The organism is Halorussus caseinilyticus, from assembly GCF_029338395.1.
In the GTDB taxonomy this organism is placed as follows: domain Archaea; phylum Halobacteriota; class Halobacteria; order Halobacteriales; family Haladaptataceae; genus Halorussus; species Halorussus caseinilyticus.
In genome coordinates this window covers 57,672-115,342 of record NZ_CP119813.1, presented here as the reverse complement: position 1 = coordinate 115,342, position 57,671 = coordinate 57,672, and the positions used below count along the sequence as shown (strand labels likewise).

At 54.9% G+C, this 57,671-nt stretch carries 38 protein-coding genes and 4 pseudogenes (2 of these 42 cut by a window edge); 29 read left to right on the top strand and 13 right to left on the bottom strand.

What is annotated here, in order from left to right; translation table 11 throughout:
- Window positions 1–837: the 5' end (the start) of a PD-(D/E)XK nuclease family protein gene (locus P2T60_RS21525; RefSeq protein ID WP_276282871.1), read on the bottom strand. 1,614 nt of this gene lie to the left of the window's left edge; the window shows 837 of its 2,451 coding nt (coding positions 1–837); the start codon lies at window positions 835–837; the stop codon falls past the left edge of the window.
- A 503-nt stretch (window positions 838–1,340) separates the two neighbouring features.
- Window positions 1,341–1,610 (bottom strand): hypothetical protein, encoded by a 270-nt coding sequence (locus tag P2T60_RS21520; protein ID WP_276282870.1) that lies wholly within the window; start codon window positions 1,608–1,610, stop codon window positions 1,341–1,343.
- Between the two features lie 172 nt (window positions 1,611–1,782).
- On the opposite strand from P2T60_RS21520, the gene P2T60_RS21515 reads away from it, so the two are divergent.
- The gene (locus P2T60_RS21515) at window positions 1,783–4,032 is read left to right on the top strand and encodes a DEAD/DEAH box helicase (protein ID WP_276282869.1); all 2,250 of its coding nucleotides are present in this window, start codon (window positions 1,783–1,785) and stop codon (window positions 4,030–4,032) included.
- 195 nt (window positions 4,033–4,227) lie between these two features.
- Here P2T60_RS21515 and P2T60_RS21510 read toward each other — a convergent pair whose 3' ends face one another.
- Both P2T60_RS21510 and P2T60_RS21505 read right to left on the bottom strand, forming a co-directional pair.
- The gene (locus P2T60_RS21510; protein WP_276282868.1) at window positions 4,228–5,514 is read right to left on the bottom strand and encodes a tyrosine-type recombinase/integrase; all 1,287 of its coding nucleotides are present in this window, start codon (window positions 5,512–5,514) and stop codon (window positions 4,228–4,230) included.
- Window positions 5,515–6,680: 1,166 nt separating this feature from the next.
- The gene (locus tag P2T60_RS21505; RefSeq protein ID WP_276282867.1) at window positions 6,681–7,817 is read right to left on the bottom strand and encodes a hypothetical protein; all 1,137 of its coding nucleotides are present in this window, start codon (window positions 7,815–7,817) and stop codon (window positions 6,681–6,683) included.
- Window positions 7,818–8,037: 220 nt separating this feature from the next.
- Between P2T60_RS21505 and P2T60_RS21500 the strand changes: the two genes are divergently transcribed.
- On the top strand, window positions 8,038–8,625 hold the full coding sequence (locus P2T60_RS21500; protein ID WP_276282866.1) for a hypothetical protein: 588 nt from the start codon (window positions 8,038–8,040) through the stop codon (window positions 8,623–8,625).
- A 103-nt stretch (window positions 8,626–8,728) separates the two neighbouring features.
- Window positions 8,729–9,523, top strand: coding sequence for a transcriptional regulator FilR1 domain-containing protein (locus tag P2T60_RS21495; RefSeq protein ID WP_276282865.1), 795 nt, complete (start codon window positions 8,729–8,731; stop codon window positions 9,521–9,523).
- Window positions 9,524–9,659: 136 nt separating this feature from the next.
- Here P2T60_RS21495 and P2T60_RS21490 read toward each other — a convergent pair whose 3' ends face one another.
- On the bottom strand, window positions 9,660–9,884 hold the full coding sequence (locus tag P2T60_RS21490; RefSeq protein ID WP_276282864.1) for a hypothetical protein: 225 nt from the start codon (window positions 9,882–9,884) through the stop codon (window positions 9,660–9,662).
- A gap of 64 nt (window positions 9,885–9,948) precedes the next feature.
- A pseudogene (locus P2T60_RS21485) lies at window positions 9,949–11,170 on the bottom strand (site-specific integrase).
- A 478-nt stretch (window positions 11,171–11,648) separates the two neighbouring features.
- On the opposite strand from P2T60_RS21485, the gene P2T60_RS21480 reads away from it, so the two are divergent.
- From P2T60_RS21480 to P2T60_RS21465, 3 genes and pseudogenes are all read left to right on the top strand, one after another.
- Entirely contained in the window at window positions 11,649–12,191 is a 543-nt protein-coding gene (locus P2T60_RS21480) for a DUF7342 family protein (RefSeq protein WP_276282863.1), read from the top strand.
- Window positions 12,192–12,194: 3 nt separating this feature from the next.
- Window positions 12,195–12,636: pseudogene (locus P2T60_RS21475) on the top strand (hypothetical protein).
- A gap of 760 nt (window positions 12,637–13,396) precedes the next feature.
- Window positions 13,397–14,596: an orc1/cdc6 family replication initiation protein gene (locus P2T60_RS21465; protein ID WP_276282862.1), complete on the top strand. Its 1,200-nt coding sequence runs from the start codon at window positions 13,397–13,399 to the stop codon at window positions 14,594–14,596.
- Between the two features lie 139 nt (window positions 14,597–14,735).
- On the opposite strand, the gene P2T60_RS21460 is transcribed toward P2T60_RS21465, so the two are convergent.
- On the bottom strand, window positions 14,736–15,002 hold the full coding sequence (locus P2T60_RS21460) for a hypothetical protein (protein ID WP_276282861.1): 267 nt from the start codon (window positions 15,000–15,002) through the stop codon (window positions 14,736–14,738).
- A gap of 221 nt (window positions 15,003–15,223) precedes the next feature.
- Between P2T60_RS21460 and P2T60_RS21455 the strand changes: the two genes are divergently transcribed.
- The 15 genes and pseudogenes from P2T60_RS21455 (at window position 15,224) to P2T60_RS21390 (ending at window position 33,024) form a co-directional block, all read left to right on the top strand.
- Entirely contained in the window at window positions 15,224–15,661 is a 438-nt protein-coding gene (locus P2T60_RS21455; RefSeq protein ID WP_276282860.1) for a DUF7985 family protein, read from the top strand.
- Between the two features lie 30 nt (window positions 15,662–15,691).
- Window positions 15,692–17,427: pseudogene (locus P2T60_RS21450) on the top strand (DUF8186 domain-containing protein).
- Window positions 17,424–18,260 (top strand): hypothetical protein, encoded by an 837-nt coding sequence (locus tag P2T60_RS21445; RefSeq protein WP_276282859.1) that lies wholly within the window; start codon window positions 17,424–17,426, stop codon window positions 18,258–18,260. Before P2T60_RS21450 ends, P2T60_RS21445 begins: the two are co-directional and overlap by 4 nt.
- A 2-nt stretch (window positions 18,261–18,262) precedes the next feature.
- Window positions 18,263–19,378 carry a TrbL/VirB6 family protein gene (locus P2T60_RS21440; RefSeq protein WP_276282858.1) on the top strand — a complete coding sequence of 372 codons (1,116 nt, stop codon included), beginning with the start codon at window positions 18,263–18,265 and terminating at the stop codon, window positions 19,376–19,378.
- Complete coding sequence (locus P2T60_RS21435) at window positions 19,378–20,499, top strand: TraC-like domain-containing protein (protein ID WP_276282857.1); 1,122 nt, start codon at window positions 19,378–19,380, stop codon at window positions 20,497–20,499. The genes P2T60_RS21440 and P2T60_RS21435 overlap by 1 nt, the downstream gene beginning before the upstream one ends.
- Window positions 20,492–22,687, top strand: a complete 2,196-nt coding sequence (locus P2T60_RS21430; protein ID WP_276282856.1) for a VirB4 family type IV secretion system protein — start codon at window positions 20,492–20,494, stop codon at window positions 22,685–22,687. Before P2T60_RS21435 ends, P2T60_RS21430 begins: the two co-directional genes overlap by 8 nt.
- Window positions 22,684–27,066, top strand: a complete 4,383-nt coding sequence (locus P2T60_RS21425) for a helicase HerA domain-containing protein (RefSeq protein ID WP_276282855.1) — start codon at window positions 22,684–22,686, stop codon at window positions 27,064–27,066. Before P2T60_RS21430 ends, P2T60_RS21425 begins: the two co-directional genes overlap by 4 nt.
- A 349-nt stretch (window positions 27,067–27,415) precedes the next feature.
- Window positions 27,416–28,678, top strand: a complete 1,263-nt coding sequence (locus P2T60_RS21420; RefSeq protein WP_276282854.1) for a phage NrS-1 polymerase family protein — start codon at window positions 27,416–27,418, stop codon at window positions 28,676–28,678.
- A 124-nt stretch (window positions 28,679–28,802) separates the two neighbouring features.
- Entirely contained in the window at window positions 28,803–29,540 is a 738-nt protein-coding gene (locus P2T60_RS21415) for a DUF7437 domain-containing protein (RefSeq protein WP_276282853.1), read from the top strand.
- On the top strand, window positions 29,541–30,071 hold the full coding sequence (locus P2T60_RS21410; RefSeq protein ID WP_276282852.1) for a PIN domain-containing protein: 531 nt from the start codon (window positions 29,541–29,543) through the stop codon (window positions 30,069–30,071).
- Window positions 30,072–30,078: 7 nt separating this feature from the next.
- Window positions 30,079–30,231 (top strand): annotated as a pseudogene (locus P2T60_RS22025) (toxin-antitoxin system TumE family protein); the annotation flags it as partial.
- 25 nt (window positions 30,232–30,256) lie between these two features.
- Complete coding sequence (locus P2T60_RS21405; RefSeq protein WP_276282851.1) at window positions 30,257–30,676, top strand: HVO_A0114 family putative DNA-binding protein; 420 nt, start codon at window positions 30,257–30,259, stop codon at window positions 30,674–30,676.
- A 66-nt stretch (window positions 30,677–30,742) separates the two neighbouring features.
- Entirely contained in the window at window positions 30,743–30,994 is a 252-nt protein-coding gene (locus tag P2T60_RS21400; protein WP_276282850.1) for a ribbon-helix-helix protein, CopG family, read from the top strand.
- 193 nt (window positions 30,995–31,187) lie between these two features.
- Window positions 31,188–31,706 (top strand): DUF7342 family protein, encoded by a 519-nt coding sequence (locus P2T60_RS21395; RefSeq protein WP_276282849.1) that lies wholly within the window; start codon window positions 31,188–31,190, stop codon window positions 31,704–31,706.
- Between the two features lie 340 nt (window positions 31,707–32,046).
- Window positions 32,047–33,024, top strand: a complete 978-nt coding sequence (locus P2T60_RS21390) for an IS1595 family transposase (RefSeq protein ID WP_276282848.1) — start codon at window positions 32,047–32,049, stop codon at window positions 33,022–33,024.
- 417 nt (window positions 33,025–33,441) lie between these two features.
- On the opposite strand, the gene P2T60_RS21385 is transcribed toward P2T60_RS21390, so the two are convergent.
- Window positions 33,442–34,833, bottom strand: a complete 1,392-nt coding sequence (locus P2T60_RS21385; RefSeq protein WP_276282847.1) for an ATP-binding protein — start codon at window positions 34,831–34,833, stop codon at window positions 33,442–33,444.
- 144 nt (window positions 34,834–34,977) lie between these two features.
- On the opposite strand from P2T60_RS21385, the gene P2T60_RS21380 reads away from it, so the two are divergent.
- The 6 genes from P2T60_RS21380 (at window position 34,978) to P2T60_RS21350 (ending at window position 40,501) form a co-directional block, all read left to right on the top strand.
- Window positions 34,978–35,604: a DUF6735 family protein gene (locus P2T60_RS21380; RefSeq protein WP_276282846.1), complete on the top strand. Its 627-nt coding sequence runs from the start codon at window positions 34,978–34,980 to the stop codon at window positions 35,602–35,604.
- A 1,059-nt stretch (window positions 35,605–36,663) separates the two neighbouring features.
- Window positions 36,664–37,269, top strand: coding sequence for a hypothetical protein (locus P2T60_RS21370; protein ID WP_276282844.1), 606 nt, complete (start codon window positions 36,664–36,666; stop codon window positions 37,267–37,269).
- A gap of 85 nt (window positions 37,270–37,354) precedes the next feature.
- Complete coding sequence (locus tag P2T60_RS21365; RefSeq protein ID WP_276282843.1) at window positions 37,355–37,588, top strand: hypothetical protein; 234 nt, start codon at window positions 37,355–37,357, stop codon at window positions 37,586–37,588.
- Complete coding sequence (locus P2T60_RS21360; RefSeq protein WP_276282842.1) at window positions 37,585–37,773, top strand: hypothetical protein; 189 nt, start codon at window positions 37,585–37,587, stop codon at window positions 37,771–37,773. Before P2T60_RS21365 ends, P2T60_RS21360 begins: the two co-directional genes overlap by 4 nt.
- A gap of 441 nt (window positions 37,774–38,214) precedes the next feature.
- Entirely contained in the window at window positions 38,215–39,177 is a 963-nt protein-coding gene (locus P2T60_RS21355; protein ID WP_276282841.1) for an HNH endonuclease, read from the top strand.
- Window positions 39,178–39,679: 502 nt separating this feature from the next.
- Window positions 39,680–40,501: a hypothetical protein gene (locus P2T60_RS21350; RefSeq protein ID WP_276282840.1), complete on the top strand. Its 822-nt coding sequence runs from the start codon at window positions 39,680–39,682 to the stop codon at window positions 40,499–40,501.
- Between the two features lie 846 nt (window positions 40,502–41,347).
- On the opposite strand, the gene P2T60_RS21345 is transcribed toward P2T60_RS21350, so the two are convergent.
- The 5 genes from P2T60_RS21345 to P2T60_RS21325 all read right to left on the bottom strand — a co-directional run bounded on the left by P2T60_RS21345 (window position 41,348) and on the right by P2T60_RS21325 (window position 54,152).
- The gene (locus P2T60_RS21345) at window positions 41,348–45,034 is read right to left on the bottom strand and encodes an Eco57I restriction-modification methylase domain-containing protein (protein WP_276282942.1); all 3,687 of its coding nucleotides are present in this window, start codon (window positions 45,032–45,034) and stop codon (window positions 41,348–41,350) included.
- Between the two features lie 38 nt (window positions 45,035–45,072).
- Window positions 45,073–46,344 (bottom strand): hypothetical protein, encoded by a 1,272-nt coding sequence (locus P2T60_RS21340; protein ID WP_276282941.1) that lies wholly within the window; start codon window positions 46,342–46,344, stop codon window positions 45,073–45,075.
- A gap of 55 nt (window positions 46,345–46,399) precedes the next feature.
- Window positions 46,400–50,179 (bottom strand): helicase-related protein, encoded by a 3,780-nt coding sequence (locus P2T60_RS21335; RefSeq protein ID WP_276282940.1) that lies wholly within the window; start codon window positions 50,177–50,179, stop codon window positions 46,400–46,402.
- A 75-nt stretch (window positions 50,180–50,254) separates the two neighbouring features.
- On the bottom strand, window positions 50,255–53,821 hold the full coding sequence (locus P2T60_RS21330; RefSeq protein ID WP_276282939.1) for an Eco57I restriction-modification methylase domain-containing protein: 3,567 nt from the start codon (window positions 53,819–53,821) through the stop codon (window positions 50,255–50,257).
- A 124-nt stretch (window positions 53,822–53,945) separates the two neighbouring features.
- Window positions 53,946–54,152, bottom strand: coding sequence for a hypothetical protein (locus P2T60_RS21325; protein ID WP_276282938.1), 207 nt, complete (start codon window positions 54,150–54,152; stop codon window positions 53,946–53,948).
- 262 nt (window positions 54,153–54,414) lie between these two features.
- On the opposite strand from P2T60_RS21325, the gene P2T60_RS21320 reads away from it, so the two are divergent.
- The gene (locus P2T60_RS21320) at window positions 54,415–55,737 is read left to right on the top strand and encodes a restriction endonuclease (RefSeq protein WP_276282937.1); all 1,323 of its coding nucleotides are present in this window, start codon (window positions 54,415–54,417) and stop codon (window positions 55,735–55,737) included.
- A gap of 1,090 nt (window positions 55,738–56,827) precedes the next feature.
- Window positions 56,828–57,671: the 5' portion of a DNA-binding protein gene (locus tag P2T60_RS21315; protein ID WP_276282936.1), read on the top strand. Its footprint extends 53 nt past the window's final position; the window shows 844 of its 897 coding nt (coding positions 1–844); its start codon is at window positions 56,828–56,830; its stop codon lies off the right edge, out of view.

Here is a 57,671-nt window from a genome sequence, read left to right as displayed (position 1 = left end):
GTCGCGTGTCCGCTGTGCGACGCGTTGCCCTTCTAACGAGTCGGCCACGTACCGCACCGGATCAACCGACGTTCCATCTCCGAACCCACGTTCTCCAGCGGAAAATTCTACCGTCTCGACGGCGTCAATGACGCGTTCAACCGTCTCTAGCGCGGTCAATTCGATTCCCTCACCGCTATCCGCGAGTTGTTCCGCGTTCGATTCTAATTCGACCGCGTCGAAGAGCTCGCGGAGAGCATCGATAGTTTTCTCTCGTGACGCAGACGAAACCGTCTCAATATCCTCGCGGAAGTGGTCTATAGCCGTTGTGGGGTCGTCGTCTAGTTCCTGCTGAAGCCTATCGAGGTCTGTCGTCGGGAGCCGGTCGATCAGGCTCAGAATCGTGGTCGTGTTAACAGTTTCACTGTCGTCGCCGAGTGTCACTGCGGGACTGCTCGACAGTACCGCCACGTCCTGTTGTGTCGGGTCTGAGAGGCAGCAGTCAACGAGCGTCAGCGCTGCTCGCCCGACTTGCGTCTGCTGTATCGGTGGCCGGCCCACGTTGGCGACATGGACACCCACTTCGTCAAAGGTTTCAGCGAGTTGGTCGCGGTACGACAGCAATTCGGGGACGACGACAAGCACGTCCTCAGGGTCTGCGCCGTCGGCAAGTTGCCGCCGGACGCGCCGAGCTACCTGACGGGCTTCACGGATCGGTGTTGGGCTGGTACGCCAGTGTAACCCCGAAGGCGGTGTGTCATTCTCGCCGGCTGCCGGTGTTCGAGTGAAGATCTGCCCGGCGGCGACGGCGAGTTCGCTTCCGTGACCGTCCCCCCCTGATTCCGCAGAGACGTGCACGCATTGATCGGCCAATGAACGGTATGTTTCAACCGCATCGGAAGTGTATGCGTTTGCTCCAATCAGACTCTCAGAGGGCGGGTCATCGGTTTCAGGTGTCGCCGTTAGTGGAAGCGCTATCAAGACCTCGGTGCTCTCAGCGAGTCGCTGAAGAAGTGCGGTTTCGTTTTGTGAAAGGGTAGTGTAGTTAGAGACGACAATAACCTCGGCCTCAACGAGTTTCTCGACTTCGGTCTCGGATGACAGAACGGCCTGATATGCGTCCGATATAGTGTACGATTCGCTAGCGCACGCAGTCCGTAGTGTAGCGAAGGATTCAGCAGTTCGGCCGACTACACTCGCCGTCCGGTCACTGAGGTGGTCGTCTACAAATGACCAGATCTCCGCGGTATCATCATAACCTGCCCCCGCGAGTTCCGACAGAAGCTCACGGACGTCTCGGTTGTAAGCCTGTGCTTCGGCAAAGTGAGCCTCGTCAGTGACTTCCCGCAGTGCTCGGCCGATTAATTGTCGCCGCAGAGTGGTGTTGAGACGCGTCCTGGCCCGCCGAGTCTCTCGTAATACTCACACACCAAATCGTCGAAGTCGGTTACACGGAGTCGTAACGGATCATTCACCGCTGCCCACTCATCGGCGATAGCGGGCTGTCTGTAGTCGTTCGCTTCGAGAAATACCACCGATTCCGGCTGATTGCCTGCGACGGTGCCTGCCCGCTTGAACACCGCCTCTTGGAGGGGTTCGAATGCACTACCGCTGAGAAACGTAACTGTCACGCATTCTTTGTTTTTCGGCAGGTTTATAATTCTACCTAAGACTCAGGTGGGCAGAAGAGCCTATAAACCATTACCGCAATGATAGTTGTGTATGACATTTAATTGCTGGATTGGTAAACTAATTATGTAGAAAAGACTAACACTTTAATACGGACGCCTTTTCTGCCTAAACATGTCCTCGCTCCCGGGTTCACTTTCGCCAGAAGACGAGACGTTGGTCCAAGACCTTCTTGCGGCCCACGGCTTCGACTCGCTCACCGAAACCCAACACCAAGCCTTCGAGGCGCGAATTCTCGACGGCGGCAACCACCTACTCGTCGCGGAAACCGGTAACGGAAAGACACTCTGTGCGGAGGCCGTTACGAAACAGATGCTCGACGCGGGTGGGCGTGTCGCGTATCTTGTACCGAGCAAGCAACTGGTGAAAGCAAAAGAAGAGGAACTGAACACATGGGCAGACGAGGAGTATGATGTACAGCAGGGCGGCTACCGGCATGCTGACGTTCCGGTCGCAACCTTCGACAGTTTCTATCAGGCTATGCTCCGGGATACGGGCGGCGTTCGGTCGCTCGACCTCGTAGTCCTTGACGACTTCCACATTATCTACGGCGAGCGTCGTGGCCGGGGACTTGAGAAAGCCATCGCGGCGGTCCTCGACAACAACGTCAACATCTTCGCCATGTCTGCGACGGTCGGCAACCCGAAAGAGCTAGCCGACTGGATGAACGCGAATCTCGTCGTCAGCGACGAGGAGCGAAGCATCGAGATCGAAGAACACCCGGTAATGGTAGAGGATCAGACGGATAAGAAAACCCAAATCGTGGACCACCTGCGCGGAAATCCCGGCAAGTCGCCGTACCTCGTATTCAACGGGTCGAAGCCAAAGACCGAAGCCCGAGCCGAGGGGCTGGCCGAGACGAATGCATTCGCCGACCGGAGTAGCCGGAACTTCCACTCCGAGCTTCGGTCCCGACTCGACGGGATGGAACCAACGAGAAAACTTCACGACCTTGCGACGCTCATGTCGAAGGGCGTCGCCTACCACCACGCGAGTCTTCCGTCTTCGATTCGGAATTGGATCGAAGAGTGCTACGAGGAAGGCGACCTCGCCGCGTTGTTCTGCACTCCGACGCTGGCCTACGGATTCGACGCCCCGGTCCAATCGGTCGTCGTTAGTGACCTGAAGCGATGGACCGGCGGAGGCATGGAGTACATCCACACCTACGAGTACATCCAATGGATTGGCCGTGTTGCACGGCCTGGCAAAGGATTCGAGAAGGGCTACGCGTACCCTTTCTATTCGGATTTCGATGCTGCGAGCGAACAGTTCTTCAACGACCCTGACCTCGAACCGGTCACGTCGCACGTCGATTCGGGCGACGGTCTCCGCTGGCTCATACTCGAACTGGTCGAGATGGGCTGGGACACGCCCGAAGAGATAGAAGACTTCCTGACCGAGACGCTATTCTGGCATCAGCTCTCCGGCGACCGTGCGTGGGACGACGGAACGGTCGATAAGCGGACGCGAATGCGTCAAAAGCTTCGGGAGGCGGCCGACTGGTTACAGAAGTTCGGCTTCCTCCGGGAGAAAGAGACCGAACAGCGATTCGAGAACACGCGGCAGGGAAGCGCCGCCGTGGAATTTAACTTCAACGTTTTCGGCGGGTACTCGCTACGGAGCGTCCACGACCTTTGTGCCGACCTCGAATCCAAGGACACGTTCACCGCTCAGAATTTGCTCTATCAGTTCGCCGTGTTCACGGACGCCTACCTCTCGCACGACGGGCTCTCGACGGACTTCGAAGACAAACTCCTCAACGCCGAGTACCTGCCGGATGAAGACCCTGCCATCGTCACCGGTATCCTCGGCTGGTATTGGAGTCAGGGGATTCCCGCGACCGAAATCGAGGACCGGACGAATGTAGACCCGACGTCGATCCGCATGACGGCACGGAACCTCTCACGGACGCTCGATGCGGCGACACCTCTGTTCGACGCGATTCAGGCCGAGAAACCCGACTGGTACGACGACTTCGTGACGAGCATCGAGAAGGGCGTTCCGCGAGAAGACCTACCCGTCGCCCGCCACGTCCACGGTGTCGGACGCGTGACGATCTCGAACCTCCGCGACTACCTGACCGAGATGGACACCGGCGATACCCGATTCGACTTCCAGACCGAGACATTAGCTGGCGGTCTCGGCGAAGCCTACGAACAGGTCAAACGCGAAGACCAGCTAGAAGCGTTCCTTCAGAACGTGGACCGGATCGGCCAGACGCGGGCGAAGCGATTAACGGCATTCGCTGAACGTCAGGACGGCGACCGTGATGTCGAACCGCTGTTTGGCGCGAATGCTGTGGAGAGCGAAAGCGGCGGGACCACCTCGTTCAGTCGGAACTCTAGTCTGGACGAGTTCATGTGATTAGGCCAGACAGTCAGCTATTACTACCCTCCGCCTGATTGCGGAGCTATGACCCTTTGCACCGTCACCGTCTGTCCTGACTGCAAGTACGTCTTCATCGTCAAGAAGACGCCCGAAACGACTACGTCGGCCGCTGTCGAAGCCGCCACACCTTCACAAAATTGAAACACTACTGTCAGAGCGAGGACGCCGAGGCTACCCGGAAGGTGCGAGCGAAGGTCCAAACGAGCGTCCAAGACCTCGATGACTACTCGCCGAACGCGTCCGCAAGTAACTCCCGCATTGCAGGCCGCCGAGCCTCTCGACGTTTCTCCTCGGAGAGATAGTTCTGATGCACCACGTCTGCGGATGAACTCCCTGCTCGTCAGCGATAATATCAAGGCGGTCGAGCACGTCTGCAAGTGCGTCCTGATACTGGCTATACCAGAACCGACGGGCCATGTGGGGCTTCGGGAGGCCACCGTCGACACGGACATCAGCCTGTTCGGCGAGTCGGTGGAATCGATTCCGGACAGTATCTGAGTCAATGTGGCCAGCCTCGGCCTGTGTCGAGGGGAATAGGTAGCCATTCCACTCGTCGTAGTCATCGAGTTCGCGCTGGCGCTCCCGGTAGGCGTCCAAGCCGTAGAGGAGGCTGACCGTACTCGGGCCGTTCTTCCGCTCCTTGAACTCAAGGTGTGGATCATCGGAGTCGACACCGACGAACTGGTTGACGTGAAGTCGAGCGACCTCGCCCGACCGTAACCCCCACGCGGCGAGTGCAACGAGCAGGAGGCGATCTGCGGGTGTGTTGGCCTCGTTATTGAGTGCGCGGACGTCCGAAGGCGCTAGTGCCTTATTGTCGGGTTCTGTGCGCTCCCAGCCGAAGTCGGTCGTCACGCCATCCAAGGGATTGTAGGCGGCCGCGCCGTGCCGGTCGAGTCGGTCATACCAGCCCTGGACCGTCCCGACGTAGGTGAATTTCGTACCGTCGGTCGCAAGTTCGTCGTCGAGGACCTCCACAACTTGATAGGCGCGTTCAGTCTCTGCGGCCTGCTCTGACGGTTCAGAAAGCGGCGCGAGCAGGTCCGATGTCTCGTGGAGGTCCTCGTAGATTTGTGCATAGGTTGCTAGATGGGTGCGTTTCGAGGCGAGCGTGGAGTCGGCAAGCTTCCGGCGGCGGTCGAGTGCGCGGAGGTAGGCTTCGAACTCGTCGATGGTCTCGGTGGACGATATCTGCCAAGCGTAGTCATCCGGTGATTTACTGGAAACGGTGGAGTCGTCGAGGCCGACCACGTCGGTGAGGAACTCTTTGACAGTGAGGTCGTGATGTTGCTGAAGGGTATAGCTGATACCGCTGTATCCGAGGTCGGCGAGCGTCTCGTAGGACGGTCGGGTATGGGGGTCGCGTCCATCACGGCGCAACGCAGGCGCAATTTTATCCCAATACAGCTCTTCGAGGCCGTCGAGGTCGTGGTGGCTCCAGTTTATGGTCTCGCTCATAGGGTTGGAGCCGGATTTCTGTGGGGGTTGGTGATTCTAAGGCGAGTCATTTCTGGGTGTTGGGTTTTCGTACTAGCTAGTTTATACTTTTGGTGATTGGGTTGTACATCTTCCACACTGCCAAAACGAAAGCCGTTGAGTTTCTGGAAAAGCTAGTCGAAACTGCTGACGAGCGCTGAACCGAAGTGGAGCACTGAGAGAGACAACCACTACTGATTTTTGAGCAGAACAACAATAGGATAGTGACTAGTGGGAGGCATATACTAGCAAATCCTCTGTTTTTCCTTGTTCGAGGTTGTCTTCTGACCGTGCGTCTGGGCTTTCGAAAGGGCGACCTGTATGTTGAGGCCGTCCTGTGCGGTCCGGTCTGTTAATAGAATTGTATCCCTTAGTTCATGTCCGGGCAGTATTCGCTTGAGAAGTCTTCTGGATCATTTACTTCCTGTAGGTGCATTTCGAACGATTGCTCAGTATTGGAGTCTACCGTTTGATTGGGACTACGATTATTCTCAAGGTCGGCGTCAAGGAACGCACAGCCGTCCCAGCCGAAGTCGTCCGAGGGGAACTTGCGTTCAAGTTTTACATTGCCGTCTGTTGTTTGGAGACGGACGCGGTAGCGGGCCATCTTGACAGACCATCCTGCTGTGAACGATGCCGCAGATTCCGGTTCACGTCGCGGAGCAAGTGTTACGGTCTCGTTAAGAACACGATTGCCTTCGCGGAACAGTTTGACGTGAACTGAGGCCTCAGAGTCGGTCCAATTATGAAGGCGAACGCCTGTCAGAGACACGGACCGTCGGTTAGTGAACTGGCCGAGGCAACCGCTCGTTGCCATAGCGATTGTTCCGAGGAGCGCTCGTCTGGTAGGAGGATTGTTAGTCATTACTTTTGGAGGGATGATGGACAGCCATTAGTTATTGGTCTATTGCTACTTTTGGACCGTGCTTTATGATATTTTTGCTTGTAATTATTAACACAATAGAATAAACCCCGGACCGCCTGTATCAGCCATCTAATTATGACATAAATCACCATATTGTTCAAATCGTGGGTGAAACTCTACGTTCGAGAACAGTCGCAAATAAAGCCGATATGGGGTTAGCCATTAGCGGCTATATTGGCGACTTACTCGGAGCGCAGTACAAGAGTCAATCGTTAGAGTAGAATCACTCCAGTAGCTTCCCACTGATTGACATCGTACGAACTTGTGAGGCGAATTCAGCGTATCTGACCGGTTTCTTGTCGTCAAACCGATGGCCAAGTCGGCGCGGCAGGTCATCGGTCCCTGCGATTTGCTTAGGTGCCTTCCCCGGCGACTGGGTAGTCGTCACACTCACATCGGTGACGCGAATTGGTTCCCCGTTGGTAGTCTCGATGATGTCACCGGGCGCGACTTCACGACGAGTGCCGTTGTTACGCTCTACGAGGTCAGTTGACGACGTTGAGAGGGTGCTAGTTTCGGTCGCGTCAAGGAAGTCGATCTCCTTGTAAATCTGCGTGTAGTTCGGGTACTTGCCCCATGCCTCGTCGGTCACGTCGAGTGAGGCGCTTTCGTTACCCTCAAGGTCGAAATCCACGAAGTGGGAGCCGCACTTGCTGTAACTCGTGCCGTAGTCCCAGTCGTATGCGAGTTGACTGTCCTTGACAGTGTTGTTGTTCTCGCTATCGCCGAGCATTCCAAGGGCGATGCCAGCCGCCGCACCGGCCCAGCCGCCAAGGTAGTAGCCCATGGCCTCGGTGATGGCAGTGTTTGCGAGTTGCTGACCAAGGTCGCTCAGGGTCCCGCTGTCACTACCTGCCGCCGGAAGGCCCGCCACGTCATGCCTGTTGGCGGGGTCAAGGGCGTCGTTGCTCCCGTCCTTGTTGTCGATGGTGGCCTTGTGTTCGCTGATGCCAGCATCGTGGCTCCACGAGTCGCAGCTAAAGCCTCCGTTATAGTACTCAGCATGACCACCGAGTTGGAAGAAGTGGGTCCACTCGCCAGCGCTGTCTTCGGCGCTCCCGAGATACTGCGTGGATGCAGCGTGAACCGTCTTCTGTCCTCGAAGGATGTTATCGTCGCAGTTCGCCGTCTCGACTTTGTCATCGCCTTTCTCCCACACGTAATCGGTAGTGCCTGGGTCGGTAGGATTATCCTCACCGCAGGCACCGGCGGCAGCTACCGTACTAGTGGTGGCACCGAATCCGGTAGCGCCGAGTGTCGATAGTAAGGCCGACTTCCGGAGGACACTTCGGCGAGAGGTCGTGTCACATCGAGCATTGTCAGTACTCGATTCAGTACGTCGTTCCAGGGTGTCTTCCATTTTTCTACCTCCGGTTTAATTTAGATACTAACATATTATATTATTAATCTTTGCAAGAATAGTTAAGAAATAGGTAGAGATGGAAATGACTGGTGAAGACGATATCCACAACCCAACACGCAAAGACCGCAACATCAGTCAGAACATGTGCCGGTAGGCATCTCTTCCAAGCATATTCAAGATATAAAAATAAGCTGTCTGGGCGAACTGGCTAAAACGCATGTCAGACAGCAATGACAACTCAAAGATGACGCGACGAAAGTTGGTTCAAGACGGTGTCGCCGTTACCATTACGGCGGGATTCCTTGGCGCTGGCGTCGCTGCTGCGAGCGAACCCGAGACAAAAAGCAACAATGATAGTGAGTCAACTATCGAAGTGGGCATCGTCACAGATGTGGCCGCGCCTGAAGTGGAAGGGTTGACAGTTAACGACACGGCGGTGTCAACGAGTGGGACTACTGATACTATTGGGTACTACGTTCAGTCAAAAGACAGCCTCGGAACCATCAACTGGAAGTGGATGAACTATACGTCATGGGAGTACACGGGCGACGAGCTTCTGTGGGCTAACTCTGTTGGCGAAAACAAAAAAGTCAACAAGCTCTGGTCGTTCGTCGGTCAGGAGAAGGAAGAGTTGGAGTACCGAGACAACAACGACGGTAAGCGTGTTTCAGCGTTGACTACGCAAGTCGGTGAATACGACCATCCCACCGATCATGCTCTTCCATGGGTACGAGTGTCGGTCAACGGTGCGGGCGATCACGGTATGGACGCGTACGGGTCAAGCTACTACGACGATACGGTGTAGGATTGTATCCCTACTCCGGTTTTTCTACTAACCAACCCGCGATAAAAATATAATTTAGATTACGTTAGAAAGGTTAATTACATGGCATGAATGTTGTATCATCATGGGACTTCCCTCCGAGCAACTCAAGTTACTTGTTCAACGTAGAGACCTTTTGATTGATATCGCCGACGGTGTAACCGACCGTCGAAAACTCGCCTCTCGGTCGGGATATTCTCAATCAACAGTCTACCGAGCACTGAAGAACCTCGCTGATGCCGACCTGCTAAACGAACACTATGGCCACTACGAACTGACAGATATAGGAGATCAACTGTTTGGCCATGTGCAAGAATTATATGCCGAGGCAAACGTTCTCAACGAATTTGACGGTCTGACAAAGGGTCCGGAATTAAGCGTCATCAAACCCTGCGTGTTCAAGGATGCAACTGTTGTGACGACAGAACGCCATTCTCCCAATAAACCGCTTGAACCAGTCTGTCAGTTGCTAGACCGCAACTCAAAGATAGTCGCGTTCACTCCTGTTCTTTTTTCAAATCTCATGACTAACTTTAATGGTAAAAGCCCCGACACAACAGTAGAACTTATTGTTGAGGCTGCTTCACTTCAGAAGCAAGCTAACTCGCGGTATGACCAACCAGAGATTGAGAACGTACTATCGACCGATTACGTCGGCATCGTTGAAGACAGACTTCCTTTTGGACTATTCGTCTCTACGACTCCGAAGGTCGAACTCTGTATTGTAATCCTAAATGATGGGGTCCCATGCATTTCACTCCACAACACTACCGACGAGTCGTATCAATGGGCACTGGACCTATATAACAGATATCGACAGGAGAGCCATCCGCTAGAGCAGTGGCAGAGTAATTCCACATCTCCGAACAAAATGCAGTAATTAGTTCGACAGTCGTGGCTGATGACGACAGACAAATTTGGGACGGGTTTCGAGTCACTCGCCGCATTTATTCCGACGAGGACGACTTCTCGGTCCGCGATTTCGGCTAAGCCGTTATCGACACGATGGGGGTCGGCTACTGAGCGACAGTGACGCTCTCAAAAAAGCTCGACCTCTCCATCGACATCAAAGAGGAGGAACCGACCGCGAGCGGCCGCGCGTTCCAGTAGTCAAGAATTGATTTCTCGACTCTCTTTCTGGTAGAATGAGTGTCTATCGAGAGGCTAGCCCTTCGAAAAGCGGTACCGGAAAGCACGCTCGCGGGGTGGATGTCGAAGCCGACCCACTGCATCTCTGCCATAACACTCCTTAATAGTAAATTTTTGTGGTAAATGGCTGAGTGACGAGATAACCGCCGAAGTGTTCTATCGGTCGGCGTTCCCGAACGCCTCGGCCAACTTCTCCCGCATCGCGTCTTGACGTGCCTGCCGGACCTCTTCGTCCGAGAGATAATTCTGTGCGATGACCTCTGCTGAGGCGCTCCCTTGATCCTCGGCGATTCCTTCGAGTCGGTCGAGCAAGCCCGCAGTCGCCTGCTGGTAGGCCGTGTACCAGAACCGACGTGCCATGTGGGGCTTCGGGCGCTCGCCGAGAACCTGTACGTCTGCCTCGTCGGCAAGCGTCCGAAAACGCGACCGTATCGTGTCACCGACGATGTGGCCGGACTCGGACTGCGGGGAGGAAGAGATACCCGTTCCACGTCTCGTCTTCGGCGAGGTCGTTCCAGCGGTCTTTCAACACGTCGAGGCCGTACAGCAGACTGACCGAACTCGGTCCGTTCTTCCGTTTTTCGAAATCGAGGTGCGGGTCGTCGCTGTTTGACCCGACGAATTGGCGCTGATGGAGACGGGCGACCTCTCCCGACCGGAGGCCCCATCCGGCGAGGGCGACGACGAGCAGTCGGTCTTCGAGCGAGTCTGCGGCGTCGTAGAGCGCGCGTACGTCGCTCGCGTCCAGCGGGTGATTGTCGGGGTTGTTGCGTTCCCACCCGAATTCGGTCGTCGCGTGTTCGAGCGGGTTGAACTCCGCGCGGCCGTGCCGGACAAGGCGGTGGTACCAACTTGCGACCGTCGCGGTGTACTCGATTTTCGAGGCGTCGGTCGAACGCTCGGCGTTGAACACGTCGAGAACCTCGTAGGCGCGGTCGATCTCCTCGCCGCGCTGGTCGTGGGCGTCGAGCGGTCCGAGGAGGTCGTCGGTTCCGTGTAGGTCGCGGTAGGTTTCGGCGTAGGCCGACAGGTGGGTGCGCTTCGAAGCAAGCGTCGAGTCGGCGAGGTTGCGACGACGGTTGAGCGACCGGAGGTACGATTCGAACGCGCTCTGGGTGCGTTCGGTCTCGATGTTCCAGTCGTAGCCCTCGGTGCTGTCGTCCTCGTCTTTGAGGCCGACGGTCTCGGAGAGGAACTGTTTGGGCGTCAAATCGTGGTGTTCGCGGAGAGTGTAGGCGAGGCCGCTGTAGCCGTGGTCAGCGAGCGTCTCGTATGACGGTCGGGTGTGGGGGTCGCGTCCGTCACGACGCAACGCGGGCGCGATTTCATCCCAGTATAGCTCTTCGAGGCCGTTGAGGTCGTGGTGGCTCCAGTTGATGGTCTCGCTCATGGGGGTGTAGCTGGATTTCTGCGGGGGTTGGTGATTCTAAGGCGAGTCATTTCTGGGTGCTGGGTTTTCGTACTAGCTAGTTTATATTTTTGGTGATTCGGTTGTACAGGTCTACACAACCGAACTAAGTACTATAACCAGCAAAACCATGGCAAAACATCGTAAACCAAAGAACGATATACAGACTTTGGGCTCTCAAAGATGGAATAGCACTCGAAAAGTTGCCTGACGAACCTGGGATAAGAGACGTCCAGCAGTTCTGGAGTCCAACCGACCGGCGTCAGCTCAAACCATCGGGTGACGGCATCTTCTCTGAGTTCAAGGGTCAGACTATCTGGCTTGATACCTGTGAAAACCAGTTCGAAGTCCGTATGAGGTTGGTCAAGTCGAGTAAGCCCTAGTCATTTAATTCGATATAGGACGAATGACCTCAACCTGTATTAAGATAGAGTGTGAACCGTAGAGTATGACCACCGATGAATCGAATTCCGACAAAGGACTCATGGAACGCCAGACAACCGGTGAGGATCGAGTACGGATGGTCGCGCGTCAGTTGTCAGAGCCACGGACCGCAAACTGGATCGCCTCCGAAGCAGACCGGTCGCACGAACCGACCAAGCGCGTCCTCGAACGGCTTGTCGACGATGGTATTCTCCGTCGTGACGACAGCGGCACACACACCACGTACTCGCCGGATTACCGCCGTCAAGCGATGCAGGAAGCAACGCGCCTTCGAGACAGCGGGCATACTGTCGAAGAGCTCACAGACCGTCTCGCCGACATGAAGGCACAGATTCGGGACTGGAAAGACGAGTTCGACGTTGAGTCACCGAATCAGCTTCGCGGAACAATCGCCGACGAGGCTCTTGATGCTGAAGACGAAGACCACCGCCGCGAAATCGCGCGTGAGTGGGAACACCTCCAGCGCCGCATCCAGATCGTCGGGTTCGTCATCCGAGAATGGGACTTTCTGGCCCCAACAAGTGAGCCGGCCGAGGCCAGTAGCTAACGGATGTCTGTTCCACATCCCGGGGGTGATCCGAACGCGAACCTGTACGCGCAACTGAAGCAGGACGTCCTAGAGCGTGTTCCCCAGATTACCACGGTCGAGTACGTTCCGGACGATATCGAAGCCAAGCAGTTGCGAGCGACGTTTGACCCCAGCCCGCCTTGACCCACCAACTGGACCGGAATCACCGGAGCTTCTCGTAGCATGGTATCGCCAGGAGCCACACGATTGGTTCCGTGTAAACTACACCGACCCAAATACAGGGTTTCACGCTGGTTGGCATCAAGACGAGGATCATCCTGATCTCGGTCGGACGCATTTCCAGTATACGACCGATGACGATGAAGACCGACGGAGTATCTCATTCGAACATGAGACTCCATCCTTAATTCTCTGGGAAATCATCGACCAACTCCTTGAGGATGTCCATCCGACGTACCATTGACAGCCTCCTTGTCTGAAGAGCGAGGATTCCCGAAGTTCGACTAATGTGTCGCTCGCAATGCTCGTACAGGACGAGCTAGCCGACCGAGGGGAACGCCCAGATTCGACCGACGAGTACGCTCGTGACCTCTTACTGGCGCTTGAGGAGGACGTTTGGCTGCGGTCGATCATGACAGATGGCGCGCGGACGATTCTCCAAAGACGTACTGGCAGTCGGGACAGACAGTGGCTGTTCGGCGTGTCATACGGTGGGCGTCGTGGCAGGTGAGGGTACAGTTTCGAGGCGGGGGGTCTTGGAGTGAGAGAGTAGATTTTGGGTGTTCGTGAGGGATAGGCGTCTCGGAGGGTCGATATCTTGAAAGAGGGAGAGAGTAGGTTTGGAGTGATCAGGCGGTACTCGTGGTGGTGTGGTTGTAGAGTGAGAGTACATTTGGAGTGTTCAGCGTGAGATGGGAGATGGTAGGACGCGATTTTGGGATGGGGGAGAGTACATTTGGAGTGTTCGTTGCTAGAAGACGATGCTTCTAAATCAGATTCCGTGAGGTAGTGGGTGTTTGTTCCACTATCCTAGAAAACGCCCATAGAATATTATTATATATTTTACGGTACCGGAAAGATGAGGTTTTGAGAAGATTTGACCCATCGTTCTACTTCTGAACACTCCAAGTCTACTCTCTCTATCCTACTTAAAGAAGTCGGACACACCAAACACCCAAACCCCACTTTTATATATCATAACTGCACGAGTCTTTAATAGACACATGGCAGGACTGTTCGAAGACATCGGCGATACCCTCTTTGAGAACAAAACCGTCCTTGAAGAAGAATACGAACCAGACAACATCCTCGAACGCGACGACGAAATCGAAGAATACAGACACAGCCTCAAAGATGTACTGTACGGCCGTAATCCCTCAAACGTCATGCTCTACGGCAAAGCAGGCGTCGGCAAAACCGCCGTCACTACACACGTCCTCGATGAACTCCAACACGCCGCCGAACAACAAGACGCAGCCGACGACCTATACGTCCACCGCTACAACTGCAACGACGAAACCGTCTTCTCCGCAGTCCGCGAACTCGTCAATCGACTCCTCCCCGACCACGCAAGCGAGTTCCCGAAACGCGGCCTCTCGACCGGCAATGCACTCAAAGAACTCTACAAACAACTCGAACGAGTCGGCGGCACCCACCTCGTCGTTCTAGACGAAATCGATCATCTCGAAAAAGCAGACAGCCTTCTCTACGAACTCCCGCGGGCGAGAGCGAACGATCACCTCGAAGACGCCAAAATTGGAATCATCGGCATCAGCAACAACTACACCTTCCGCAACCGACTGTCTGCGAAAGTCAAAGATACCCTCCAAGAAGACGAAATCTCCTTCCCAACCTACGACGCCAACGAACTCCGCACTATCCTCCACGACCGCGCCAAAAAAGCACTGGTCGAAGACGGCTACGACGACAGCGCCGTTGCTAAAGCCGCCGCCCTCGCTGCCCAAGACACCGGAAGCGCCCGACAAGCCATCGACCTACTCCGAAAAGGCACGGAAATCGCCGAACGCGAAGATGCTGGCACAGTCCAAGACGACCATATCGGTCGCGCCCGCGAGGAAGTGAACCGCGGTCGACTCCGAGACAAAATCGCCGACCAATCGCTCCACGCCCGCCACGTCCTCGAAGCGGTCGCCCACATCGAACACGACGGCGACACCCCCGTCCGGTCGAAGAAGGTCATGGCGACCTACCAGCAAATCGCCGAGAAGCGCGGTGACGACCCGCTGACGACCCTCCAGAGCATCAGGAACCATCTCGAAGACCTCCAAATGCTCGGGTTCCTGATTCGCAACGAGGTGAACCAAGGCCAGAGCGGCGGCAGGTCGTATACTCACGAACTCGACATGGACCCGAGCGTCGTGTTCGAAGCGTGCAACGAACTCGACAAACAAGGCGAAGTCTGACCGTTCGGATTCGGCGGCTATTATACGCTGAACAGGCACAATACCACGTCCATTATAACGTTCAACGACCGCATTAGGCACTCGATGAACGAACGCCAGTCGAGGAGGTAAACTAGATAGTGCCCCCGTCAGGAACGGTTCAATTCTCTGAATCGTTGAGTTCTTCGTACTCAACGTCGCCAGAGAGAACTTGCTCACCGAGTTCCGTGATGCGGTATGCAGGGTCCTCGTCATGACGCTCAGCAAGATTATGATCAACAAAGATTGGACAGCGCTGGGAAATCCACTGTCGGCTGAAGTCAGTATTGATTTCCAGATTCTTTGCTGTGTGCCAGCCCTCATACTTCCCTAGTTCTTCGAGAATGTATGGGTCAGCCGGTACCGCCCAATTAACTTCTCGATACATGTGGATAGTTTCACTCTCATCCGAACAGATGTATATACTTACCGATTGGTTCCCTAGACCTCCTATAGAATACTAGAACATACAAATAGACACCAAGAAATACGTTCGTATGTTCAGATTCATATACCCCGTCTGTCTGTGGTAGAACTGAACGCTGATTCCACGTCCCCGCGATACCCCCGCAATCAATCGGGTGGTGGAACAGCCAACCACAGCCACGTATGCAACAATCAGATACCGACTCCCCGCAAGAAAAGCCGAAGACCACGATACGGAGTACTGTTGGTCTAAAACTCCCCTTCACCATCGCAGTACTCTCGCTCATAGTAGTTGAGCCAGCGCTCGCTCAACAAACGACCCAAGATGCAGTAACCTCTCAGAGTGCGGTCTGCAGTGCTGACAACCTCCCTGGAATGATTGAGGGATTCTTCCAGCTGACAACCGGGCTGGGCATCGTCGGTCTCGCTATCGTTTGGCAGGCCGACTCTCTGATCGAGATGTTCACCCTCAATCCCGAGCAGAAGAAGGCCCTCAAGCGCCACAAGCGCTCAGCGATGAAGTCCACCATCGTCCTCGTTGTCCTCGGCCCGCTGTACACCGTCGCCGGATCGATGATGGGCCTCCCGCTGGCACAGTGTGTCGACCTCGTCCCCTGGTAAGCTACTTCCCGATCCCCGTTGCGAGCCCTCATGGAACAACGAGAACGCTCCATACTCATGGCCGTCCTGTTCGTGACGAGCTTAGTCACAGGTATCGTCACAGCAAGCCCACCGCGGCCGGGGACAGAAGGGAATGGACTCACCGAGAACGAGTCGGCGACACTCTGGTCGCGCGACGCGGACAATTACATTAGTCAGGAGGAGTACCGCCAACGCTACGGTGACGAGCGGACGTCAATCCACCAGCTCGCAAACGGGACGGACATCACGTTCAAGCGGCCGCCTGCAACTGCCGCAACGTGGACTCGAAACGACTTCGAGGACCTCGAAGCCGGCAGTTCAGATACGTCTGTGCACCCGCCTCACGCGTCGCTTGACGACGGTGTGTTCATCGAGGATGCCCATGCGACTATATTTGCCCTTCAGCCGTCGACCCGTGGCCACCTCGAATCCGGTGACACCCCACTCTACATCGCCCCGAATGGACGATACGCGGATTCGTCGATTATCGCGTCCGCGTGCCAAACGGGAGTTCCTCTGAGAATCGGACCGTCGAGTGGTCGCTTACAGAACACGAGATCGAGGAAGTACGCCTGAAGAAAGATGAGGAGACCATTGCGAGGACCGATGGGTCGCACACGCCGGCTATCGACTACCAGATCGATGACGACTGGAGCGCGACCCTCACACTCGAAGCAGAAATTCACGTTCGGTTGAAGAAGACGATACGGACCGACATGGTCAACGGAACCAACGTCGACGTCGTCTACCGTGAGGAGACGCGAAACGTCTCGGACTCAACCGACGTTGAGATCTACGACCTCTCTGCGTCCCCTTACTACGCTGAGTACCCCAATGGCGATGCTGGCGTGGCTATCTTCCAGTCTCGGCCGTGGCAAGGGTACACGCTCACCGACGAGGGGAACGCGAGCGTGCGTGGTGTCTGGCGGTTCTACACCGCCCGCAACACAAACTGGGATACGCTCGTCAAATCGAACCGGACAGACAGCGCCGAAGTTGAGTCCGACGCCATCCCCGTGTATGTCCACGCGTATCCATCCCGGATCGGACCACGTGCTGAACCTGTCCGGGACGGCCCGGAGATCATCGACACGTGGGGAACTGACCGACCTTCCCCGGCGGGAACCATCGGTGAGAACGTCACCATCGAGGTCGTCAATCAGTCCTACGAGACGACGTACGGTGTGGGTGTCCGTGCTGAGACCGTCGATAGAGAGGCACTCCACGTTGCAGGCATCGTTCGCGGCGTGAACGCGTCTATTGTCGAGTCCGACGCCGGTTCCGAACGACAGCTTCGGCGCAGTAACCCCACTGTCGAAGTACTCCAGCAAAACCAGTCGCAGGCGACGCTTCGAATCGAACTGGATGACAACCAGACTGGCGCACCCATCGTTCTCAACGAAAGCGCCCGTCGATTTCCCATTAGCGGCAACCCACGTAATGGCTACATCACCATCGCCAATCAGAGGGTCGAAACCAACGCCTCTGGAGTAGCCATTCTGACGATTACTGAGCCCGGTATCTACACGGCCCGGTATCATCCTGGGTCGTGGCTCGGACATAGCCCAGCCTACGTAAGTGATACGGCGACCGCCCGGTGGCATCCACTCGGAACCATCGATGGCTGGTTTGCGTTCATTTTCGAGGTCGGCTGGCAGTTCATCCCCTTCTTCGTGATGTTCTACGCGGGACACCGCCTCCTCCGAATGCTCGGCCCAGAAGACATCTTCCAACGAAACTTATGACCAGAAACCATCCACACATCAGTCGAAGAAACGCCCTCCGAACAGTCGCAGGCGCTACGCTCCTGAGCGTGGCTGGCTGTCTGGACAACAGCGGAAACTCCGGAACTCCCGGTGTCGAGACAACCTCTCCAGGAAGTCAGGGACCGCTCAAGCGAGTCGCCGTCGACGGAACGACGCTCGTCGTCGAACTCTCGGCAGAAGCCAACGTTGACCAAGTCAACCTCATCCAGCCTAATGGAGAGCTATTCGGGAAGCGTGATGTGGCCGCGGGGGTCCAACAGGTCTCGTTCGAGATTGGGACTGCTTACGAGCCTGGAGAGTACCGCGTGGTCGCACTGAAAGGTGAAGAGACAGTCGTAGAGAGCACGACGGATATCGTACCGGAGGTTCAGATTCAGGACGTTGGACTCTACCGGAATAATCCTGACAAGCCGTGGGACGAGGTCTACGGTGACACGGAAACAGACCGGTTGAAGAACGGTGAGGCGTTCGTCACTATAACAAACTCCGGGACAGGCCCAGATGCGGTTGTTGAACTGGTGTTTTCCGGAGATGTTCCAAATCCCATTGAAGAACCCCGAGGAAGTGGGATGTACGAAACTGAACAGGTGGTTGTTGCCCCTGGAGAGACAGTAGACCTCTTCAGCAACTCGTTCCCCTTTGGGTCAGAGTCTGAGAAAGGAACGGGGTGTTCCCCTGACGGCAATAGTGGACAATTCACAGTTCTCGTCGAGACGAGAGCTAGTGGGAATGAGGTCACGAAAGTGTTCGATGTGGAGTACTCTGGATCTAATGAGATGAGTGATTGTGAAGTCACGATCACGGAGGCCTGACGATGGTGGACCTGATAGATGTCGTACTGGAAGGGTTCAAGGACGTCGTTGAGTGGGTTATTGGTCTATTCATGGACGGACTCCGGTCAGGGTATCAGACTCTGACCGAGGAGATGTTTGGAACACCAACACCACAGACAGATGGAACGTTCATCTTCGGTGAGCCAAGTAATGCACCGTGGCCAGCGATTCAAGATGGACTCGTCGGTGGCGAAATTATGCTCATTGCTCTGCTACTGCTCGTAATGAGCGTACAGGGCCGTCATACTATTCGAATATTCAACGTGGGTAGTGCCTACGAAGCCCGAAAAACCAAGAAAACGGCATGGGTCGGTGCATTCCTGATAATCACGTGGTACTGGATTGGTGCTATCACGTTGTTTCTGGTTGATGGATTCACTATCGCCTTGATGCCTGACCTCTCCTCAGTAGCTGCAGCAATGCTACAGTTCCTGGGTGTATCCATCACCAACCCTGGTCTGGGCCTATTATTCGCCTTCTTTGGTGGAGTTTCGATGTGGGCTTTGGAGGCCCTATTTTACATTCGTATGATCTTACTCTACGTCTACCTGTACGGAATGCCGATTGCGTTCGCCCTCGCCTATGGAAATATCCCCATTATTTCGGATATCGCAATGGGATTCACCAAACGATTCGTTCCTTTAGCTGTCCTGCCACTCCCAACAGCAATGGTTCTCAAAGGATACGACCTCATATACGCTGGAGACTCGCTAACGTCAGGTACAGCATTTCTCAAGTACCTTGTCGCTGCGTCCCTACCGTTCGTCGCCCTCTATGTGACCTGGAAGACGTTCAAGTACGCGACTCCGCTGACTGCAAAGGTCGTGGGAGGTGCGACGAAAGGTGCTGCTCTTATCGGCGGTGTCGCAGCCGGTGCGTATGTCGGCGGCGCTGGCGTCGCGACGACCGCAGCGCGCTGGGGGCCGAAAGCAGCAGCCGGTCAAGCCATAGCACAGAAAGCTGCCGATCGAGGAGGGCACGGAAGCGAGGGTGGGGGTACACCGTCGTACCGTCGGACAGAGAATGATCCGAGCGGGTCCACAGCAGATGCATCGAGTGACAAACGCGGAATGGAGTATGATCGAGGTATTCACTAATGTCGACAGACCCAGACGCAGCCGCACGGCGCATCATGAACCAGTTCGGCGAAGAGAGCCGCATTCCCTACCTCAGCATCGAGGAAGGGGATGTCGGTGTGCTCATTGCCTTCCCGATTATCGGCCTGTTCATCGCTGGCCTCACCGGAATCGAATCACTCGCCCTCCCGTTCGTAGCGGGCGGATTCGGGTTTGGCGTTGCTGTCATCTACGTCTCTCCCGACCACCTGAATGCGTGGACGTGGACGAAGGACGTCTACCGCTACGTCAGGCGTCCGCGAGTTACGTTCAGTGCTCCGGAGGAAGCAGACAGTAGTACAAACGAGACAGAGCGAAACGACGGCGGACTCGCAAACTACACACCGTTCAAACCGGACGAGCGAACGCAGGACCTCACGAACGTCGAGCGGGCGTGGCCGGGCGCGGGTGCAATTCAGCGGTCAGACGGCACGATGGAGGCGTTCATCGAGATTGATCCAGGAAACATGGATTTCGCCATGTCCGATGATTGGGCGCAACTCCAAGAAGCGGGCGAAGAGTTCGCCAACAAGGAACTCGACTCGAAGCTCAAATTCCACGCGACAACCCGGTCATTCCCGGTTGAGCAGATCACCGAGACCATCGAGGACCGACTCAACGACGAAGACGTCAAGCAGAACCCGATCTTCCAGGAACTCCTCGAAGAGTACCGTGAGACGCGTCCCAAGGAGATGCGTGACCGAGGCATCCAGCAAGTTCGCTACTACATTGGCGTCGAGGTGACGCCGCTAGAGGTCTACGACCGATTTAGAGACGAAGGGACGCCCGCCGAGAAACTAACTAAGTTCCCTGTCATCGGGTTCCTGTTCAATCCCTTCGTAACGCGACGTGAGGACCTCACCGATGTCGAACGTCGCGCCCAGATGTTCGAGAAACTCGATAGCCGCGTCAACGACGTTCGCGCCGAGTTCATCCAGCAGGCGTCCGGCTGGTCTGCTCGTCGGCTCAGTACAGTTGAACTGTTCGTCCTGAACATGGATTTCTGGAACGGACGGGAGCACGACTACGACGACGCCGAGCGCGTCGTTCGCGAGCAACCGATCATCGGCCACTCGCGCCGGGAGGACGAGACCAATGCGTAACGTCGTCCTGCAGGCGGGTGGCGGGACCTTCAGCCAGCTCACAGAGTGGCTTCTGAACCCAACGTCACCCGGAGGTGCGTCGGTTTACCTCCTACTGGTTGTGGTCCTCGGAGTCGCCGGTAAACTCCTCTGGGACCGACACACCGCCGACGACGAGCCAGAAGTTGACTTCTCGGATGTTCTTGATGAGGAGACGCTTGAGGAGAGCCACGCGGAGGGCCAACTCCTTGACGATATTTCCGAGTCACACAAGACGGTGACCGCGCCAGCAGCCATCGAGTGGGGGACACGATCCGCACGCGTTGGCGAGCAGTGGACGACGACACTATACATGGCTGACTACGCCGATTACCCGAGCGATGGATATCTGAGCGACCTCTTCGAGTTGACTGACGTTGAGTTCGACCTCACAGCGCACATCACCCCGAAGAACCAGCAACGAGCGCGGAACGAACTACAGGATATCGCTGATGACCTCCAAGTCGACGCCGACCTCGAGCAGAGCGTCCGCAGTGCGTATCTACAGGAGCGAGCAAACGAAGCCGCTGCGACCTACAAGGCCGTCGAGAGCGGTGCGAACGTCTTCGACCAGGGGATGTTCGTCACGGTTCGTGCCGACGACAAGGAAGACCTCAGGGATTCGGTCCAGAAGGTCAAGAGTGCCCTTCGAGACGACCCAGTGAACCTCACGCCGAAGACCGCGATTTGTCGGCAGGACCTCGCGCTGCAGTCGGCTGCCCCAATCGGCGATAACGAGTTTGGCCGCGAATCCATCGCCCTCGGTGGCGCGGTGGGCGCACTCCTCTCGTCGCCACATAACGCGACCATCCTCGAAGAGGGCGGGGTCGAGTTCGGGATTCACAAGGATAACCAGAGCCCGGTCGTCATCGACCCGTTCGCCCGTGATAACGGGTACGCGATGTTCACTGTCGGCGACACGGGGTCTGGCAAGTCGTTCAGTTCCAAACAGAACTTCATCCGCTCCATCGAGCAAAGCAAGGACCGCATCGGCATCATCCTCGAACCACTCAACAACTGGGCAGGCGTCTCCGAAGCACTCGATGCGAAACGCATTACGGTCGGTGGGACACTCGGCCTGAATCCCCTGGAGATTCGCCAAACACCCGACCATGTCCAGCGAGCAATGGGTGAGGACGCGAGCCCGTTCAACGAGAAGCTCGACGACGCGATGAGCTTCCTGACGAACTTCTTCGCACTGCGCGGTATCTCGCTCGGTGACCGTCGGACGACGCTCGAACTCGGACTCAAGCGCGCCTACAAGCGCAACGACATCACCGACGACATCTCGACGCACAGCAACCTCAGTCCGACCATCAGGGATATGATGGACATCTTCGAGGACATGGTCGACGACCCCGAAGAGTTCGTCGTCCGGTCTGACGAAGAGGCCGGGAAGATTCGTGAGGACGCGACGTGGCTTCTTGACCAGCTTCGCCCCTTCGAGGACGACGGCCGATTCGGGAATCTCGGGCGCTCCTCGGAATTCGACATCCGCGACGAGAAAGTCATCTACCTTGACCTCGCCCAGCAGGAAGGCAGCGTCGATAGCAGTACGGCACTCACCATGCAGTTGCTCATCTCGCTCGTGTACGAACGAGCGAAAGAGACGGACAAGGAGGTCGTGTTCGTCATTGACGAGGCGCGGTACATCATGCAGGACGCCGCGAGCCTTGCGTTCCTTGAGACGGTGTTCCGACATCACCGCCATCACGACCTCTCGATTCGGCTCGTCACCCAGACCGTCGACGAGTTCTTCGAACACACCGAAAGCGAGGCGATTCTCGACCAGTGTGCGGTCAAGCAGTTCCATCAACTCGATGGGATGGACGAGGAGTGGGCCGACGAGTTCGGCCTGAATTACGCGCAAATGCGCTACGTGCAGGATGCGGTTCCCGGCAATGAGGACGCTGGATTCTCCGAGGCGCTCGTCGGCGTCGACGGTGAATGGCGCGGCATCAAGGTCCAAGCAATGGACAAAGAAAAGCAGGTTATCGATTTCGACCCGACCGAACAGACACGAGAATCACTTCCCGGTGCGGACCGAGATGCAGTCGATCCGGAGGTTCAAGCGTTCCGTGAGGACCTCCAACAGCGGGCTTCGAGTAATTCGAGCCCGGGAGTCGAGACAGAAACGGATGGCGGGTCGGAGGTGGACCAACCGCGATGAAACGCGAATACCTTCGCGTGACACCAACCTCCGAGGAACTTCCAGCCAGCAACGTCTCAACGGTCCTCGCCAGCCTTCACAAATTGACGACTGAAGAGACATCTGGCCTTCTTGAGAAAGTTAATCCCCTCAAATCAACACAGCCACTTCGCTTCGAGTTTCTGGCGATTAGTGAAGGACGGGACGCTCCCGTCGAGTTCTACTACGGGGCAGACGACCATCTCGATATTCTCGAACGACGGCTTCGCTCTATCTATCCGTCGACGTTCGACATCAACCGGGTCAAGATCGACCCCGCGACAAAGCTCATTCCACCAACTGAATACGAACGCGAAGAGTTCAGAGAGAGCCTCGATAGTGGTCAATTGCTCTACGAGTTTTCCGAGGACGAGCAGGTCGAGAGTGACCCAGACACCACCACTGAGCCTGATTCGAACGCCGTAGATACCTCCGCGGAACTATCGGAATCGACTGAAGCTAATATCGATTCAGACGCCGATACCGTGGTCGAGACCGAGACAGGTCTCTTCCAAATCGACGCTCAAGAGACGGGGTCCGAGGGTTTTCTACCGACCTCGGTTCGGAAACCAACACTCACGACGGATGGCACGATTCTGGCTCGCCAAGCGATTGACTACCTCCAACCGATAGGTGTGCGGTGGCGTGGTGTCGCCACCCGGAAAGACGACTGGATGACGACGCTTACCCACGACACCGACTCCGAGTCCACGACATCCGACTCGACAAGTGAGTCGACGGGAACACCGCTAGCGGTGCTCATTGACGAGCTAAGTAGCTCCGAGCATCCGATTGGATTCCAAGCGCTCTTCCAGCGCCGACCGAGTTGGGTTTCGGACGCAGAGCTTCGACAAGAGGACCTGAAAGACGGTCGGGATACATGGAGTCAGCGATGGATTGGACCACTACTCGAAAGTGAATCCATCGATACGGAAGACCGAGAATTAGGTGAGACTGTGGAGAACCGCATTGAGCGGATCTCCGAGAAGAACCCAAAGCGAACGTTCACGGTCAACCTACGAGCAGTCACAGTCCCAACGAGCGAGGATGCCACGGCGAAACTAGAGTCGAAGATGGAGTCGCTCGCCCCAGTCTTCGACCCGCTTGATGGGAAATTCTACGAGGTTGAAGGCCAGCGATTCCGCCACGCTGGCTGGCGACAGAAGACCAAAACGAAGAACGCTCGCAAGGCCCTCAAACGCATTCTCGACCGAGAACTCCTGACGGATAGCGGAAAGACCCGGCCCGACCTCGTGTTGAATGCAGACGAACTAGCGAACTTCATTCTCGTTCCATCGAGTGAACAACTCAGCGTCGAAGGAATCAGAGGAACACGGGCGGAACAACGGAGTCGCAATCCACTCCCACGTCCACACCCGGATTTGATGCGTGAGTTCCGTGATGGAATGGCGATCGGCTACGCGCTTGACGAAGACGGTGAACCCGAAGACACCCCCGTACACATTCCGTCGAGCCTGTTGCCAGTCCACTACGGCATATATGGAACAACAGGGTCAGGAAAGTCAATTTTAGCGAGTAACAGTTCTCTCTCGCTATACGAGAACACGAGCGGGCCGACCATTCTCATCGACCGGAAAGGAGACGGGATGGCCACGAACTACATGCGTGCCCATGCCCGCCGGTTCGGAATGACAGATCTTGAAGAGAACGTGATTCACTTCGATATCCCGAATACACTCCCCGGCTTCTCGTTTTTCAACCTCACCTCCTCGCTAGCAAACGGCCGACGGCGTGTCGATGCTGTCCAACGCAAGGCCGACCACTACGAAGAGATTCTGAAGCTCGCAATGGGCGAAGACAAATATGACCGAGTCACCGTGTCGAACAACCTGATGAAGACTCTTATCAAGGCGCTCTTTGACGAGGAACACGGCCGTGAGAACGGTGTTTACCGAGAGTCAGTCGACTATTTCGCCCACCGGCAACTGGAAAACGCCGTTGACCAACTTCAGAATGCAGGGCCACCGAACCCCGACTTTGAGCAGGCTCCCCAGTCAAGCGATGAGGAAGACACCCGGATGATTCGACGGCAACTCGACCTTGATGAGCGTGCGTTCAAGAACGTAGTTGGTGGTGTCGGGAATCGTCTTGCGTATATCTCGCAGAATAGCCATCTGCGCCGGGTGTTCAATAACACCGAGAATCGATTCGACTTTCGGGATATCCTTGACGAGGATACGGTCATCATATTCGACCTTGGCGATTTGCGCGACGACGGTGCGCACTTGATGACTGGCCTGATACTGAGTAATCTCCAAGATGCGCTCAAAGAACGCAAGCAGAACGTTGGCCAGTATCCGGATGATTACGTAGTTAACCTGTTCATTGATGAGGCGGCATCACTCGTGGTCTCCGACATCATGAATGACCTCCTGGAAAAAGGACGGAGTTTCCGGCTTTCGGTTGGGTTGGCGATGCAGTTCCCCGAACAAATCGAATCAGCAGGCGGTCGGCGAATGTACTTGAACGTCCTCAACAACATCGGGAGTTCGCTCGTCGGGAACGTCAACGTCGACCGAGAGTTAGCCCGAGCGATGGCTCACGAGGAGATGGACCCGGACGACTTCGCCAACCGGATTCGGTCGCTCCCCCGTGGTGAATGGATCGCCAACTTGCCAAGTCCGACATTTGGGAAGACCGGTCCGTATCCGTTCAGTCTTAAACCCCTCCCGATTCCAGCAGGCCATCCCGAGAGTGACCACCCGCTCACACCACGAGAAGAACAACAGTTCACCGAGACGCTGTCGGCAATACATGAACGCGTTCAGGAGGAATACGGGGTTCCCGAAACTACTGGTGAGCCACGTACAGACACACCTGCGGAACTTCACGAAATCCTCGACATAAGTGACGACGAGTTGGATGTCGCTATCTCGAAGGTCGTGCGAGGTATCCAACTTCGAGAGGACGTTCGGGAGGAGAATGGATGGGTGGCAGTCGAAACAGTCGATGATGAACTCCGGTATTTGTTCGAGGATGTCGACGCGGACGCACCATCGTACGAGGAACTAGCGACAATTCGCCAGCGCTCGCGGTTCCTCGAGACAACCGTCGACATCGATATCGACGAGATTGTCATCCGACTCACCGAGGCGGGTGAAGACATAGCGACCCCGGATACTGGAAGCGTCCAAGCCGCCGGAGGAAGTGACCACGACGATGCACTCCTCGAAATCGAGGCGGAATTGACGGCGCTCGGGTTCACCGTCACGATACTCTCTCAAGACGGAAATGAGAAACCCGACGCACGAGCGACCCACCCGGACATCGAGGAGACGTTCGCAATCGAGGTCGAGACGACAACACCAGAGAACCCCGTAAAGGTGCTGACGAATTTCCAGAAAGCCCAGAAGACAGCGGAAATACCGCTGTTCATCGTTCGTCCCGGTTCGTCGAAAACGGCCTGGGCCGAACGAGTTGAAGGAATTCTCTCTCCACCAGTCAGACACCTCCAGAGTGGTGAAACACAATTCTACACGCACGACTCTAACCTCACGTTCAACGGTGGTGCGACCGAAGACGGCGGAGTGACTGCCGTCCGTCCTATCGCAGAAGAAACTGATACAAACCGCACGGTTTGGCTGCAGGAGGATGATGCAATCATCCTCCGGGACGAGACTGAAACAGAGCATCTCCGAACGTCGTCGCTTGCGTCCGTAACTAAAGACCGAGTACCAGCGATATACAGCTACGACCAGACTGCAAACGAGTACCTCGTCCACGCTCGCGGCGAGACATCTACCTACGAGTCAAAAGTCGCATTTAAGGAGGACTGGGTTCCCGTCAAAAAGCCGTTCGTCCCCGAGGATGAGCTTCCACACTCAACCTACGGGAATGATGCGTACGGAATCATAATTCTCCCGATGGACGGTGACCCGGTGTTCTACAAAAACGGTACAACGAGTTCAACCCAATCCCTGCTCGACACATCGTTTACCGTTGGCTCTCCAGACTCTCTTGAGAATGGAACCCAGTCTGGTCAGACTCTAGAGACTACAGAACCGGAGACACCGGATGAACCTACTTCTGACGACTTTGAGGTGTCTGCAACTCCTTTACAGGATGAGAACTGGAAGGAAGATCCGGACGCCGCAATCGGGCGCTTTGCAGCCGAATGTGTCCGTGAGGACGAAGCCGAATCAGTCACCTCTGCAGAGGTGTACACGGTCTACGAAACGTGGGCTGACACCCATGATGTAGATCCGGACTCAAAGAGTTGGTTCGGTCGTCGTCTCGGCAATCACGTGACCTTCGAGCGAACAACTGAGCGGAAAGGTGGGTCACAAGTGCGGTGCTACGATGGCATCGCACTCCAACAACAGGAGGAAGAAGATGAATAGCGGATTCAGCCATTTTGAGCTAGGTGAACGCCTCAAACAGCATTCTACGTTACGGCAACAGGCCCAGATGTCCGTCGGCCAGCAATCTCGGGAAAAACGCAAGACGGCGTCGTGTTACGGCAATAGGTGGATTGCCGTAACACGTAAACCAGCCCTTCGAAATGCCGTAAATGCTGTTCAAACGCAACTCAGGGAGTGTACGTCAGGACGGCAGATTCTGTTACAGCAAAAACCAACTACTATAGAACGGGGGGTCCCCGTTGGAACTCGCGGATTGAAAGAGGGAAGAGAGATGGTGGGTAGTTTCTGGTGGCTCGCTTGGGGCGAGAGCCATGCGAGGTGACTTCGAGTGAGTGTTGATGTAAATGTCCTACCAGACGAGTTGTGTGAACGCGAGCAATGGGTGTGCTGGAAGGAGGAGCAACGGGATGGGAAGGCGACGAAGATTCCAGTAACTCCTGGGTCGGGTGGGTTCGCATCCTCGACGGACTCGGAGACGTGGACGGGATTGGAGACCGCGTTTGACTACGTCGAATCGGGGAATGCTGATGGCGTCGGGTTCGTGTTCACCGATGATGATCCAATTGTGGGGGTGGACCTCGACGACTGTCGGGACCCCGAAACCGAGGAGGTTGACGAGGCGGCACGTGACATTATTGAGCGTCTCGATTCGTACACAGAGGTCTCACCATCCGGAACTGGCTACCACGTGCTCATCAAGGGTGGCCTCCCTGATGGTCGGAATCGGCGTGGGAGTTTCGAGTTGTACGAGACGGCGCGCTTCTTTACTGTGACCGGTGATCACGTCGAGGAGACGCCGTCGTGTGTTGCACGACGGCAGGACGCGCTCACGGCCATTCATCGTGAGTACGTCCAAGACACCGACGATAGTTCGGAGGCCGAACCTGACCGGCGTGAGAGCACTGACGAAGAGTCCACGACGAATGGACCATCCAGCGTCGATGTGGATCTTGCGGACGAGGAGTTGCTGGAGAAGGCGATGAATGCGTCGAATGGCGCGAAGTTTGAGCGTCTTTGGAAGGGGAATACGGGTGGATACGATAGTCAGTCGGAGGCTGATATGGCGCTCTGCAACATGCTGGCGTTCTGGACTGGTGGCGACCACACACGGATGGACGAATTGTTCCGCCAGTCGGGGTTACTTCGTGACAAATGGGATGAGGTCCACTACGCCGATGGCTCAACGTACGGCGAGAAGACGATTGAGCGAGCAGTAGGGAATACGTCGGCGTTCTACGACCTAGAACCGAGAGAGGACTCGCCTCAGGACTCTACCTCGACTGGGGACTCCTCTGCCGATGCTGGCCGTGACGGGTCTAAGCGGAGTCAAGCGTATCTCACCGAGAAGAATCGGCTGTTAACCGAGCGTGTCGAGGAGCTAGAGACGCTTCTCGAATGGAAGAACGAGCGTATTGAGGAACTCGAAGCAGAAGTTGAGCGACTCACAATTGAACTCACGGAGCGTGACCAAGCGACAGATCAAACCCACGAGGAGCCTGTTGTTGGTGGTGGGAATCGAGACGATGAAGAATCACAGTCGGAGTCTGTCTGGGGTCGGACGAAGCGATTGTTCGGAAACGACTCCGAGTGATAGTTTTTGTGCGCCTGAAGGGTGAGGCACACCTTGGACGAGACTTTGGGAACGACGATAGCTTGAGAACACGAATAGTACGACAGTAGAGAGAATACCATTGACCACCAGTAGTCTGAAGTTCATGGACTTTGAACTAGTAGATATGACTCACCCACAGCAAAACCGCGTTCTTCCAGACGGAGGGATTGACATCCGAGACCCACCCCCAACCGACATGTTGAATGAGGAGACGCTGACACCGGAAGCGCTTGCCAGAAACGCCCCTGGATTAGAGACCGTTGTCGAGCTTCTCAATCAGCCAGCACTCGCCCGTGTGTACGTGTACGTCTGCTATTGGGGGCCAGTTACGCCACCAGAGGTCATGGATAATCTCGACCTCTCGAAATCAACCACCTACGAATACGTCGACCGACTGGTTGACCTCGGACTTATCGACCGTGATGGGTCGACTCGGCCCCAGCAGTTGACTGCCGAGCCACTCGTTCTTGTTGAACAACAGCTCCCGATCATCATCACGCCAACTGTGCTCCACGCCTTTGCGCTCCAGGAGGTCGACGAAGACGTCGCGTACTTTGTGGACCGCCATGGCATCGGCAAACTCGTCGCGGCACTCCGTGGCGCAGGACTCCACTTCGCAGGGAAGACCACCCAACGGATGGTTGCGAGCGATATCGACGTGCGGGACGCCGACGCGATGCTGATCGTGTACGCGCTAGTGCCCGCGCTCGCAGTGGGACGTGACCACGACCCCTACTTCGAATACCTCTTCCCTGATGTCCACGACCAGATGGACCTTCCCGACCCCAAGGAGACGGAGACGACGCCAGCGGAACCACAGGACGACGAGCGAGAAGAATAGATGGGTCAGGATACTCCGTTGTCGGATGCGACGACTGTTCTCGTTGATGCGAACGTGTTCATCGCACTTGGTCGCCCATCGAAACCACAGTACAGCCGGTTCCAACGCGCGGTCCAGACAGCTGATGTTGTGCTAAAACTCCCACGCCGGGTGATCGGTGAACTCGGTGGACCACAGACAGACCGCGTACAGACAGCGCTTGAGGAAGGATGGGCGGAGATAATAGATGCACCAGATCCGACGGATGGGGATGCTGTTGCGGCAAGCGATATTGCCAAGCGAACAATTGCAAGCGAAACTGGGCAGGCCGAACATGAAGTTGAAAAGACAGACGCAATTCTTGCAGGGCTTGTCGTCCAGTACGTTCGCGACCGCGCAGAGCCAAACGTCGTTGTCCTCACAGATGATCAACCAGCTAGAGAGGGATTGAAAAATGCAGTGACCGCACAGGGCTATACGGATGTGATTACCGTGTGCGGACTTACAGATGTCATCGGGGATGATGCTGGGAGCTCAATGCGGCTGATTTAGTCTGAAGACGTACGAAGACATCAAAGGCCACGAACTCCACACCGCCGCTGGCGATACTGACGTGGAGTTTCCAGGTATGGCGGAACTCATCGTTGAGTTCTGGGCGAGTGCCGACGAGTACTGGGAAACAATCGGCGGCACTCCACCACGCCCCTACTAAACAGTAATAGCATCCACAGCCAATCATGACTACACTCCACATCACCGTCGGCGACCGAGCACAGCTCCGTGAGGACACCCTCAACTTCATCCAACACGCCAAAGAAGACGAGTTAGAAGCGAGCGACGAACGTGCCGTCCTCCAGTTTGGCACCTACGATGATTTCGTCGACAGCCTCACGCCACTCCGGCTTGAACTCATCAAAGCAATTGCGAACGACCAACCTGAGAGTATGCGTGAGGCCGCCCGCCTTGTCGACCGGGATGTGTCCGATGTTCATTCAGATTTGAAGCACTTGGAGGTACTCGGGATTCTCGAACTCAAAGAGGGCGGCCCTGGTGGTGCAATCCAGCCAGTTGTGCCCTTCGACAAAATCGAGATGCACATCGACTACCCTCTCCTTGAGGACGGGGATACAGAGAGTACACCCGCAAGCGCAGACTAACCACCAATTTCAAAATTGTTAGACAGTTGCGATGGCGTTTATGAAGGAACGGAGTGATATTCCACTATGACGGAGACCATCACGGAGCGTGTTCAGGAGATTTCTGAGGTACGAGGTCTCTCCAAGTCCGAGATTTTCGAACAGGCCTTCGAGCGTGGTGTCGAGATCCTTTGGATAGACGTCGTACTATCCCAGTATTTGGATGGCGAAATTGACCGAGACACCGCAATCGAACTTGTCGGTCGAGACCAAATCAAGCGTGCAGAACGCGAAGTTGAAGCAGTCGAGGATGATGTCCAGTGGGGCCTCGATGCATGAATGTCGAAGCCACTAATCCTGGTTCACGTATACAGGTATGCGTAACGAGTTTCTCTCCGTTTTCCTCTGCTACTCGATTGCTTCGTCTCTTACACGGAGATTCGTTGCGCTACCGAGAGTCGAACGCTCTGAACAAGCAGAGTGACTGCCCACGTGAGTTATGACGACGAAAACACCAACATGGCCCGAGAACATGGATACGTCAGCACGTGTCCGTCATGTCGCGCTAACGCAGACTGAGCCACGTACTGCGGAGTGGGTTGCTAGGGAGGCAGACGTCCCACGCGAGATTGCTGTGACGTATCTTGAGCAGATGGTCGAACAAGGCAATCTGGAGGTCGTCGAGACGGCCGAGGAACGGAGTTACAAGCTAGATCGCGTCACGCAGTTCCTCCGTGAGGTCCGTGAACTTGCAGAAACACACCCACTCGACGAACTCTCACGGGAACTCAACGCAATTGGCGAGGAGATTGATACATGGAAGGACACCTACGAGGTTGAGTCACTCACAGAACTGCGCCAGAGCGTCAGCCGTGACGACTTCGATAGTGAGGGTCGACGTGAACGCCTCGAAATTATCGACGAGTGGGCGTACAATATCGAGATGCATGAAGCATTGCAACTCGCAATCAGCCTCAAGAATTCGCTCACGACACTCGGAGTTAAGTCGCCTCCCGAAGAGTCATCCACGAAACACCCGCATAGAAGATAGTCAGACCGATTGTGCTATTGTTTAGTTGTCGTGGGTTCCTCTGGTAAGAAGGTCCTCGTCGTATCAAAGAACGAATTGGCTCGGTGATTGCCTCACTATACGGTGCATACCCCAAAGGCTCAGGTGTGGGAGACCCAAATGGGGGATTTGGGGAAAACAGGGTATCCCACGCCTTGACTGGTTCTAGCCACTCGATATAAACGTGCGGTATTGGGACTGCATTGCTCTCCCGAGTCACGTCTCTCAACAGCAGACAATTCCAGCAAGCCCAAATTATCGCTCTTGTGTAGAGCTACGGAAAGCCCCTGTAGTTACACTGAGCCAGCCATAATCTGGGAGTATGTCGTCTGCTCAGCCAGCGTTCGGCGCAATGTTTCGAGAGCTGATCGAGCTGGGCGCCGTCGAGATCGACACCGAGCCGCTCGATGCCCGCATCGAGCAGCGACTCAAGGAATTCTGGGAGAACACGTCCTGTCCACGGTGCGGACACACCGCTGTTCAAACGTGGCCGCATCTCGACCGCGTGTGGTGCCGAGACTGCAACTTCAAGCCGGTCTACACCTACGGAACGCCGTTCCACGAGAAGCACCTCACCACAGGAGAGGTGCTTCTCGCGTTCACGCTCTACGCCGATACGTTGCTCAGTATCAACCAGATCGCGCCGTTGCTCGGGCGAGCCTACAAAACCATTCACACGGCGATTCGGGAGGTGGAAGCCGCGATCCATCGCGGCTTCCCCGTCGTCTGGAGCCTCCTCAACCAAACCATCGACGGACCGATACAAGTCGACGAATCTGGTGAGGTCTGTTCGGGCTACAAAGGACAAGAGCCGCCGCGGCACAGCCGTTCTCGCGGCGGCTCGTCCCAGAGAGGCCGATCACGCTGGCGAGGGCGTCACGGTGATCAACTGACGCTCGTCGCGGCGTGCCGCGACTCGCTTCGCGTGATCCGCGGCCAACTCGGCATCGACTACGACGGTGATCTTGAGCCAGTGATTCAGGCGGCTGAAGACCTCTCCCAGCCACTGGGAGAGGTCTGGACCGACGGTCTCCAAGCCTACCGAGAGATGGAGCGTGACCATCGAACCGTCGTGCACAAGGAACGGTACGTATCGCCCGACGGCGTCCACATTAACCAGGCTGAGTGCCTGTTTTCGCTTGTTCAACCATGGCTGCGGAAGTTCCGCGGCCTGTCCAAGCAGGGCTTGGAACAGGCCGCTCGCACCTTCGGCATTGTTCGCTCACTCATCCTGGCTGGCAAATCCGTCGACTCAACCATTGATTGTCTCGTTATCGGGACTTTCCGCAATTCTACATAAGAGCGCAAATTATTAACCAACACACGTTGGTCTTTCCGAGTTACAATGCAACTTGCTCGCTGAACAAGCTGCTGTTCAGGTAGCACACTTCTTGTTGACCATCTCGATAATGCATTACGAGAGAAAAGACCAACGGTACTAGTCGGGAGCGACTGTTGGTTAAGTTGGGGGCTCCTCGACACAATAGCGACACTATCCTCGAACGCCCTCGGGCGCTCGCGGTCACTCTGTAAGATATCTGTGCCTCTCAGCACCAGTCGGCACAGATAGTCGCTCACAGAGCCAACCATGTCCTTCGGACGCGAGCACCCGGCCCCATTCATTCCCACCCTGTGGACGATTCAGCCATCTTGAGCCACCACAGCAGTACAGCGCGGAAACCCTCCTTTAGGGGTGGGAGGAAGCGCGTAAACTCTATTAACTAGATTCTACGATATCGGTGGGTGTGAACAGCGAGACATCATCTCGCTCGTCTGCAGTCTGTTGAAGTCCATTTGAGAAGCCAGACCGACAGAAACAGCAGTAGTGGTAGTCGGGCGACCCGCCGTTCGGTGGCGTCCACTGGACGTGTGTTGCACTTCGTTCGAGGTCGGCTAAATCGCCTTCTGTCATTTCTCGGGTCGTGTATTTGCACTCACCAGCGACGAGCGTCCCGTCGCTCGCCAACCCGACAACGTCAAGTTCATGATGTTTGTGCCACCAGTAGCCGATCCCCTGATATGTTTTCGGGACTAACGACGGGAGTTGATTCTGGCAGACGATCTCGAACATTGATCCCATGTAGTCCGAGAACGTCGTCTCAACGAGTTGTTCGTAGGCGTCCTCGCCAAGTTGTGCGAGTTTCCCTTCTCGCCCGTAGACGTATCGAAACCAGAAGCGGAACAACGGTTCTTTCAGTCGATACCGGCTTTTCCGAGTCGAGTTCGGGTTCGCCGTTACCGGAATATCTCGTTCAACCAATCGGAGTCGCCGGAGCTTCGAGAGGTATGACCCGAGTGCGTTCGAATCGATGCCAGCGAAGTCAGCAATCTCATTCGCTTCACGCTTGCCCATGGCGATCGCTCTGAGGATTGTGTAGTAGGTCTGAGGCTCACGAATCCCAAACTCCGTTCGTAACAGAAACTCTGGCTCGTTATGGAGCACGCCATGTTCTGAGAGCACATGTGATTGCACGTTCTCAGTGAGTGATGCAGACGGAGTGAGCGCCTGCAAGTAGTACGGAGTACCTCCGAAAACCCCCCATGTCTGAATGACCGAATCCGGGTCGTCTTCCGGATAGAATTGGCGTGCATCTTCAAGTTCGAGTGGTGGCAAATCAATCGTGGCTGTCCGCCGACCATAGAGTGGACTTCCACCACTCAGTACCTTCTCTTCCATGATACTGATCGATGAGCCAACGAGAACGAGCGTTATCTCAGTTTCTTCGAGGTGCATGTCCCACACACGCTGAATCTTCGAGGGCAGCGTATCATCCGATTCGATAAGATATGGGAATTCGTCAAGAACGACAACTGCATTTTGACGTCCGAGAACTCGGAGGAGTGCTTCCCAGTCTCGCTTGATGTCCTCAATCAGCGGAAATGTCTCACGGGCAGTCTCAATGAAGTTCGTAAGTTGTACTTCCGGGGTCTCCTCGGTCGCCTGCCAGTAGATTGCGTCATCTCGGTCTTCGATTGCTTCACGAACGAGTGCGCTCTTGCCGAGTCGGCGACGTCCATACACAACGAGCAATTCTGCGGTATCACTCTCGAACCGTGAGTGCAACATCTCAAGTTCGTCCTCTCGGTTAACAAAGCGCGGATAAGCCATACCCCTCCTTCGAGCCAACTGAAGATAATACTAGCGATTATCTAAATCACGGTTTTACTAATTACGATTTTACTATTGCGCCGTTATCGATTTTTGTGCGCCCGGCAGGACTGCGGGCGCACCCGATTAGCCCGCTGATTCTGAATGGGATATCGCGCACTCATCGCCTACGAACGACCAAACGCATCGCACACCCTCCACTACTCGCACAACGGAGCCCTCGACTACCAGCTGAAACACCAACTCACGTCAGAGACGCCCTTCGGTGGTGACCACCCAACCCAATGGGCTCACGACCACTTCGAAGCCCTGCAATCGAGCACGGAGACGACCGCGGACGCATACGCCGTGGACCGACAGTCACAGACACCAGTCAACCCAGACCCGATTGCCGTGGGTGTCTCGCTGGACGAAGTCTGCTCGGAGTATCTTGACTATCTCCACCACGAAGCCTTCTACGTGGTCTCACAGGACTTCGAAGTGACGGCGTACCGAACCCGGTGGCTTGGCCTTGAGTACGACTGCGAGACCGTCGAGTCCTCGGAGACGACAGGGAATGGTGTCCTCCAGTCCGTCAGTTGGCGGGACGGCGAACCTGTCGACGAGGAGTACAGCCACGGCCAATTCCAAGCGTTGAAAGATGTCATCGGTGACCGCGTTGACGACGGTGAACTCACGCCCGGGGAGGCACGGGCGTACATCGTCGAGAAACTCCGGACGTGGAGTCCTGGCGAGATAGCGGTCATCGGTCCCCTCAACGGCGTGTTGTGAGGTGTGGCGCACAGGGGGAGTTTCTGGTGCGCCTGCAAGGGGTGCAGGCGCGACCTCGTGGGTCGCGTCACACCAATGACTGAGAATACTCGACATTCGTTCGGCCAGAGTCGTATCGATGCAGTTGAACACGACCTCGAACGCTGGTTACTCCGACAAGCGCAAGCCGGTGTCCCCGAACTCGTACTCGTCGGCCTCCTACGAGAGTACGCCGACGTGATTGAATGCTGTGGCGTCATCCCACGCTCATGGGGCGAGGCGTCGCCGGAACGCCAGCACTCAACGTGGAGGCCGCCACGTCGATGAGCGTTCCTCAGCTGCTACACCGTCTCTTCACAAGGCAGACTAAATCAACGACCGTCTATGAGTGCCGGTACTGTGGGACAACCGTCGACTCGCAGACAGACTCCTGTCCATACTGTGGCCCGACAGAAGTCGTCGAATACGAACTACCCTGAGGCAGGTGGCTTTGTGACCCTGTTCAGTCTTTGACTATATCTTTGCCACCTACTGATTTCAGCCTTCTAGCGGCCAGTGACTGGTACTAAGTACGAGTTCGTGACCAACACCTCGGTCATGGACTGGAGTGCGTTGGCGGTGATAGGTCGAGCACGACCTCAAAGGCGGTGGCGTCCGAGTCTATATCGGCGGCTGCAGTCGGTATTACTAATTCCCGTGTGACACGCCAATTTCGAATCGACGCTCGCGCGAATAGGTCATCCTGAGGCGCATGAAATTGCACACGTACCACCGTGACCTAGTTTTCTGCGGTTACTGAGCAGGAGTTCGTATATAAAGGAGCACGTCTACGGCGTGATCGGGATGAGTGAGCGAGCGCGGTCGCGGTCGAACGCGAAGCATTTTGCACACGTGGCCAGCGCACGGCGTGTGCAATTCTGGGCGTCGATTCCTGAGCGCGTCTGACCGCGTGTTTGTGGGTGTGTGACCGCGTGTGTAGAGTTGGAGAAGTTATAGACCCTGAATGACTTGGGCTCTAGCCGATGAGAACTAATCTGCCCTTACTGACCATTTATTACCTCTCCCTTATGAAGCCATCTTATGGTTTCCGAGGCAGTCATTTTGAGCGGGTTATTTGGAGTTGGCGGTTCAGTCGCAGGATATCTTGTTGCGGGGTGGTTCAACCTCAAAAGTACTGAGAAGCAAGTATCTGCTCAGCGTGACCAACTAGATAAAAGACTGCAAGCGCAAGAAGAGCGATTAGAGGCTCAAATTCAATCAGAAGACGCCAGAAGACGAGCAGAGTACTATCTGGACAAAAAAGTAGAATCACTTATTCAGACGCATTCTACTCTTGAGGAGACGCGTAGAACTTACAAACGCATTGCCGATAAGGCTGGACACGGCGGTATTTCCGAAGAAGATCATCAGGATGCGATTGATTTGTACTTCGAGTACAAGAGTACGGTTGACCGTGTCTCCATTTTTCTTGACGAATCCCAGCACGAAATCCTACTTGATGTTTTTAATATATTGCACGACACCAATCCATATCTGTCTCGGGCAGTCAAACAGCCTGAAAATGTTGACTACCGAGAGTTCGATTTAGCGGAGTATAACGACCGATTCAACGAAGCCGAAGAGATGCTTAAGAAGGAAGTAAAAACCCCTATTGACTCACTCTCGTCAGGTAGGGATAACAAGTAGACACTCTCTGAGAGGGAATTTCTTCACTTTCACTTCTACTTCGTCCACGGCTGACCTTCTTACCCCTCCCTCCGCGCTCTTACTCGTGACCGAAATTGACTCCGTCTTTCCGATGGATCGCGTCCTGACCGACGAAACGCGTACTCGCATCATGAGCGCGTATCGGCGACTCCTCTCAGCCCCCGAGTCGGACTACGAAGAAGTCGAAGCCACGGACGGGCCTCTCCTCGACGCCGAGGTCCTTCACCTCCAACAGTTCGAGGACAACTCGGTACAGCCGACGTCCTCCTCGACCACGGCGACGGGCCGACGCTGGTGACCGACGAGGTCGCGGAGTGCTCGCATCACGTCGAGGGCGAGGAGGTATCGTATTCCTTCAAACACCGATCGTCCGGGCTGATTCCGTGGTTGAAGTCGCTTCTTGGATACGGTGAGAGCCACTGGTACGTAACAAACGAACGGCTCATCAAGTACGATAAGATAGCGGGTGGTCTCGGATTCTGAGAGGTCCCTCTCGAGAATATCACGTCCATCGAATACGGACGGAAAATCGATCTTCAGGCGCTGGCAATCGGAATTATTACGCTTCCAATCCTAATTGGAGTCCTGATTATATTGGGCACTCTCTTCCGTCGGCCACAGGTCCTCGAACTACACGTTTCGGGTGGGTCGAATCTCTCGGTCGAGATCTCGAAAGGAACCGATCTCGAGGTAATCCTCTGGTACTTGCCCACTCAGTGGAAAATTGATTCCGAGTAATACAGAGTAGCGAGACACTCTAACGATTCTGTCGCGGTATTATCCTCAATGACCCTGCCTGTCGTCATAGAACGACCATGAGACGATCCAGGTCAGGAGACGACGTTTAGAAAGGAAATCTTCACAATGGAATACTGACAAACGAACCGCTTAGTGAACGACACTAGTGGACTATACCTTATTCCGGTGAACGACGAGTGGCGAGACGAGTTCAGACGCTCTGTTGAATCGCCAGTCAATCTCACGGCTTACGAGGACGTGCCACCGCAATTGGAGGGGTTGACGGAACGCAGAATTTGGGGGACAACCGAGACAGACGCGAGTAAGAAACAGACCGCAATCGATCAGATGACATCCGGTGATTCCGTCTTATTCTATCACGACGGGGAGTTCATCGCAGGTGGACGCGTGCGACGCACCTTCGAAAACTCGGACGTGGGGCGACTCCTCTGGAACGAACCGCGGAGTAGGCATATCTTCACCATCGAGGACTTCACCACGGACGTCCTCGCTATTGAGCATATCTGGAACCTGCTTGGGTACAAGGGGCGGCCAGTCGTGCAAGGCTTCACTCGCGTCGCCGACCAGCGCGTTGCAGGGTTGGTAGACGACTACGGCTCTGTCGAAGCCGCCATATTCGACGAAGGCTCGGATGAGCCATCTGAGGCGGAGATTGAGAACGCACAGACCGAATTGAAGCAAGCCGTTGCTGGTGAACCCCGGCTCACCGAAGCTGAAGACGAGTTCACAGAACGTCGACAGCTGGCCCGGGACGCAGCGTTCGCACGACTCGTCAAAGAAGCGTACGACGATACGTGCGCGATGTGTGGACAGAGTCGAGAAACCCCTGACGGACGGCCGGAGGTCGAAGCAGCCCACATCTATCCGAAGGAACAGAACGGGCGTGATGATATCCGAAACGGCATAGCGCTCTGTCGGCTTCACCACTGGGCATTTGACTCCGGTTGGCTCTCACTTGCAGACGACTACACAATTCTCGTCCGGGACTGCCCTGACCGGAATGGCTACCACGAGTTCAAACAACTCGAAGGAAAGAGAGTCCGGCTTCCGTCCGATGAACGATTTCGGCCAGACCAGCGGTTCATAGCGAAACATCGAGAACTCCACGGCTTCAAGAACAGCTCTTAGCAAACTCCTTCGGAGTGACGCAGCGTCCACTAACTGTAACTAAATGAGTCACGCAGTCCACGTTACTACGGAATGCTAATCTACTTGCTTACTGCGACTCGCCAATGCCACGAGCCTAGACGCAGTTTAGAACTCACCACATTCCGTCACCCCGAGATTAGATTCCAATAACAAGATTATTTTCACGTAGCCGAGGATACTTCTTACCGGTCATGGTTACTGGAGTAACTTCGTTCATCTCATTCGACGATGTTCGTAGCGAGATAGATTCGAGCTATCCGAATCCCGGCCAAGACGTTGAGACGGACTTGCAAATCTCAAATAATGGTTATAGCCATCGCTTGGTAGGCAACTGTGTCGAATTCCTCTGTCGCGTCTGGTTGTACCGCCAGTGTGATTCTATTATCCGTCCGAACCATCCTGCGTATACGGACGGTTCGGAGATTTTGGACCGTGCTGAGCGATGGGGTCGAGACACGAGTGACTTCCAATACCAATACGAATGGAATTCAACGGAGAACCCGCCAGTTCGAGTCTCCGTTTTGATGGGTTCGTTTGGGAGGACGAGAACAATCGTGCCTCAAATCGAGAGGAGTGGGAAGAACAGTTGGAGAATCGGGCAGACTGGCGACCACGTCCAAGCCCACTCACCTGGCGATATGATGAGGAGCTTCGGACGGTTGTTGAGCAGTTCATCGAGACAGGAATGAATACTGAGGGGGTGGTAAAAGCGGCCTTGCTGAACGCTGGTTGGCAGCCAGACGAAGTGGTTACCTCGTGGGTCGATCGCGCCGCGATTGAGGACGAGCTACGCGACGAGATGGCGAGTCTGTTTCAATTGTTCCGTGAACAAGCCTGGACCGACGGCGAGCACCTCATAGAGAATCCACGCTTTGGGATGCACCAACACATCCTGCCTGGGGAGGGTGATTTCATCATTGATGATCTGTTAGTTGATATCAAAACAACTGAGAAGGGAAACTTTACGCCAGCATTCTGGCGACAGTTGTTGTTATACTATATGTTGGTGGATATCCAGCGGGAGCTGTATGAGGTTGAGGGACGAACCTATGGAAAGGAGGGATGGGATGGCAAGTACCCGGAGGTGTCACAGGTCGGGATCTATTTCGCCCGGCATGGGGAGTTGCAGACGGTCGATATGGATGACTTGTTGACGTCACCTGAATACGAGCGGTTCCGAGCAAGAATCGTCGATAAGGCCATTGAGGAAAACCGACACGCCCAGCATGACTATTCAGCAATTCGAGGTGTATTGACCGAGCCATATGATTACGAGCGCCAGCGGTCGCTCTCAGATTTCTAGTTCTAGTGACTATTCCACCAACGAGAAAGAACATAATTTCGTGTTTATGCTTGCTTTGACAACGAAAATATCTTGATCAGGCTCTAACACAACTCCGGTATGCCTCCGGAGCGACTCCGCAGTATCGTCCCAATGTTCGGCGGCGGGACTCACTACGTCGAGACGTTAGACTTGATTCTGGAGTTCGTTCAAGCTCATCAACCATCAACGGATGAACTCATCGGGTGGCATCGAGGGACGTTCTCGAACGTATCAAGACAGAAATCAATTATGCGGCGAGTCCGATATTTGAGGAAGGTCGGATTCCTTCGGGAAGACGAGGAGTACTGGCTGCTGGGGGGAGGCTGGCCGTGAGTACGTTCAGCAGCAGGATGTGTCGACGCTCCTCCGTATCATGTGTGAGCGCAACGTCGGGCTTCGGAGTCTGTTGTACGCGTTGTCTGCTGGGCCGATGACGATCATGGAGATTAGCGACCAACAGTTGGATACCCACCCTGAGTTAGGGTGGAGTCGCGGAGAGACAGATATGGCGAAGCAGCGGGCGAACTGGCTACGGAGCATGGACCTCATCGAAAAACGAGACGAAAAATCCGGGAACTGACTTGCAACCTTGGAAGCTGCACCGCGGGGTGATCCAGAGCTTACCCCGTAGCTCTGTCCCGACCTCATCCAGATCCAGTTGGAGTACACTATCCAGCTCCAGGACCTCCTCGATCGCATATAGAAAATTTTGTAGAGCTCACAAAATGATCTGTGTTTGCAGTAAACGCGAGAATATCAACTCCTACCGACCAGTTTCTGTATTCATTTCATGGGTGGTCTGAGAGTTCCGGAATTATTTCGCAGTCAAATTCGTTCCAGTGCAGTGAGATCGTCCTCACTTAGATTAAATAATTCGCCAACACAATGATTCACAATAACCTCTAAATCTGCTCTATCGCTCGCACTGTATTGATCGTAATTGGCTGACAGGACCTCGCCGACTGCCCGGATCAGATGGGTCGCAGTCGACTTCTTATCAGCTGTTAATAAACTTGAAACCCCCTCGTCAGTGACTATGGTCTTTATTTCTGAAACATCGAGTTGGTCTACGATCATACAGACTGCAGTGTAGAGATCTGAATTGAGATCAAAATCGATATATGGTAGGTCTGATGCCACTTCAATAGAGATCTCGAAATAGCCGTTCTGCTTAGGTGGGCAAAGCGGCTTCATATATTTGAAGACTGGCTCAGCATTGAGGAATCCTAGTGTGTAGTATTGGTCGAGGTCTCCGAGCGTGATTGCGCGGGCGTTTCCAGACCCAGTTGCAACAATGTATTCGTCCGTATCAATCGCAAACTGGCGATGGGCGATCATCGATCCCGTTACGATTTTTGTATTTTCGAAGTCTGTCGGCTCACCAACTCTGGCCATCGAATACCAGGGGTATCCTTTTTCTTCGAATGTCTCTCTAGAGTCCTTTCGTTCCAATAATCGTTGTTTGTATTGCGATAGTATTTCGTACGTTTGGGGGAATCTCTCTTCCAACTCGCTTTCATTTAATAGAACATATTCATCGTTCACGCGCTTGTACGGGAAGAACACGACAGTTGTCGGCTCCTCTATAGTCCACGTGTCTACGTTCTCGTTCCGTACCAAGCGTCTCCACGCAGCTTGCTCTACAGTCGTCGTATACGTTTTTGTCTCGATTATGTACTCAGTCTCTGATTCAGAAACGATCTCTCCTTTCAGTATCTTATCTCGGCCTGTTTTGTACGGACTCCTAACGTCAACGCCAGGATGGTCGTCGGATACGAGGGTGCTCGCTGATCGACTCTCCATCTGCTCACGGGCAGAGAGCTCATCCTCGGATAAGATAAGCCATCTATCCCGAGAGAGACTGTCAGGATCAAGGGAGAATGAATGAACCCCTTCGATTGTCTCGGGGCGTGAGGTACGAATCCCACGTCGAACTTCCTCCACGCCTCTTGCGCTGCGGACAGAACCACACATGACCGAATCGGTATCCATCGTACTCATCCGCAGAATCACAGTATAGGCATCGACCTCTTCGAACGGAGAATAGTTGGTAAAGTCGATCGCCTCTCGTAACGGATAATTATCAGCTATCGTATCTCTGAGCCCCACACCATAGTCGGCAGCCATGAACTGCCTGGAAGTGATAACCCCAAATTCTCCGAGATCACTGAGAAGGTCATACGAACGTTCAATAAATGGGACAAAAATATCGCAACCGGTACCTTCTACTGTCGAGTATAATTCGGCGTGTAGCTCGGATTCAGCAGTACTGAGCTGTCGTGAGCTGATATATGGTGGGTTCTCGAGGATAAGATCAAACCCACTTGACCCCGAGTTTGATTCCCCGAAGCCGAACACATTGGGGAATTCGAAGGCCCAATGGAAGAGGTCATACTGAGAACTGAGATCCGCAGCAGTCATTGGACGTTCGATCTTCATGTACCGGAATCCATGGTCTTCGGCTAACTGGATCGCAGTATTATGAGGACCTGCTCGGAGTTGTTTTGTTTCAATCTCTATATGAGCTGTCTTCGCTCCATAGAACCGCCCACCAAGGTCAGAGATTGTTTCTTTCGCTTCCTCAGGAGGTGATCCGTCGAATCCTATGATGAGTTTTACAGAATCAATCGAGTCATCCGACAAATACTGATTTACATCATCTACTGAGGATATCTCCTCCCGAATCCTTTGATCAATAGTTCCCGCATAGATAGAATTAATTGTTGGCTGGACCTTGTCATGTTGCTCCTGTATTTTTGACCGTGCGTCGGCAGCGGTTCCCTCATTATTCCTGAATTCTTCAATCTTGTTCGCATACGAATCGATCTTGTCTTTTAATTTGTAGGAAAAGATCGATTGCTGAGTCGTCTCATCATTGTCGTCAGATGTCAATAGCTCCGCGTCTGAAATACCGAACAAGGAGTTCCCTTGTCTGATATTGAAATCAATATTGGGTAGCGCTTCGATCTCTGATGTTCCCTGATTTAAATCCGAGATCATCGAGAGGTAGAGACGGAGCTTACACACCTCAACGGCGCCCGGGTCAATATCCACACCATAGAGATTATTGATGATTATACTCCGCTTGAGACGAAGACGAGTTGACGTTCCGGAGGAGGTCTGTATCTCATCTCGAGCTCGAGAGCTGAGTTCCTCTTGACGAGGATAGTTGTCGAATACTGCCAGACATGTAATATATATGTCTAATAGTGCTTCTTGGGCTGCTAGGAGAAATGCTCCACTCCCGACGGCTGGATCCAGGATAGTGAGATTCGGTAGGACATCGAAATACAGTACTTCGATATGATCCAGGTTTATTGCAGCAAGATCCCCGAGCTGAATACTTAGTCCAGCAGAAGTGAATACTTGCTCCTCCCCATCATCGACCAGACCGAACAGATTATCAATCGAATTGTAGCCTTCTCCATCGATTTGAGCATTTAGACCGGCTAAGACTCTATCGTTGAGCGATTTGTTGGATATATATCGTGTCACCTCCTCGGGTGTATAAACTGCTCCGAGACCATCCTTATTGACAGACTTTTCAAATATGAACCCAAGAATATCAGGAGTTATTGCCGCCGAGTCGTCCGCGTCACTGGTCTCGTCAAGATGCCAATTCCAGTCTCCGAGAAAATTGATGTAGTCTTCAATGAGGTCATTTCCGGCAGTTGTATCCTCCCCAATTCGGATCGTGTTGTGTTCTTCCTCAATCTCAGTCGGTGTGAAGAGGCTCCCATTCAGATAGGGGACTTCTCCAAATCTTTCTTCATCGATTTCCCTCTCTCCTGTAGGTACAGCCAATAGATCAAAAAAGAGAGGTTCGAGGAAGTCCTGATATAAATCGCTTTCAGACCGTTTGAACGACAGAATACGACTCTCGAAATACTCGTCTGTGTCAGAGGGGTGGCTAAGCGCCCCCTTTTCTTGGAGAAAATAGGTGAAGATGATTCGATCCATTACTGCCTGTGCAAACTCTCGCTGCTCTGCTTCCGGAATGTCGAGAGAATTTGGCACAGAATCAGCTAAATTATCTAGATGATTTCGATATTCCCGGTAGAATTCGTTAACGACTTTTCTTGTTTCATAAATCTCAAAGAACGGTGCAATTCCACCGGACTGAATATCATTTAGCTTGTTTAGGATTGTTCGCTTGTCTCCAAGATCATCGTCAAATTGATCTTTGTAGATGGTCTTTCGGCGATGCCGAACGCCTCCTGCACCACTCATAGCATCACGAGTAATGAACATGAATTTCTCATAGTCGTGTGACGCTACTAACACCGTGAAATCTCTTCGAGAGGTCTCTTGGCGGTAGTCATAGAGCTCTTCTCCTGGATCGGCCTCAAGTAGCTTGAAGTAATTTCTCTCAGTTACTTTGAGAACCGGAACATGACTTTCGACTTCTTCAGAAACGTCTGTAAGCTCTCTTTTGTCAACGAACGTGTTCTTGATGTCGTCAAGCGAACTCCATTGCGTAATATCACTAGCAAGAATACGATCTCGAGACATGATTCAAGAGACTGTTGGACCGGTATTAGTTCTGGCGATTAGCTAACAATCCAAGAGATCATCATCTCGATTTTTTCTGCTTTTGTCCGAAGGCTCTCTAGCTCGGACTGAAGAGTCTCTTTGTCATCAATTTCCTCTCTCATGATCTCAGAAACCTCTGCCCCATACCCTTCTTTCCGTAATTTCAAAAGAGCTCTAAGTGTGGATTGAAGAAGGTATTCCAATAGCCTGACGTCTCGAGTCAGGATTTCTCGACGCCTGACGTCATGAGCCTGCGAGTTCCTTTTATCATAAAGATGTTTTTTAATCCAAGCTTCAATTAAATCGGGATTTGCGGTCTCTATGAATGGAATAGTCCTTAGTGGCGCTGTGTCTGAATTTGAATCCGGGGTAGTGAATGTCGCAGATTCTAACCCGCGCCAAAGAGCGATGAAGGAACTTTCCTTATTTGAGGACGTGAGTGCCTCCTGATAGGCGCGGAATGATGGAATAATCGCATCATCCAGCGGTTTTTCTGCCTCAAACGACGGCATTTCGTTGAGTTTTGAACGAACCCCCCGTTCCATCCTGGCTTGTGGTGGTGTAGTCATAGAAATTCGCACAAATTCACCTTCTCCATGAACTGGTTCCACAACAATGAAGGGTAACACAGTAACAGCGATTGGAAATCCGTTCCCAAGCATCTCCGAATCGGGAAGTCGTGATTCCGACGCCGAGTGTCGGACATAATTCACCATTCCTAATATATCAGATAGCCAGTTTTCGAATTTTCTCACCGCTGCTTCGCGATCTCGTGCCTCTATAGACACTTGATGTGCAGAAAACTCAACTGGACTTTCGGGGGCAAGCTCGGGATTATCTTCGAAGAAGCGGTTTATCTCTGACTCCTCTGTAGATCCTTCTGAAACATATCCTGCATTTTCCAGAGCGGCGGTCGTCTCCGAAGGTGTGATGCGAATCATCTCCCGATTCTGGAACGCAATTTTGGAGGGAAATTGCGCTGAATCTATTGTCACATTGACCTGGAATGAGATTGTGTATGTATGTACATCTTCACCGAAAAGGTCTCCAATATATCTGCTCTTTCGAGACCGGAACTCGTTGACATCACCTCCCTCATCGATTGTTTCGGTGATTGCTTGGTCTATCTGCTTCTCAACACGCTTTATTGAGAGATCTGGATTCTCGGATACAATCGATTCTGCGGCTCCGGCCAAGGCAATTTCGTAGCCAGAATGTCCTGAGCGGTTATGAATGCTCGGACGATTTCCGTCTTCGGCGAGTTCGAAGGCACGAGTGAAGAAATTCATTTGATGCACTAGTCGAAATCTATCTTATTAATAATTGATACTCAGTGCTGTGCGTTCACCGCGTTGTCACGATTCCCCAACAGAAAATGTTCGCCGTAGCAGCGTTCGCACCGGCCAGCGTCGACTGAAAGTCCGGGTTCTCCTCGATGTATTTATCAAGGAAGTCCTGTAATTCAGCTAAGAACGCCTCAGTCTCCCAGTCAGTTAGTGCCTTCCCATCGATTCGGAAGCGTTGGCGGAGTTCGTAATCCTCGTCAGTATTGGCCAACAGGACCCCATTCAGCCGCTCGTGTAGCTGTTCAGCCCACTCGGCGACTTCTATCATCTCCTCATCGGGGCCTTCCACTAATTTGGTGTTGTTCATCAACCGCAGTTCGAGGTACTGTAGCAGCTTCTCCTGCTCGACAGAGATTTTGTCACCCTGTTTGAACGCGCCGCCGACCTGCCCAGCCTGGATTTCTTCCAATCGGTCTTCCAGCTCGTCGTCGATCTGCTCTTTCAACGACTGGATGTCTCCCGAACCAAGGTCAACCCCCATCGACTTCGTTTGCGGTGCAATACCTAATTGCCGGACCTTCGTCACCTCCTCAACATCTCCCTGGCTACGCGCATGATAGAGTGCCCGTCGCGTCCGCCCCAACGGCGGTGAGCTCCCATCATCGAACCAGAGATGTGCTAGCCCGAACACACCCGGGTCGACCGTTTCCGGTGAGTTCCGGTACACCGTGTACAGTGAGTCGCGCTCCCCCGGCGGGGTCTCGAAATAATCTGCGGCGAAATCGAAATCCTCGGTGTCTAAGTCATATGTCTCGACCAGCTGTCGGCGTAGTTCCAACCGCTCCAACGCAGCACGCTCGTCACTACCGGTATTCCGAAGGAGCGGGTTCGTACTCACGTCGTCGAGTTCGTTGTAGTCCTCGACGGACCGCGTCCGCTCAAGCGATTCGCCGATCTCTTCGACTTCGATTTCCCCGATCGTCTTTTCAGTCTCAATCCCGGCCTTCTCTAGGGCAGCGTTCTCGTTGGGGTCGAGGATGTTGTTCTCTTTCCCGACGATGAGTGCGATGTCGCTGATCTTCGCTTGCAGCCGTTCCAGCAGTTTGATGGCCGCCTCGATATCGCCGTCCGGGAAGAAGTTGTGGACGAACTTGTCGTCGGTGTTCCCAATGCGGTCAATACGACCAACGCGCTGGACGATGCGCATGGGATTCCACGGCAGGTCGTAGTTCACCACGACCTGGACGTCCTGGAGATTCACACCTTCACTCAGTGTGTCTGTGGCGACTACGTACTGGAGCTCGGATTCGCCAGACTCGGCCAGCGTCCGCTGATATCCCGAGGCTTCGGGGGCGAATCGCTTGATGACCTCCTGTTTGTTGTCGTCCCCGCCTTTCACCACAGCGCTGTTGGCATCGGTGACTCGGTCGCTTTTGCGCCGCAACGACTCGTACACGTAGTCCGCGGTCGCCCTGTATTGCGTGAAGATGAGGATCTTCTTATCATGCTCCTCAATGACCTCGCACAGTTCGTCGATTTTCGGGTCACGGAAGCGCTGGAGGCGGAACACCTCTTCGTAGAACTCTTTCGTCTCCTCAATGACACCCTCCGGATCACGGCCGGGGTAGATACGCGGGTTGATCTCGTCTTCAGGCACATCGGGGATTCCCGTCAAGTTGTTTTGCCCGAGCCACTGGTTGACTCCCACGGAGAGGTCGCTCAACCGGCCGGGTTCCTCGCTGATTTGGCTGATGAAGATTGCGAGAAAATATGCCAACAACGTGAGGTCTTCGCGGATATAGCGCACCACGTCACCGATCGTCGCATCCTCGAGTTCGTCACTCGATCCATCCGAACGGATCGCACCGGTGTCAAACCCGAATTCCTCAAGCGTCTCTTCGATTTGGTTTGCCTCCCGTTCACTCCCGACGAACTCGGCTAGCGTTACGGGTGCTTCCTCGTCGCTATCTAAGCCCGCCTGCAGGGCCCGTAAGCGATCGATGTGCTTGTCCGACGGCAACTCCTCCAATGCACGCAGCAACGCTGTCTCACTGTCGTACAGCGTTTTGATCGACTGGACGAACGCGTACGTCGACGACTCAAGCCGCTTGAGGAGGTTTAGCTTGAACAGCGCTTTCAGCGTCCCACCGGACTGTGGGTTACGCACAGTGATGTGGGGGAGGTGGAGTGCGTCGATTACCTCCGGGAGATTATCGTAGACCGGCCGATAGGCCCCCGGGAGTTGGTACTCCTCGCGGGTTACCTTCGGCGGTTTGAAGCTCATATCGATGTCGTCACTCTCTATGATGCTGTCTTTCACGTGCTTGCGCGACCGCAGTACCATGATCTCGTTGAGGATCTTCGAGATCTCCTCGGAACGATCCTGGAGCTGGTCGTTGATCTTTGCGAGCCGCTCATCGGAGGCCTCTTGCGTTCCGGAGATTATCTCCTTGCGATCCTCGGACTGCTGGACGTACTCATCAAAGGCGTTGAAATCGAGATTCGCCTTGTTCCGGAGTTCGTTCTCGTCGGTAAACAGGCTGATGAGATTTTGGAGGTCCCGCGCGGAGTTGTTGATCGGTGTTGCCGTTAGCATGATCATCGTCTTCCCCCGCAGCTCGCGGATGTTCGCGTGGCGTCGCGTCCCCTTGTAGTCGTCTTCGTCATCGGGATTGGGGGCCCACTTACCGTGGTTTCGGAAGCGGTGTGCCTCGTCGATGAGCACCACATCCCACTGCTGCTTGAACTCCTGCAGCGTCTCGTATGTGAGGTTCTGGAACTTGCTGATGCTCATGATGTCGAGATGGGTTCCGTCGACGTCGAGATTGAAGAACGGATTCCCATCCTCGTCTGTCGCGTCCTGCAGCAAGTCGGTCCACTGGTCGGTCAAATTCGCAGGGACTATCAACAGACACCGCTTGTTGTTCAACCGGTAATCTCGGAGGAGTTCGCCCCCAATGAACGACTTCCCCAGCCCAACTGAGTCGGAGACGATACAGCCGTTGTAGTTTCCGAGCTTCTCGCGAGCACTTTCGTAGCCTACTGCTTGGAAGTGGTATAGGGGGCTGTCGAGGCGTTCGTCGATGTTCCCCCCGAGGGCGTCGTAGGCGACCAGCTTGTACAGTTCGAACGGCTCGATCTCCGTGCCGAACATCTCCGATTCGCCACCGTTGGATCCCTTCCAGTCCTGGTAGTTGTCGTTCTGTTGGATGACATCGATGATGTCGAGGCTGAAGTCCTCTGAGTTGGCCCACTGGCTATCGTACCACTCGTCGAACGCCGCGACATCGTCTGACTCTTCGGTGGTGAGGTTCAGTTCGATATTGCGGGTGTGACCTGAGCGCGTGAAGTTCGACGACCCGACGACAGCCGCGGGGTCATCGGACGCAGGGTAGCCATCTTCAGTCTGAGCGGCGGTGTGGAAGCTCGCGCCTTTCGCATGGAAGTAGCCGTCATCGGTGAGGCGAACACGGACATCGACAACACCTTGTTCAATGTACTCGCGGAGTTGATCGACCTGTTCCAGTTGCGCGCTGTTGAGCTCAGACAGATCCTCATCGAAGCGCTTGCGGAACGTCTCCCGGAGGGTCATCCCCTCATCGATCTCATCGGCGGTACGTTGGTCCGTTTCATTCCCCATGAGGATTCTGAGGGGTGCCTGTTCGTCCTCGTTGGTTCCGTGGAGGTGGTTGAGTGACTCGTCGACGAGGTCGAACCCAGAGAGATAGAAGTAGCCGGTGGCGATGCGAATCTCCTGACTTTCAGGGACGAGCGAGTCGAACGTGTCCGCCAGCGTCTGGCCGCGATTATCGATCAGGCGCTCAAGGTCACCGGGCATTGGTCTTTACTGTTACTTCCATCCCCTAAGTATGTATGCGGTCGGCCGAACGATGGGACGCCTGGACGGGTCAGGTTACGCGAGTTCGTGATACTGCTCGCTGACCATCTCGAGATACTCGCGGTCCATCAGCCGTGGGTTGTCGACGAGGTGGAAGTCGTCGAGGACGAACTGCATCTCCTCGGGGCCCAGTCCATAGGCGTGGAACGCGGCGGCGTCGATCTCGGCACGGAGCTGCCGGCGCTCGTCCTCGTCGGTCACCGGGTCGACACCGCCCAGTCGCTCGCGCATCTCCTCGAAGGCGTCGCCGTAGCAGTTGAGCCGTGCAGCGCGTGTCCAGATGAACTCGAACCATTCGTCCCCGTCTGTGAGACGCGGTACTTGTGACTCTTCAAGTTTGTATTTAACAATGTGTGTGTCGATCTTCGTGCGCATGAGGAAGTCGAACGGAATACTGTTGAGGAGTGCTACAGCCGCGAAGAGCTCCTCGTCGGAGAAGATACGGTTGTAACAGTTGTGGAGCGATTGAGAGAGGTCTGTATTGGGCGTCACCTCGACACTGAACGGGCGCAACGTCTGGAGCGTATGTAGACAGGGAATGCCTTTCGGAAGCACGGTGGCGATCATTGTGCGCTCGTCAGTCGCCCGGGCAACGTCACGGAAACTCAATCTGAACTCTGTCCAGTCCGGCAGAATATCGTCGGTACTGAGGTCGCTGCCTCGATGCTCCTGTAGCAAACCGTTGACGAACGACTTCTGAGATTTACTTGTCTCCTCTCCATCGAATGCGTCGTAGATGGCACGCTTGAGCCTCCCTCGGTTAGCAGCTTTCTGACGAACGCGTGCCCGGGCACTATCGGAAGGATCTGATGAATCGCGACTCCAGTAGCGGGGACCGTCGATATTGACGGCTAACGATGTATCGTAGGTGAACTGGTAGATGTTCGCCCCATCGTAGACCGGATAGTCGCCGTCTTCTTCTGACTCAACCAACCGGCCCTTATCGGTTGGTTCGTGTAGTTCCTTGGTGAGAATCTCAGCCCACCACGGTTGTCCGTCGACGTTGCCTAAGGGTGGATGTTGCAGAATCGAATCCAGCGTATCTACCTGTTCTTGCGACGTCACCGACGGGAAGATCACCGCGTTCGGCGAGTAGGATTCGAGGACACGTCGCGGGATATAGGCTGCATCCTCCTCTATTGTCTGGAGGATATCGGTTGAGGTTTGTGCGAAAACGCCGTTTACCCCCTCAGTCTCACCGCTGTTCTTGAAGGTGAGGATCCCAAAGCGGTACCGGTCATCAATTTGACCGAATATGCCCTTGTTCTCGAACCCGATGGTCGTCTGGAGCGTCGTCTCATCAAGCAGATGCTGACGCAAATCCTTTGCAATAGCACCTGTAAACACGAAGCCGGGTAGGATTAGGCTCGTCCACCCGGACGCCGATACCAACCCGAACGTCCGCTCTAAGAACAACGCCGAGAGGTCATTCTCACTGGCTACGTGCCGCCCGTTGACTGATGGGGACTGCAGACTGTAGTCCGGTGCGGTGTTAAAGTACTCTGCTCGCTGTTCCATCCCGCGCTGGTACTCTTCCCACCCGGATTTGATCGACTCGTCGGCGAGCAGCTCTTCCTCCACCTCGTCTTTTCGGTCGGCGTTGTACGTTCGGAAGCGCTCGTCGTACTTCGAAAAGAAGTCACTGCGATTCGGACTCAGAACCTCCCACGGCGGATTCCCAATCACCACGTCGAATCCACCGTCGTCCATTACTTCGGCGAACTCGACGATCCAGTGGAAGGAGTCGAATTCCTGTAGCGTCTCGGCGTCCATTTCTTCCATCCCAGCGTCCCGCAACCGCTGCGCGAGGTCCTCGTCGAGATCCGTTCGATACTTACTCATTCGCTCTTCAGCGATCCGTCGCCAGTTCGCCGCGTCGGAACTCGTCGTCGCCGCCCGATGCTTGTGAACCGCCTCGATCACCTGCTGGAACTTCTTCTGGACGGAGAAGTCGCCGAAGGTGGTCGCCCCATCTGAGGCCGACGGAAGCTTATCGATATACCCGATCAGCGAGTTCCCTTGGCGGATGTTGAAGTCGATGTTTGGCAGTGGCTCGACTTCATCGGGATCGTTTTCAATGTCGGCGACCATCGACAACCACAACCGGAGCTTGCAGATCTCAACGGCCCCGTCATCGATATCCACCCCGTACAGGTTGTTGAGGATGATCTCCCGCTTGGCGTACAGCGTCTTGCTCCCAGAGTGTTCCACCTCCTCTAGCGCCTCTTCGATGGCAGGCGTGCGCTCGAACGCCGGCAGCGCTTCGAAGTACTCCAAACAGCTCAGATAGACGTCTAAGAGCACGTCCTGGGCCGCAAGAAGGAACGCCCCACTCCCGACCGCGGGGTCGATGACACGCCCTTCCTGGAGATGCTCGAAATACAGCGTCTCGACGTGCTCTCGCTGGATCGAATCCACTGCCCCGATTTGTGCGACGGCGCCACCATCAGCGAGCGCCACATCTGCTGCACCATCAGTTTCGCTGGCCAGTCCGAACAGCTCGTCAATAGACTCGTAGGACGTCCCAACGTCCTCGTTCAATTGGTCAAGGAGATACGGATGAATCGTCTCCCGAGCCATGTAGTCGGTGATCTCTGCAGGCGTGTAGTACGCCCCCATCTCCTTTTGGTTGACAGTCTGCTCAAAGATGTGGCCGAGGATCTCTGGCGAGATGTTCTTCGGTTCGACAATGTCGAGCCGTTCGTCGACGTGCCAGTTCCAGCCGTCGAGGAACTCTAGAATCTCACCGAATAGTTCGTTTGTCTCTTCTGTAGTCTCGCCGAGTTTCACCTCCGGGAACTCTTCCTCGACAGGCGTCGTTGAGAACAACCCACCGTTGAGGTACGGCACCGTGCCGAATCCTTCGGCCTTCTTGTTCTCCGCCAACACCTCGAAGAAAAGCGGGTCGAAAAACTCTTCGTACACGTCCTCCCCCTCGTCGACGTACTCCGAGTGCTTCTCGAGGAGGTAGTCCGTGTTGAAGTCGAGGAGGTTCTTTTTCTGGATGAAATACAAGAAGATGAGACGGTCCATCAGTACTTGCACGTAGCGCTGTTTCGCGTCACCGCGGTCGTCAGGGATCCTCGCAACTTCCGTCACCAGGTCCGTCCGCAGCGACTCGAACTTGGTGTAAAATTCCTTGACGACTTCTCGGGTGTCGTATAGCGCTTGGACTGACTGCCCGTCGCCGTACTCGATCTCGTTGAGTTTGTCGAGCACCGAGAAGCGACTCCCACCATCTTCAAAGGCACTCCGATCGAATGAGAACTGCTGATAGGAGATCCGGCCAGCTTCCCCGAATGAACGCCGCCGCGAAATGAAGGTGAACTCCTCGAACTCGTTGGTCGAGACGAGGTTCGTGTGCCGGCGGTAGGTCATTCGGTTCGTGAACGACTTCGCGTCCTGCGTCGGTCCGGCTTCGATGATGGAGACGAACTGATCGTCGTCTAGTTCCATCACTAACTCGTCGTCCTCGCCGAGATCCTCACGGGGGACGAGACCCCGCTTCTGGAGAGACGTAGAGATATCCTCGAGCGAGGTCCAGCCCGCGACGTCGGCCGCGGTAATCTGCTGGATATCCATATGCGGACATCCAGCCGCCCCCTTATTAATGTGTAGTGTCGCGAGCGAGTTTAATGTGTAGTGTCGCGACGAGTGGGCCCATCTAGACGACCGTTTGTCGTTTGTGACTTCGCAGTAGCGGAATTCAACACTTCACCGAGTAGTTCGTCTTCTCTGTAGGAATCGACGAGATCGCCTTTGAGCTCCCAGATGTGTTGGAGCTCTTGGAGAACGGTTCGGACTTCTTCATCACAGTCCTAAGCGTCGAGTTCGTCGACGCGCTCGCCGAGTAGTCCCCCGAGAAGAGGTCGGAATCGCGGTGGGGCGTGGCTCCGATCCTGGCCTGGCTCATTCGATAATCTAGCCGTTATCGAATCGTCAAGAAGATAGGGAGGTATTGGGATTAGAATATTATGAGTTCCAGATTGATTTTAGTTCGACAAACTCCTGGCTATCTCTTCAACGTGTACACGCCATCGAGCAGCTTCAGAACGACCGTCGCGTAAGCGAACTTATTGACAACCTAAAGACGAGGTGTGCCATTACGACTGCGACATTGTCCTTCTTTCGTGTGCGAATATATTTGTATCTCATCAACTATGTCCAGCCAAGAGATGACTGGAATCGTGATCCTCCCTGCTGGTCGTGATGACGCGTTTGAGGACTACAGACAATTCATCCGAAACGGACACCCGATTGATGACATCGAGTACTACCTCGATGAAGACGACCTCGAACTGTTTCGGACGACATCAGACGACGATCTCGTTCACGTCTGGGGAACCTCAGTAGACGGGACGTGGCAAAACGTCGAGCGCAACGATATCGCGCTCGTCTACCACGATGGCGGGTTTGTCGCCAGGGGACAAGTCCTCCAACTGCGACATGACCCCGACCTCGCTGAGTACCTCTGGAAGGAGAGCGTCGACCACGGACGGTGGGATGACCAGAGCCCTTGGGAATACATGACCTTCCTCACCGATATTGAGGAGGTCGACGTCGACATCGAGGAGTTCAACGAGCTCGTCGACTACGACGAGACCTACCGTCCCCAGGGATTTACTCGGGTCGCCGACAAGCGACTCGACCAACTCTCCGGAGAAGAGTCAGTTGAGACCGCCATCGCCAATCTAACTGATGCTGGCGAGCGTGTCCACTCTGTTGACGATGAAGACAACGAACCAACCCCCGACCTCGCCGACCAACTCCGGACGGCCAGCACAGATGGTGATGCACATGAGGAGTTCGAGAAGCTTGTCGCGAAAGCTTTCTCCCGGCTAGGGTGTAGCGCCGATTGGATTGAGGGCGGTGGTGACACCGACGTGGAGATCAACTCTCCGGAACATATCGTCGTTGAAGTGAAGGCCCGGAGCAACGGGCGAGTCAACTCCCTCGAAGTCACCAATGTAGACAAGCACCGACGCCAGCGTGGTGCTGACCACGCCATTGTGGTCGCACCGGGATTCGCCCCGAAGGTCATCGACAATGCCGAGACGACTGATCTAACTACCATCGCGGTTGATGACCTCGTCAAACTCCTCGACCGTCGCGACCAATATGCCGTTCCACCCGAGGAGATCTTAGCACTCCTGACACGCACCGGAGCCTTCCAAGACGATAGACTTGATATTCTCGACGAGTCCATCCAGGACCGAATCGCTGCCGGAGAGACTCTCCTCTCAATCATCCGAGCGCTTGAACGCGCCGACGGCTCCGTGGAAACGGCCGAGGATGTCCGGTGGATCGTCGTGGGAATGGAGGACTCGAACGACATCCCGACCACGGAGGAAATTCGGTCCGCCCTCCAACTTCTTGCTCACCCCAGCGTGGGGGTGGTCAAACAGGACCAGGAGGGGTACCGGGTCACCACCGACTACGAGAACGGAGTACAGTTGGTCCGCTCACTCGGCAAGGTCGTACAACCATCAAAAAAATAGGTTGGAGACTTCCGGCCACTATGCTCATACCGATCCCGGTTACGTCAGGATACTAACCGCACTGACTACCTCGCTACCGATCCACTAACTAACCTGGCCAAGTAGGACATGGAGTTACTAGTCATAAACCGAATTCGGACGCTTCGGTCGGCGAAAGTCGGTCCTCACCGACAGAACCCGGTACCGCGCGTCGATTTCAATCGACTCCAGTGTACTCCGACCAATTACCGGTGGCATTGGGACTATGATTGACCATTTCAACCCGGCTTAATAGGAAACTAACCATATTACTTGTAGTTTAAATATGTTCTTGTATTAGAGTAGAAATAACGGTTGTTGTCCAAGACAGCAATAGTCTTCTTCTATATTACTCATTATTTATCCACTCCGTACACCGGGTTCTTCATCTTTACTCTTATATAAAAACGCTACTGTGTAGGAAGCTTCGTCAGTTACACCAGAGCAGCTATGGCTAGTGGCCAACAAGACCCGTTCACTGAAAGCCCTTGACCGCTCGGCATCCCGCGACCACGACTGCGCTCCTCGTACCTGTGGTGCTTGTAGGGTCGGGGGATGACCGAGACGACCTCGCCCTTTCTGAGTCCACCAGGACAGTGGTTGACTCGCCGAGCGATATGGCCGACAAGACAAGTGACTCGCAACGGCCCGCCCCGCTCGCCGCTTTCCGGCTTCCGGTGAGCAAGCTCACCGACGTCTCGTTCGCTTCGCTCACGAGACCGCCGCGTCGCTCGCGACCGACCAGTCCGGGCGGTCTGCCTGCAGTAGCGGGCGGACTGCCGGGCTAAAGTGAATCTGGTCTCGACGCCAGCGGGTATCCGCCGGGGGTTGTGCGTCGTAGGTGCTCACCCCGCGACGCATACTCCGCTGGACGCTCGCGGCGGCCGAGACGGCGCGCGGTGCTGGATGTTTTACCTTCTCTAGTGCGCTCTCGCTCGCGCCCCAAGGGGGCGCGCGAAGGCGCGAGCGAGAGCGCAGATGGGTCTGTTGGTTGTGGTTGTCGAGGAAATCCGCGATGTAGTAGCATCGCGGTGTCGGGCGCGTGAGCGCCTTCAGGAACCTGTGAGTTCCAATGTCTAGTAACAACGCAAGCGGCAAGGTCGTTTCGGTCGATGAACAGGCACTCAAACAGGCGGACGAGCGAGCAGTCGATGCGGATGGCTTCGAGGTCGTCAAGGAGACGCCCGAACTCAGAGCGACGGTCGAGCAGGAGATCCAAGCGAAGGTGGATGCGAACCACCCGGACGGAATCAAGGAGACGAGCAAGGAGCGGATTCAGGGTGCGACCCTCGAACAAGAGGAGCGCATTCGGGCGCGGGAGGCCGAACTGGATCGCATTAGCGTCCGGGCCGAAGTCAGTCGGCAGGATGGCCGGGCAGAGCGGGCGCGAGACATCGCGGCGAAACGGAGCAAGGAGCGGCGTCGAGAGTTCCAGAAGCGGGCGGCGAGCGTGACCCCGATGGCGGATCCGGAGCGTCCGGACCCACGCGAGGAGCTATCGCAAGACGAGCTAGCGAGCGTGAACGAGCAGGCGAAGCGATTGAGCGAGAAGTTGAATGGGTGGACGAGAGCGGCGATCAGTCGGCGATTGGCCGAGCGCATGGTCGAAGGAGCGAGCATGATGAGTGCAGTCGTCGGCGTCCACGAAGAATTGCAGACAGCGCCGGGACAGGTGATTCCAATCGGCAAGCTCGAGGAGGTCAATCGGAAGGAGGTGAGCATATCCGGGCATGTCGAGACGTTGTGGGAGCCATCGCATCCGAGTATCGCGCAAGTCGGACTCATTACGGACGAAAGCGGGCGAACCCGAGTCACGGTCTGGAAAAACTCGCGAGCGCCGTGGATGGAGGAAGGCGAGCAGGTGACCATTCGCGGAGCGGCCCGAAACTGGTACGAAGGACGCGTCTCCCTCGCTG

Bases quoted from the DNA above. Each gene is read 5' to 3' on its own strand.
- P2T60_RS21370 (WP_276282844.1), top strand. From the start codon at position 36,664: ATGGTTTCCGAGGCAGTCATTTTGAGCGGGTTATTTGGAGTTGGCGGT.
- P2T60_RS21400 (WP_276282850.1), top strand. From the start codon at position 30,743: ATGACGGAGACCATCACGGAGCGTGTTCAGGAGATTTCTGAGGTACGA.
- P2T60_RS21340 (WP_276282941.1), bottom strand. From the start codon at position 46,344: ATGAATTTCTTCACTCGTGCCTTCGAACTCGCCGAAGACGGAAATCGT.
- P2T60_RS21325 (WP_276282938.1), bottom strand. From the start codon at position 54,152: ATGAGCCAGGCCAGGATCGGAGCCACGCCCCACCGCGATTCCGACCTC.
- P2T60_RS21320 (WP_276282937.1), top strand. From the start codon at position 54,415: ATGACTGGAATCGTGATCCTCCCTGCTGGTCGTGATGACGCGTTTGAG.
- P2T60_RS21500 (WP_276282866.1), top strand. From the start codon at position 8,038: ATGTCAGACAGCAATGACAACTCAAAGATGACGCGACGAAAGTTGGTT.
- P2T60_RS21405 (WP_276282851.1), top strand. From the start codon at position 30,257: ATGACTACACTCCACATCACCGTCGGCGACCGAGCACAGCTCCGTGAG.
- P2T60_RS21390 (WP_276282848.1), top strand. From the start codon at position 32,047: ATGTCGTCTGCTCAGCCAGCGTTCGGCGCAATGTTTCGAGAGCTGATC.
- P2T60_RS21435 (WP_276282857.1), top strand. From the start codon at position 19,378: ATGTCGACAGACCCAGACGCAGCCGCACGGCGCATCATGAACCAGTTC.
- P2T60_RS21515 (WP_276282869.1), top strand. From the start codon at position 1,783: ATGTCCTCGCTCCCGGGTTCACTTTCGCCAGAAGACGAGACGTTGGTC.
- P2T60_RS21510 (WP_276282868.1), bottom strand. From the start codon at position 5,514: ATGAGCGAGACCATAAACTGGAGCCACCACGACCTCGACGGCCTCGAA.
- P2T60_RS21440 (WP_276282858.1), top strand. From the start codon at position 18,263: ATGGTGGACCTGATAGATGTCGTACTGGAAGGGTTCAAGGACGTCGTT.
- P2T60_RS21430 (WP_276282856.1), top strand. From the start codon at position 20,492: ATGCGTAACGTCGTCCTGCAGGCGGGTGGCGGGACCTTCAGCCAGCTC.
- P2T60_RS21345 (WP_276282942.1), bottom strand. From the start codon at position 45,034: ATGTCTCGAGATCGTATTCTTGCTAGTGATATTACGCAATGGAGTTCG.
- P2T60_RS21350 (WP_276282840.1), top strand. From the start codon at position 39,680: ATGGAATTCAACGGAGAACCCGCCAGTTCGAGTCTCCGTTTTGATGGG.
- P2T60_RS21445 (WP_276282859.1), top strand. From the start codon at position 17,424: ATGACCAGAAACCATCCACACATCAGTCGAAGAAACGCCCTCCGAACA.
- P2T60_RS21410 (WP_276282852.1), top strand. From the start codon at position 29,541: ATGGGTCAGGATACTCCGTTGTCGGATGCGACGACTGTTCTCGTTGAT.
- P2T60_RS21495 (WP_276282865.1), top strand. From the start codon at position 8,729: ATGGGACTTCCCTCCGAGCAACTCAAGTTACTTGTTCAACGTAGAGAC.
- P2T60_RS21480 (WP_276282863.1), top strand. From the start codon at position 11,649: ATGACCACCGATGAATCGAATTCCGACAAAGGACTCATGGAACGCCAG.
- P2T60_RS21380 (WP_276282846.1), top strand. From the start codon at position 34,978: ATGGGATATCGCGCACTCATCGCCTACGAACGACCAAACGCATCGCAC.
- P2T60_RS21330 (WP_276282939.1), bottom strand. From the start codon at position 53,821: ATGGATATCCAGCAGATTACCGCGGCCGACGTCGCGGGCTGGACCTCG.
- P2T60_RS21490 (WP_276282864.1), bottom strand. From the start codon at position 9,884: ATGGCAGAGATGCAGTGGGTCGGCTTCGACATCCACCCCGCGAGCGTG.
- P2T60_RS21395 (WP_276282849.1), top strand. From the start codon at position 31,188: ATGGATACGTCAGCACGTGTCCGTCATGTCGCGCTAACGCAGACTGAG.
- P2T60_RS21335 (WP_276282940.1), bottom strand. From the start codon at position 50,179: ATGCCCGGTGACCTTGAGCGCCTGATCGATAATCGCGGCCAGACGCTG.
- P2T60_RS21505 (WP_276282867.1), bottom strand. From the start codon at position 7,817: ATGGAAGACACCCTGGAACGACGTACTGAATCGAGTACTGACAATGCT.
- P2T60_RS21425 (WP_276282855.1), top strand. From the start codon at position 22,684: ATGAAACGCGAATACCTTCGCGTGACACCAACCTCCGAGGAACTTCCA.
- P2T60_RS21415 (WP_276282853.1), top strand. From the start codon at position 28,803: ATGGACTTTGAACTAGTAGATATGACTCACCCACAGCAAAACCGCGTT.
- P2T60_RS21455 (WP_276282860.1), top strand. From the start codon at position 15,224: ATGCAACAATCAGATACCGACTCCCCGCAAGAAAAGCCGAAGACCACG.
- P2T60_RS21460 (WP_276282861.1), bottom strand. From the start codon at position 15,002: ATGTATCGAGAAGTTAATTGGGCGGTACCGGCTGACCCATACATTCTC.
- P2T60_RS21385 (WP_276282847.1), bottom strand. From the start codon at position 34,833: ATGGCTTATCCGCGCTTTGTTAACCGAGAGGACGAACTTGAGATGTTG.
- P2T60_RS21465 (WP_276282862.1), top strand. From the start codon at position 13,397: ATGGCAGGACTGTTCGAAGACATCGGCGATACCCTCTTTGAGAACAAA.